45 protein-coding genes (1 of these 45 running past the window's edge) are annotated in these 57,671 nt (G+C 58.0%); 17 read left to right on the forward strand and 28 right to left on the reverse strand.

The features are described 5' to 3' along the window. The 5 genes from CKO36_RS03985 to CKO36_RS04005 all read left to right on the forward strand — a co-directional run. On the forward strand, window positions 1–717 hold a 717-nt coding region (locus CKO36_RS03985), incomplete at its 5' end, for an HNH endonuclease (protein ID WP_200280868.1). Between the two features lie 64 nt (window positions 718–781). Continuing rightward, window positions 782–1,882 carry an agmatine deiminase family protein gene (locus tag CKO36_RS03990; protein WP_338053417.1) on the forward strand — a complete coding sequence of 367 codons (1,101 nt, stop codon included), beginning with the start codon at window positions 782–784 and terminating at the stop codon, window positions 1,880–1,882. Further along, complete coding sequence (gene mnmA, locus CKO36_RS03995; protein ID WP_200280870.1) at window positions 1,879–3,024, forward strand: tRNA 2-thiouridine(34) synthase MnmA; 1,146 nt, start codon at window positions 1,879–1,881, stop codon at window positions 3,022–3,024. The genes CKO36_RS03990 and mnmA overlap by 4 nt, the downstream gene beginning before the upstream one ends. 21 nt (window positions 3,025–3,045) lie before the next feature. After that, window positions 3,046–3,675, forward strand: coding sequence for a high frequency lysogenization protein HflD (gene hflD, locus CKO36_RS04000; RefSeq protein ID WP_200280871.1), 630 nt, complete (start codon window positions 3,046–3,048; stop codon window positions 3,673–3,675). A 17-nt stretch (window positions 3,676–3,692) separates the two neighbouring features. After that, on the forward strand, window positions 3,693–7,142 hold the full coding sequence (locus CKO36_RS04005; protein ID WP_200280873.1) for an EAL domain-containing protein: 3,450 nt from the start codon (window positions 3,693–3,695) through the stop codon (window positions 7,140–7,142). Window positions 7,143–7,149: 7 nt separating this feature from the next. Here CKO36_RS04005 and mutS read toward each other — a convergent pair whose 3' ends face one another. Continuing rightward, entirely contained in the window at window positions 7,150–9,768 is a 2,619-nt protein-coding gene (gene mutS, locus CKO36_RS04010; RefSeq protein WP_200280874.1) for a DNA mismatch repair protein MutS, read from the reverse strand. Between the two features lie 83 nt (window positions 9,769–9,851). On the opposite strand from mutS, the gene CKO36_RS04015 reads away from it, so the two are divergent. Then, entirely contained in the window at window positions 9,852–10,406 is a 555-nt protein-coding gene (locus tag CKO36_RS04015; protein ID WP_200280875.1) for a hypothetical protein, read from the forward strand. Window positions 10,407–10,528: 122 nt separating this feature from the next. Beyond that, window positions 10,529–11,311 (forward strand): spermidine synthase, encoded by a 783-nt coding sequence (locus CKO36_RS04020; RefSeq protein ID WP_200280876.1) that lies wholly within the window; start codon window positions 10,529–10,531, stop codon window positions 11,309–11,311. Window positions 11,312–11,338: 27 nt separating this feature from the next. Here CKO36_RS04020 and CKO36_RS04025 read toward each other — a convergent pair whose 3' ends face one another. The 6 genes from CKO36_RS04025 to CKO36_RS04050 form a co-directional block, all read right to left on the reverse strand. Continuing rightward, a complete protein-coding gene (locus CKO36_RS04025) occupies window positions 11,339–12,406 on the reverse strand; it encodes a toxic anion resistance protein (protein WP_242469382.1) in 1,068 nt (355 codons plus the stop codon). A 50-nt stretch (window positions 12,407–12,456) separates the two neighbouring features. Continuing rightward, window positions 12,457–13,818, reverse strand: coding sequence for an RNA-guided endonuclease TnpB family protein (locus tag CKO36_RS04030; protein ID WP_200280879.1), 1,362 nt, complete (start codon window positions 13,816–13,818; stop codon window positions 12,457–12,459). Continuing rightward, complete coding sequence (locus CKO36_RS04035; protein ID WP_200280881.1) at window positions 13,796–14,419, reverse strand: IS607 family transposase; 624 nt, start codon at window positions 14,417–14,419, stop codon at window positions 13,796–13,798. Before CKO36_RS04035 ends, CKO36_RS04030 begins: the two co-directional genes overlap by 23 nt. Before the next feature lie 15 nt (window positions 14,420–14,434). Then, a complete protein-coding gene (locus CKO36_RS04040) occupies window positions 14,435–15,358 on the reverse strand; it encodes a 5-bromo-4-chloroindolyl phosphate hydrolysis family protein (protein ID WP_200280884.1) in 924 nt (307 codons plus the stop codon). Between the two features lie 192 nt (window positions 15,359–15,550). Then, window positions 15,551–17,170 (reverse strand): hypothetical protein, encoded by a 1,620-nt coding sequence (locus tag CKO36_RS04045; RefSeq protein ID WP_200280886.1) that lies wholly within the window; start codon window positions 17,168–17,170, stop codon window positions 15,551–15,553. Window positions 17,171–17,277: 107 nt separating this feature from the next. After that, the gene (locus CKO36_RS04050) at window positions 17,278–19,167 is read right to left on the reverse strand and encodes a DUF1566 domain-containing protein (RefSeq protein WP_200280889.1); all 1,890 of its coding nucleotides are present in this window, start codon (window positions 19,165–19,167) and stop codon (window positions 17,278–17,280) included. A gap of 185 nt (window positions 19,168–19,352) precedes the next feature. Between CKO36_RS04050 and CKO36_RS04055 the strand changes: the two genes are divergently transcribed. Further along, window positions 19,353–20,444 (forward strand): acyltransferase family protein, encoded by a 1,092-nt coding sequence (locus CKO36_RS04055; protein WP_200280892.1) that lies wholly within the window; start codon window positions 19,353–19,355, stop codon window positions 20,442–20,444. A 46-nt stretch (window positions 20,445–20,490) separates the two neighbouring features. Here CKO36_RS04055 and CKO36_RS04060 read toward each other — a convergent pair whose 3' ends face one another. From CKO36_RS04060 to CKO36_RS04095, 8 genes are all read right to left on the reverse strand, one after another. Next, the gene (locus CKO36_RS04060; protein ID WP_200280895.1) at window positions 20,491–21,594 is read right to left on the reverse strand and encodes a peptidylprolyl isomerase; all 1,104 of its coding nucleotides are present in this window, start codon (window positions 21,592–21,594) and stop codon (window positions 20,491–20,493) included. 109 nt (window positions 21,595–21,703) lie between these two features. Beyond that, a complete protein-coding gene (locus CKO36_RS04065; RefSeq protein WP_200280898.1) occupies window positions 21,704–22,744 on the reverse strand; it encodes a hypothetical protein in 1,041 nt (346 codons plus the stop codon). Between the two features lie 105 nt (window positions 22,745–22,849). After that, the gene (locus tag CKO36_RS04070) at window positions 22,850–24,328 is read right to left on the reverse strand and encodes a hypothetical protein (protein WP_200280901.1); all 1,479 of its coding nucleotides are present in this window, start codon (window positions 24,326–24,328) and stop codon (window positions 22,850–22,852) included. Between the two features lie 183 nt (window positions 24,329–24,511). Further along, window positions 24,512–25,168: a hypothetical protein gene (locus CKO36_RS04075; protein WP_200280903.1), complete on the reverse strand. Its 657-nt coding sequence runs from the start codon at window positions 25,166–25,168 to the stop codon at window positions 24,512–24,514. Between the two features lie 103 nt (window positions 25,169–25,271). Then, window positions 25,272–29,216 (reverse strand): glycosyltransferase, encoded by a 3,945-nt coding sequence (locus CKO36_RS04080; RefSeq protein ID WP_200280906.1) that lies wholly within the window; start codon window positions 29,214–29,216, stop codon window positions 25,272–25,274. A gap of 38 nt (window positions 29,217–29,254) precedes the next feature. Then, window positions 29,255–30,226, reverse strand: a complete 972-nt coding sequence (locus CKO36_RS04085; protein WP_200280909.1) for a KpsF/GutQ family sugar-phosphate isomerase — start codon at window positions 30,224–30,226, stop codon at window positions 29,255–29,257. Between the two features lie 83 nt (window positions 30,227–30,309). Then, on the reverse strand, window positions 30,310–32,496 hold the full coding sequence (gene gspD / locus CKO36_RS04090) for a type II secretion system secretin GspD (RefSeq protein ID WP_242469383.1): 2,187 nt from the start codon (window positions 32,494–32,496) through the stop codon (window positions 30,310–30,312). Between the two features lie 124 nt (window positions 32,497–32,620). After that, window positions 32,621–33,889, reverse strand: a complete 1,269-nt coding sequence (locus CKO36_RS04095; RefSeq protein ID WP_242469384.1) for a TraB/GumN family protein — start codon at window positions 33,887–33,889, stop codon at window positions 32,621–32,623. A 46-nt stretch (window positions 33,890–33,935) separates the two neighbouring features. Between CKO36_RS04095 and CKO36_RS04100 the strand changes: the two genes are divergently transcribed. Next, window positions 33,936–34,352, forward strand: coding sequence for a hypothetical protein (locus CKO36_RS04100; RefSeq protein WP_200280912.1), 417 nt, complete (start codon window positions 33,936–33,938; stop codon window positions 34,350–34,352). Window positions 34,353–34,369: 17 nt separating this feature from the next. On the opposite strand, the gene CKO36_RS04105 is transcribed toward CKO36_RS04100, so the two are convergent. The 10 genes from CKO36_RS04105 to CKO36_RS04150 all read right to left on the reverse strand — a co-directional run bounded on the left by CKO36_RS04105 (window position 34,370) and on the right by CKO36_RS04150 (window position 43,737). After that, complete coding sequence (locus CKO36_RS04105) at window positions 34,370–34,801, reverse strand: ClpXP protease specificity-enhancing factor (RefSeq protein WP_200280915.1); 432 nt, start codon at window positions 34,799–34,801, stop codon at window positions 34,370–34,372. A gap of 21 nt (window positions 34,802–34,822) precedes the next feature. Continuing rightward, window positions 34,823–35,425, reverse strand: coding sequence for a glutathione S-transferase N-terminal domain-containing protein (locus CKO36_RS04110; protein WP_200280918.1), 603 nt, complete (start codon window positions 35,423–35,425; stop codon window positions 34,823–34,825). Window positions 35,426–35,576: 151 nt separating this feature from the next. Next, a complete protein-coding gene (locus tag CKO36_RS04115) occupies window positions 35,577–36,314 on the reverse strand; it encodes a cytochrome c1 (RefSeq protein WP_200280920.1) in 738 nt (245 codons plus the stop codon). Further along, window positions 36,311–37,552: a cytochrome b gene (locus tag CKO36_RS04120; RefSeq protein WP_200280924.1), complete on the reverse strand. Its 1,242-nt coding sequence runs from the start codon at window positions 37,550–37,552 to the stop codon at window positions 36,311–36,313. Before CKO36_RS04120 ends, CKO36_RS04115 begins: the two co-directional genes overlap by 4 nt. Continuing rightward, window positions 37,549–38,145 (reverse strand): ubiquinol-cytochrome c reductase iron-sulfur subunit, encoded by a 597-nt coding sequence (petA, locus tag CKO36_RS04125; RefSeq protein ID WP_200280927.1) that lies wholly within the window; start codon window positions 38,143–38,145, stop codon window positions 37,549–37,551. Before petA ends, CKO36_RS04120 begins: the two co-directional genes overlap by 4 nt. Window positions 38,146–38,531: 386 nt before the next feature. Then, window positions 38,532–39,284 carry a Nif3-like dinuclear metal center hexameric protein gene (locus CKO36_RS04130; RefSeq protein ID WP_200280930.1) on the reverse strand — a complete coding sequence of 251 codons (753 nt, stop codon included), beginning with the start codon at window positions 39,282–39,284 and terminating at the stop codon, window positions 38,532–38,534. Window positions 39,285–39,305: 21 nt separating this feature from the next. Continuing rightward, entirely contained in the window at window positions 39,306–39,569 is a 264-nt protein-coding gene (locus tag CKO36_RS04135) for a hypothetical protein (protein WP_200280933.1), read from the reverse strand. 63 nt (window positions 39,570–39,632) lie between these two features. Continuing rightward, window positions 39,633–40,238 (reverse strand): peptidylprolyl isomerase, encoded by a 606-nt coding sequence (locus tag CKO36_RS04140; protein WP_200280935.1) that lies wholly within the window; start codon window positions 40,236–40,238, stop codon window positions 39,633–39,635. Window positions 40,239–40,353: 115 nt separating this feature from the next. Further along, window positions 40,354–41,169, reverse strand: a complete 816-nt coding sequence (locus tag CKO36_RS04145) for an ABC transporter substrate-binding protein (protein ID WP_200280938.1) — start codon at window positions 41,167–41,169, stop codon at window positions 40,354–40,356. Between the two features lie 3 nt (window positions 41,170–41,172). Beyond that, entirely contained in the window at window positions 41,173–43,737 is a 2,565-nt protein-coding gene (locus CKO36_RS04150; protein WP_200280941.1) for an ATP-binding protein, read from the reverse strand. A 462-nt stretch (window positions 43,738–44,199) separates the two neighbouring features. Here CKO36_RS04150 and CKO36_RS04155 point away from each other — a divergent pair, with 462 nt between their 5' ends. From CKO36_RS04155 to CKO36_RS04190, 8 genes are all read left to right on the forward strand, one after another. Further along, on the forward strand, window positions 44,200–44,553 hold the full coding sequence (locus CKO36_RS04155; RefSeq protein WP_207161386.1) for a response regulator: 354 nt from the start codon (window positions 44,200–44,202) through the stop codon (window positions 44,551–44,553). Window positions 44,554–44,720: 167 nt separating this feature from the next. Beyond that, a complete protein-coding gene (locus tag CKO36_RS04160) occupies window positions 44,721–45,044 on the forward strand; it encodes an STAS domain-containing protein (RefSeq protein ID WP_200280945.1) in 324 nt (107 codons plus the stop codon). Continuing rightward, a complete protein-coding gene (locus CKO36_RS04165) occupies window positions 45,041–47,281 on the forward strand; it encodes a chemotaxis protein CheA (RefSeq protein ID WP_200280947.1) in 2,241 nt (746 codons plus the stop codon). The genes CKO36_RS04160 and CKO36_RS04165 overlap by 4 nt, the downstream gene beginning before the upstream one ends. Window positions 47,282–47,353: 72 nt before the next feature. After that, window positions 47,354–49,315 (forward strand): methyl-accepting chemotaxis protein, encoded by a 1,962-nt coding sequence (locus CKO36_RS04170; protein WP_200280949.1) that lies wholly within the window; start codon window positions 47,354–47,356, stop codon window positions 49,313–49,315. Between the two features lie 12 nt (window positions 49,316–49,327). Next, the gene (locus tag CKO36_RS04175; RefSeq protein WP_200280951.1) at window positions 49,328–49,882 is read left to right on the forward strand and encodes a chemotaxis protein CheW; all 555 of its coding nucleotides are present in this window, start codon (window positions 49,328–49,330) and stop codon (window positions 49,880–49,882) included. After that, the gene (locus CKO36_RS04180; protein WP_200280953.1) at window positions 49,869–50,735 is read left to right on the forward strand and encodes a CheR family methyltransferase; all 867 of its coding nucleotides are present in this window, start codon (window positions 49,869–49,871) and stop codon (window positions 50,733–50,735) included. Before CKO36_RS04175 ends, CKO36_RS04180 begins: the two co-directional genes overlap by 14 nt. A 25-nt stretch (window positions 50,736–50,760) precedes the next feature. Beyond that, the gene (locus tag CKO36_RS04185) at window positions 50,761–51,366 is read left to right on the forward strand and encodes a chemotaxis protein CheD (RefSeq protein WP_200280955.1); all 606 of its coding nucleotides are present in this window, start codon (window positions 50,761–50,763) and stop codon (window positions 51,364–51,366) included. A 60-nt stretch (window positions 51,367–51,426) separates the two neighbouring features. Continuing rightward, window positions 51,427–52,542 carry a protein-glutamate methylesterase/protein-glutamine glutaminase gene (locus CKO36_RS04190; RefSeq protein WP_200280957.1) on the forward strand — a complete coding sequence of 372 codons (1,116 nt, stop codon included), beginning with the start codon at window positions 51,427–51,429 and terminating at the stop codon, window positions 52,540–52,542. Between the two features lie 45 nt (window positions 52,543–52,587). Here CKO36_RS04190 and CKO36_RS04195 read toward each other — a convergent pair whose 3' ends face one another. From CKO36_RS04195 to CKO36_RS04205, 3 genes are all read right to left on the reverse strand, one after another. Continuing rightward, the gene (locus CKO36_RS04195) at window positions 52,588–54,258 is read right to left on the reverse strand and encodes a putative bifunctional diguanylate cyclase/phosphodiesterase (protein ID WP_200280958.1); all 1,671 of its coding nucleotides are present in this window, start codon (window positions 54,256–54,258) and stop codon (window positions 52,588–52,590) included. A gap of 111 nt (window positions 54,259–54,369) precedes the next feature. Then, entirely contained in the window at window positions 54,370–55,617 is a 1,248-nt protein-coding gene (locus CKO36_RS04200) for a DUF4340 domain-containing protein (protein WP_200280960.1), read from the reverse strand. A 3-nt stretch (window positions 55,618–55,620) separates the two neighbouring features. Next, window positions 55,621–57,671, reverse strand: partial view of a Gldg family protein gene (locus tag CKO36_RS04205; protein ID WP_200280962.1) — the 3' portion only. 922 nt of this gene lie beyond the right edge of the window; only the last 2,051 of its 2,973 coding nucleotides appear in the window; its start codon lies off the right edge, out of view; its stop codon occupies window positions 55,621–55,623.

Here is a 57,671-nt window from a genome sequence, read left to right on the forward strand (position 1 = left end):
GGCGCAACGCAAGTACCGCTGGAGATCGAGCACATCCACCCCAGGAGCCGGGGCGGATCGGATCGGATCTCGAACCTGACGCTTGCCTGCCGACCCTGCAATCAGCGCAAGGGCCGTCAGCCCATCGAAACCTTTCTGGCCCGCGCTCCTGAGCGGCTCGCGCGGATCAAGGCGCAAGCCAAAGCGCCGCTCAAGGACGGCGCTGCTGTTAATACCACGCGCTGGGCGCTGTTCGAGGCGCTCAACGCGACCGGTTTGCCGGTCGAGACTGGCTCAGGCGGGCGCACCAAATACAACCGCACGCGGCTGGACATCCCCAAGACCCATGCCCTTGATGCCGTCTGTGTCGGCACTGTCGATCAGGTGCAGGACTGGAATCGCCCGGTGCTGGCGATCAAGGCCACCGGACGCGGCACCTACCGCCGCACGCGCACCTTCAACAACGGCTTCCCGCGCGGCTATCTCGTCCGCCATAAGCGCGTCCAAGGTTTCCAGACCGGCGATTGGGTGCGCGCCGAGGTGCCCAAGGGCAAACGGGCAGGCGTGCATGTCGGGCGTGTGGCGGTGCGCCGAACCGGATCGTTTAACATCCAGACCCAGACCGGAACCGTTCAGGGCCTTTCACACCGCTATTGCCAGGTGCTGCAACGCGCCGATGGCTATGGCTACGCTTTTCAACCGAAACCGACAACGGAGGATGCGAGACGGGCCGCCTGACCGCGCTACGCGCGGTGCGCTATCCCTCCCCGCCCTGAAGGACGGGGTTTCTCGCGCAAGACTGATGATGAATACCCTGCCCGCTGAGTGGGCGCCCCAGAGCGCGCTGCTGCTCACCTGGCCACATCCCAACACCGACTGGCGCGATCAACTGGACGCGGTGGAAGCGGTCTACATTGAGATCGTGCGCACCCTGTGCCAGTATCAGCCGGCCTTGATTCTGTGCCCGGACCGCCATTGGCAGACGCAGGTGGCCACCCGGCTGCGCGACGCCGGAGTGCCGGACGCACAGCTGCACTGGGCCTTGGCACCCAGCAATGACACTTGGACCCGCGACCATGGCCCGATCACCGTCGTGACCCCGAAGCAGCGCGCCGGCCTGATTGACTTCCGCTTTAATGGCTGGGGCGGAAAATTCGCCAGTCCCCTGGATGATCAGATTAACAGCGCCCTGCGCGCGCAAAGCCCGTTGGCTGACCACGATTGGCAGCGCAGCGAGCTGGTGCTGGAAGGTGGCGCCCTCGACAGCGATGGCGCCGGCAGCCTGCTGATGATGCGCCGCACCATCCTGGATCCCAAGCGCAATCCGGGTTGGAGCCAGGCGGCGATTGAACAGGAGCTGCGCCAGCGCCTTGGGACGCAGCACTTCCTGTGGCTGGAGCATGGCCAGTTAAGCGGCGATGACACCGATGGCCATATCGACACCCTCGCCCGCTTCGTCAATCCGCGCACCATCGCCCATGTCAGCTGTACCGATCCCGCTGACCCCGATTACCCGTCTATCCAGCAGCTGATCGAGGAATTGCGCGCGCTGCGGGATGCCGAAGGCCGGGCCTATCAGTTATTGCCACTACCCAGTCCCCAGCCGCAGTACGACGCTGACGGCCAGCGCTTGCCGGCCGGCTATGCCAACTTTGCGCTTATCAACGGCGCTGTGCTGCTGCCGGTCTATCAGGATCCAGCCGACCGCGAAGCCATCCACCGGCTGCAAGGAGCATTTCCGGAGCGCCGCATCCATCCCATTGACTGCCGCGCCCTGATCACCCAGGGCGGCAGCCTGCACTGCGCCTGCATGCAGCTGCCGGCTGCGGTGCACCTCGGCCCTGCTCTGCCCCCAGCCGCCCTGCCCCCGACGCCTCGACCCAGCTCCGCAGCGGCCGCATGAGTTCCCCCGCATCACAGCGCATCATGGTGGGCCTCTCAGGTGGGGTTGACTCCGCCATCGCGGCTCACTTGTTACTCAAACAGGGCCATCAGGTCGAGGCGTTGTTCATGAAGAACTGGGAGGAAGACGACGCGCCCGGCTACTGCGCGGCGGCGCAGGATCTAGCCGATGCCCAAGCCGTTGCCCAGCGGCTTGGCATTCCCTTGCGCACGGTGAATTTCGCCACCGAATACTGGGAGCGGGTATTTGCCTATTTTCTGGCTGAATACCGTGCGCTGCGCACGCCCAACCCGGATATTCTGTGCAATACCGAAATCAAGTTCCGCGCCTTTCTCGATCATGCCCACACCCTGGGCGCCGACGGCATCGCCACCGGCCACTATGCGCGCGTGCTCCAGACCCCCGAAGACGCCCGCCTGCATCTGGCCCGGGACGCCAACAAGGATCAGACCTATTTCCTGCATCGGCTCGATCAGCAGCAGCTTGCGCGCGCGCATTTCCCACTGGCCGATGTGACCAAGCCCGAAGTGCGAGCACTGGCCCAGCGGCTCGGCCTGGCCAATGCCGACAAAAAGGACAGCACCGGCATCTGCTTTATCGGTGAGCGGCGCTTTGCCGATTTTCTTGCCCGCTACCTGCCCCATAACCCCGGCCCGATTGAAACCCCCGCCGGCCGGATGCTGGGCGAACATCAGGGACTGGCCTACTACACCATTGGACAGCGCCAGGGACTCGGCATTGGTGGTCAGCGCGACGCCGGCGCGGCGCCCTGGTTCGTCGCCGCCAAGGACGCCGCACGCAATGCCCTGATCGTGGTTCAGGGCGGCCAGCATCCGCGCCTCCTGGCCTCCGGTCTGCATGGTGAACAGATCCACTGGATCAGCGGTCAGCCCCCTGGCCCAGTCCCCTTCGACTGCCAGTGTCGTCTGCGCCACCGCCAGCCGCTGCAAGCCTGCACCCTAATCAGTTACGATACCGCTGGCTGCCAGGTCACCTTCGCCACCCCGCAGCGCGCCATCACGCCCGGGCAATCTGCCGTCTTCTACCGCAACGACCGCTGTCTGGGAGGCTGTATCATCACCCGTGCCGAGTCACATCCAGTCGAAGCCCCCAACTCCGAACCGCCACTCACTGACCACTGATCATTGACAACTGACCACTACATGCAACACAGCGACCTAGAGCGCGTCACCGCCCTGGCCGGCCTGCATCAGGCCATCCATTGCGTCGAGCGCATCGCCAACCGAGGCTCCGTGGATGTCGAGGCCATGGAACCCTGTATTTACAGCCTTTTTCAGATCGATGCGCCTGATACTGCATCGGTTTATGGTCCGCCTGGAGCGGTCTGCCTCGGCATGCGCGCACTGATCAGACAGATCACTGGACAACCGCACCGCGACCTGGAACTGACCCGCTATCTCATCAACCTGCTGCGCCACGCCCGCACCCTGAGTGAGCAGCCGGATCAGCTCCAGCGCATCGGCATCGGCATCGAAATCACCGACGCCAAGCGCCAGCAACGCCCGCTGCTCGACGCTGAGGTGTTGGCCGCCCTGGCCGAACTCTATGGCGAAACGGTCAGCACCCTGGAACCCAGAATTCTGGTACACGGCAATCCGCTGTACCTGAAAAACACCGACAATCAAAACCGCATCCGCGCGCTCCTGCTGGCCGGCATTCGCGCCGCCATTCTGTGGCAACAGCTGGGTGGCAGCCGCTGGCAAATTCTTTTTGGACGCAAGCGCCTGCTGAGCGCCGCGCATGAGTATCTGTCGCGTCATGAAACAGCCTAACCTCCGGTAACCTCATCGTGTCTACCGCGCCGGTCGATACCCTCGCTCTCATCCTGGGTCCGCTGATCCAGAACTCGGCGCTGCTGCTGTCGCTGGCGATCCTATATAGTCTGTTCATTGCCCGTCGCCCGCGCCACAGCCTCGGCACTCAACTGCTCAATGGGCTGCTGTTTGGCAGCGCGGCCGTGATCGGCATGCTCTCCCCCCTGACCCTGGAACCCGGGGTCATCTTCGACGGGCGCACCGCTGTCGTCACCATGGCGGCGCTGTTTGGCGGCCCACCGACCGCCGCCGTCGCCTCTCTCATGGCGGTCGCCTATCGTTTGTGGCTCGGCGGCTCCGGTGTCTACATGGGCGTGGCGACCATCTTCACAGCCGCCGGTATCGGCCTCGGGGCCTGGGAACTGCGCCGGCGCGGATGGCTGCCACTGAACAAAGCCAATCTGGCGCTGCTGGGCTTCGTGGTTCACCTGGGGGCTTTCTTGTGGATCTTCCTGTTGCCCATGCCGGTGCGCGCCAATTTCCTGCACACGGTTGCCCTGCCCTACCTGCTGGTCCTGCCGATCGTGACCCTGCTGCTCGGACTTCTGCTCAAATCGCAAGAGCAACGCGCCGATGACGAACAGGCGTTGCGCGACTACCGCGCGCGCCTGCAAGAAGCCAAGCGGATCGCCGCCCTGGGCGACTGGTACTGGGATCTGCGCAGCAACACCCATAGCTGGCCGGAAGAAATCTTGCAGCTGTGCGGCCTTGATCCAGCCATGATGCTGGCCAAGCCGGCGCGGATCCAGGACGCTTTTACCCCAGCCAGCTGGCTCCATCTCCATAAGCGGATCAAGCAAGCCCGCGCTACCGGCGCTCCGTTCAAATGCGATCTGGAAATCACCAGCCGGGGGGCTCAATGCCGCTGGATCACCATGCGTGGTGAGGCGGTACGGGATCACAGCGGGCAGGTGACCAAGCTGCGCGGCACGGTGCAGGACATTACCGAACATCGGCGCATGGAAGCGGAATTGCGCGAACGCGAATACTTTTTTCGCGAATCGCAGCAGGCTGCGCAGATTGGTTCCTACAAGGCAGATTTTACCGCCAACCGCTGGGCTTCATCCGATGTGCTGGATCAGATTTTCGGCATCGACGTCAACTATACGCATAGCGTTGAGGGCTGGTTGAACCTAATCCATCCGGATGATCGCCCGCACATGGAACGCTATCTGCACCAGGAGATCCTCATCAAAGGCTGCCCTTTCAACCAGGAATATCGCATCGTCCGCCCCAAGGATGGCCAGATGCGCTGGGTGCTGGGTCTGGGAGAGGTTGCCACCGACCAGGATGGCAAGGTCGTCTCTCTGACCGGCACCATTCAGGACATTACCGAGCGCCGCAATGCCGAAACCCAGCTGCGTCTGGCTGCAAGCGTCTTTGCTCACAGCTTGGAAGGCATCCTGATCACGGATGCTGACAACCTCATCCTGGATGTGAATCCCAGCTTCACCCGCATCACCGGCTACGCAAAAGCCGAAGTGCTGGGATGTAATCCCAGCATCCTCGCCTCCAGGAAGCACGATCAGGCGTTCTATGCCAACCTGTGGCAGCATCTTAGGGAACAGGGTTCCTGGCACGGCGAGATCTGGAACCAGCGCAAAAACGGCGAGATATTCGCAGCCATTCTGTCTATTTCGACCGTATTCGACGCCAACGGCCACTTACAGAACTACATCGCGGTCATTATTGACAACAGCGAAAACAAAGCGCTGGAGGCCCAGCTCGAACACATTGCCTATCATGACCACCTCACTGGCGTACCCAACCGGCGCCTGCTGACCGATCGCCTTAGCCGCGCCGTCGCTCGCGCCCGGCGCAATAATCAACTGCTGGCGGTCTGCTACCTGGATCTTGACGGTTTCAAACCCATCAACGACAGCTACGGCCACGAAGTGGGCGACCACTGCCTGGTCAAAATTGCGGACAACCTCCGCAGGCTGCTACGCCAGGAAGATACCGTCGCGCGCTTTGGCGGCGACGAATTCGTCCTGTTGCTGACCGATCTGGCCCGCCTTGAGGATTGCGAGGAGCTGCTTGAGCGCATTCTGAGTACCATCCGCGCCCCATTTAAGTTGCAAGGAAGACAGCACAGAGTCTCAGCCAGCATTGGCGTCACCCTCTACCCACTGGATATTGATGACCCTGACACCCTGTTGCGCCATGCCGATCAGGCCATGTATCGCGCCAAGGAAGCCGGCAAAGATTGCTACCATCTCTATGATCCCGAACAGGATCGCCTGTTGCACGCCCGCCGCGACAAACTGCGTCAGATCACCCAGGGGCTGCAACAGGGCGACTTTATCCTCCACTATCAGCCACAGGTGGATATGATCAGCCGCGAAGTCACCGGCTTCGAGGCGCTGATTCGCTGGCAGCACCCAGAACAGGGCCTGCTCATGCCGGGGGCCTTCCTGGATGACATCGAGGGCAGCGAGCTGGAAACAACCCTGGGCGAATGGGTCATCGAAGCCGCCCTGCGGCAGCTTGAGCACTGGCAGGCGAGCCAGCTGAATGTCCCCATCAGCGTCAACATCAGTGCCGGGCACCTGTTGTGCAGTGATTTCGCCACCGATCTTCAGAAAACGCTCAGCGCCCATCCGCAGGTGGCCGCCGGGCAGCTGAAGCTCGAAATTCTTGAGACCGCCGCCATCAGTGACTTCGAGCAGGCCCGGAGCGTACTGACCGACTGTCGCGCTCTGGGCGTGCATTTAGCGCTGGATGATTTCGGCACCGGGTATTCCTCATTGGCCTACTTCCGCACCCTGCCAATTGATGTCCTGAAAATCGACCAAAGCTTCGTGCGCGACATGCTGCACGACGCCGGCGACATGGACATTGTCGAAAGTGTCGTCAATCTGTCCCATGCCTTCAAGCGCGCCGTGATTGCCGAAGGCGTGGAAACTCCAGCCCATGCCGCCGTGCTCACCTGGCTCGGTTGTCGCTTTGGCCAGGGCTACGGCTTCGCCCGTCCGATGCCGGCGGAGGCCGTGATTGACTGGTATCGGCACTGGACCGCCCAGCCTGGCTGGAGCGCCGAAGCTGACGACAGCTTGACCAGCGACCTGGCGTTGATGCTCAAGGTACAGAACTGCCGCTACTGGATCCATCATCTCCAAAATCTGCTTGAGCACCCACCACCGGACCTCCCTGGCGCCCAGTCAGACCCGCGGCTTAGCCGCTTCGATCAGTGGCTGTCCTCACCCGAGCGGTCGTACTGCCACGAACTCAACCAGTCACCCGGCGTCGCTGACCAGCATCAGCGACTGCGTCAGCTGGTTTTTGAGCTGCTTACGCACCTGCGCGCCGGTGACCCCGCCCCGGCGCAAGCCCGGTTACCGGAACTCCTGCATGCCCAGGAAGACCTGCTGATGGAGGTCAAGCGCGTCCTGGCGCCAGATGACATCCTGCCCCGCCGCCTGTAACCCGCCTTCAGGCGCGCGCGCGCGTCTGCAACTCGGCTTGTAATTCATAGATCAGCGCCAGCGCCTGACGGGGGCTGAGATCATCTGCATCCAGGCCGCTGAGCCGCTCAAGAACGGCGTGGCGCTCAGATGTGACGGAAGGCGCGGGAGATGCGACAGGAGGCGTCGCCAATGCGGCTGGCACTTCCGGTGCAAAGAGCGAGAGTTGCGCCATCTGGCGCTGTTCTTGGCGCTGACTCTGTGCTTCGAGCTGGCGTAGACGCTCGCGGGCGCGGGCAATGACGGGTGCCGGCACCCCAGCCAGCGCGGCGACTTGCAGGCCGTAGCTCTGATTGGCTGGCCCTTCCCGCACACTGTGCAGAAACACAATGCGCTCACCATGCTCAATGGCCTCAAGGTGCAAGTTGGCAATGCCGGGCTGTTCCTCGGGCAGACTGGTAAGCTCAAAGTAGTGGGTTGCAAACAGCGTCAGCGCGCGGATGCGCTGGGCCAGTTCCAGGGCGCAGGCCCAGGCCAGTGACAGGCCATCGAAGGTGCTGGTGCCACGACCGATCTCGTCCATTAACACCAGGCTCTGCTCGGTCGCGTTGTGCAGGATGTTAGCGGTTTCCTCCATCTCCACCATAAAGGTCGAACGCCCGCCGGCAAGGTCATCGGCAGCACCGATGCGCGAGAAAATACGATCAATCGGGCCGATGCGGGCGGCGCGCGCGGGCACGAAGCTGCCGGCATGCGCCAGGATGACAATCAGCGCCGTCTGGCGCATGAAGGTCGATTTACCGCCCATATTCGGCCCGGTAATCATCAGCATGCGGCGCTCGGCATCCAGACGCACGCTGTTGGCAACAAAGGGCGCGTCGCTGAGCTGCTCCACCACCGGATGACGGCCATCCTCGATCTCGATGCAAATCGCGGCACTCAGCTCCGGGCGCGTCCAGCTGAGACGCTCGGCACGCTCGGCCAACGTGGCGATCACATCTAGACTGGCCAGGGCGTGGGCCATGCATTGCAGCGCCTCCAGATGCCGGGTCAGTTCGGCAAGCAGGTCTTCATAGAGGGCTTTTTCGCGCGCCAGCGCGCGTTCGCGCGCGCTAAGCACCTGATCTTCGAAGCGCTTCAGCTCGGGGGTAATGTAGCGCTCGACACCCTTGAGCGTCTGACGACGCTGGTAATCATCAGGAATCTTGTCGGCCTGGGCGCGGCTGATTTCGATGTAGTAACCATGCACGCGGTTATAGCTGACCTTGAGCGCGGCAATGCCGGTGCGCGTGCGCTCGCGCCCTTCGAGATCCAACAGAAACTGATCAGCATGCTGGGCCAGGTGGCGCAATTCATCGAGCTCCTGATCATAGCCGGGTGCCAGCACGCCCCCGTCGCGAATCAGCATGGGCGGTTGTTCGATCAACGCGCGCTGGAGGCGCGCTTCAACCTCGGGATGCTCGCCGAGGTCGCCATTGAGTTCAGTCAGCAGCGGACTGTCCAGATCGCCGAGGCCGCGATGCAGCTCCGGCAGGCAGCCGATGGCGTCGCGCAGGGTGGCGAGGTCACGCGGGCGCGCCGAGCCAAGCGCCACGCGCGCCAGAATGCGCTCCAAATCGCCGATGCTGGCCAGAGTGTCGCGCAACGCCTCGAACCGAGCGGTTTCCAGCAGGGTGGCAATGGCATCATGGCGCCAGCGAATCGACTGGACATCGCGCAGGGGACGGGTCAACCAGCGTCGCAGCAGGCGTGCGCCCATAGCGGTGCAGCTGTTGTCCAGCACCTGGATGAGGCTGTGCTGTTCCTGACCCGACAGGGTTTGGATGAGTTCCAGATTGCGTTGGGTCGCGGCATCGAGTATCACCGCCTGGTCGCGATTCTCCACCGTCAGCCCGCGCAGATGCGGCAGCGCGCTGCGCTGGGTATCCTTGACGTAGTGCAGCAGACAGCCAGCCGCGCCGATGGCCAAGCGGAGTTCGGCACAGCCGAAGCCGCTCAGATCACGGGTGCCGAATTGCTCGCTGAGCTGCCGAGTGCCCGTGTCCGGGTCAAAATGCCAGCGCGGACGCCGGGTCAGGCCGCCGCTGTATCCCAGCCGGTGATCGAGCTTGCTGTCTTCGTCCAGCAGCAGCTCGGCCGGTTGCAGACGTTGGAGTTCGGCGCTCAGCGCCTCCTGGCCGCTGAGCTCCAGCACCGTGAAACGACCGCTGGCCAATTCCAGCATCGCCAGCCCAAACTCCAGGCTGTCGCTGGCCTGCGCATCCAGCGACTCGGCAATGGCACAGAGCAGATTGTCGCGCCGCTGATCGAGCAGCGCCTCATCAGTCAAAGTACCGGGCGTGACGACACGCACCACTTCGCGCGCCACCGGCCCCTTACTCTTGGCCGGATCGCCCGTTTGTTCGCAGATGGCCACCGACACCCCTTGCCGCACCAGCCGGGCCAGATAGCTTTCGACCGCGTGATAGGGCACACCAGCCATCGGGATCGGCGCTCCAGCCGATTGCCCACGCTTGGTGAGGGTGATATCGAGCAGCTGCGCAGCACGCTCAGCATCCTCAAAAAACAGCTCGTAAAAGTCGCCCATGCGGTAAAACAGCAGCATATCCGCATACTCGGCTTTGATGCCCAGGTATTGCTGCATCATGGGCGTGTGCTGTGTTGAGGTGATTTTAGGCATCGGCGATGATTATCTCGTTCGTTATCTCAAGATCCAGGTAAAATCCGCGCATGAAATACAAGCTTCCCCGCACGTACAAACTCTTGCTGTCGCTCGCGCTGGTGATCGGCCCCATCAGCTGGCTGATGTTCACCGAGGATGGCAAGCGCCGCAGTGATCTGGTGTTGCTGCATATTCTGGGCGATCCCAGCTTTAATATCGCCTATGACCGGCTCACACCCGGGGTGAGCGAGGCGCTGATTCGCGAGCAATTTCCTAAGGTCGAGTTTCAGTGCGAGGCGCTGCGCACCGCGCTCGGGGACCGATTGTGCGCCGCCGAGATCGCATCCTTCAATGGCTTGCCGGCGCGCTCAGCGCAGCTGTATTTTGCCGATGAGCACCTGCGGATGTTGCAACTGGGCTACCGCTTACGCTATCACGCGACGCTGGAGCAATCCCTGCGCGAGGGGCTGGGCACTCCGCGCGAGGAATCCACCGGGCAGCAACCGGTGCTGATCTGGACCACCGAGGCCGGCGGACAAATCATGCTGCCGGCCGAATCACCCAGGGCACCGGCTGATGCGGCGCTGATCTGGTTGGCCGCGCCGCATGGAGGAGCCGGCTGATTATGAGCGCATTTCCGGGCACTCATCTTTCCGTTACCGCCACGCCTCGGGTTAGAATAGTGGCCGACACGATCTGAGAGCAAAGCATAACCGAGCAAACGGCTGCAACGACCGGAGGATGGATGATGTTTCTAATCAAAAAACTGGCGCGAGCCCTGCTGATGCTGTTCATCTGGGGGCTGGCCGGCGGGGTTTTCGGCGCTGTGCTGGTATCGATGCGCCACATGCTGGGCGATCTTGGTTTTGAGGGCTGGTACCCGCTGCTGATTGGTACCTGTGCCGCCGCGATGACGGTGGCAACGCTGTACAGTGCCATGTTTGTGGCATTGGTCGGAGCCGCCGCCGGTGTGCTGGCCTCCATCGCCTATCTAATGCTCTACTCGCAGGTGGTTGATCTGCTGATTATCTCCGCCGTCGCTGCGGGCGCGGGCCTGATTGCCGGGCTGTTTTTCAACCGTGGCCCACAGGCCAATGCACGCGCCTTTGGGGTGACAATGACCGGGTTACTGGCTGGAGCCGGGGCTGGGTTGACCATTGCCATCGCCTTGCAGCTCTATACCCAAACCATTGATCCCATGGTGGTGGTTGCTGGCGTGGTGGCGTTGGTGGGCACCCTGTTTCAGCTCAATCATCGTTGGCTTGAGTATGGCTGTTCCGGCTGGCCCTGGACGCGCCTGGGCGGCCCGCTGGTAGCCGCCTGGATCGCTGGTATTGTTGGTGTCGGCGTCTGGCTGATGGTGGGCAGCGCATCCACTGAGCTGACCTGGGACATCAGCGGCCGCTTCGATTATCTGCTCGAACAGATCCCGCTCGGTGTGATGGGCGGCGCTGTGGGCGGCGCTGTAACCGGACTACTGTTGGAACTGCTCGGCTTCGGCCTGGCCGACGAGCGCCACGACCTCTAAGACTGGCCAGGCGCAGGCGCATCGGCATCAACCGCTGCCGGTGGCGGATGCTTTGCTCAGCGCCTGGCGCAGATTGCTCTCCAACTGGGTTAGTTCCTGATTGGCGGCAGCGCGTGCCTGCCGGCCCTTGTCAGCAATCGTTAAACTGTCCTCAATGGTCGCAATCAGCGCCTGATTAGCGGCCTTGACGCTTTGAATATCAAAAACTCCGCGCTCGATCTGGGTGCGGGCCTGGGCATTGGCCTGCTTGAGATTTTCGGCATTGGCCATTAACAGATCATTGGTCAGATCCGTGGCGGCCTTGACCGTCTCCGCCGCGCGCCCGGAGCGGTAAATGGTAATGGCCTGGGCGAGCTGCTGCCGCCACAGCGGCACAGTATTGACCAGGGTGGAGTTGATCTTGTTGATCAGGCCCTTGTCGTTTTCCTGCACCAGGCGAATGCTGGGCAGTGCCTGCATGGTGACCTGGCGGGTGAGGCGCAAATCATGCACGCGGCGCTCCAGGTCATCGCGCGCCCCGCGCAGATCGCGCAGATGTTGCGCCCGCACCATATCCTCGCTCTGACTGACCTCAGCCTCCAGCGCCGGAATGGTGTCCTGATCCAGCTCGGCGAGCTTGGCGTCCCCTGCGGCAATATAGCGCTCCAGCTCGCGGAAATAGTCCAGATTGGCGTCATAGAGCCGATCGAGTGAGACCACATCGGTCATCAGCCGGGTTTTGTGCCGTTCCAAATCCATACTGATGCGCTCGATCTGATCGCGCACCTGCTCGTATTCTTGCAGAAATTTCCGCACCTGCTTGCCCTTGCCAAACAGACCGGCCAGCAGGCCGCGCTTGGCATTGGGATCCAGGGCTTCGACATCAAAGCCGCGCAGTTTCCCCACCATGGTATTCAGCGCCTCACCGGCGGGGCCGCTGTCCTTGATGCGCACGCCTTCAAGCATCTGTTCGGAAACGCTGCTGAGCTGCTGCTGCGCCTTGGCACCAAAGTGCAGGATCGACTGGCTGTCACTCAGATCGAGTTCGGCCAGCAGGCGCTTGATGTCGGCCGGGGCTGGCGCCAGGGGCTGTTGTTGGGTAGTGGCTTCAGTCATCGGGCGGTGAATTGCTGCTCCAAATTTCATACTCGGAAGTGCTCATTTGGTTATTCGCTCTCCGTTGATAACGCCATTGCTGGCGAGCAACTGGAGTCCTGGTTGAGCAGTCCCAACCGGAGGCGCTCAGTTCGTTCCAACAAGATCGCCTTCACCCGCTTGAACGGCGTGAACCGATCAATATCAGGATCAAACAACCTAGCCAGCACGTTTCGCGCAGCGTTCTGATCGGCCTGCAACACAACCCCGTCGGAACAGTAAAACCGATCCCCCTGGCGTTTGCCGAGTAGGCATCCGTTGCGGGAATCCATTTGCGATGTGTAGGCAGGATTGACCAGAACGACCGTAGAACCTCTAAGGTGTGAAACACGATCAAGTGCTTCGGCAATAACACCTTTCGTCCAGCTTGCCAGCCGACGATTGACGTTCTTGCCGAAGGACTTGCCCGCCATCGGGGCGGTTAAATCTTCTGCCGCGATCACGGCGGCTTTGTCGACGACCTGATGGACGGATTGAAACACGATGTCGCGAATCTGGGCATGGGTCTTGTCCATCTGCCGATTGATTTTTTTGCGACCGAGATTGAACTGACGAATGTGCTCGCGTTTGTGCGGGTTGCGGGTCTTGTTGGCGAGCGCGCGCAGTTTGGATCGACGCTGGTACTTCGCCTTGAGTCGGTCGGATTGCTCGGTCAGGATGGTGCCGAGTTCCTGACCATGGTGTTCCCCATCTGAATCGACCAACACCTCGGAATAGCCTTTGTCGATTCCCAGGGTGCGCGTGCCGCAATCCTGTTGGGTCTCGACATCGACGGTGGTGTGAACCTCAATATGGTCATCGTCTTTGATGATGACGCGCAGGGTGCCTGTCGGCGCGACTGTGGTGTTGAGCGGGATGGCGATGCGCTGACCTTTAACCAGGCTGGGAATTTTGATCCAGGCGCGTCCGCCCAGTTGAAAGGTGGTGTAGTTATCTGAACGGACGATGATCTGGTTGTGGGTGTGATTGTGTCCGCGCTTCCAGTGTTCGCGCATCACCCGGCGCAGGTAGGCATTTTGCACCCAGTCGTTGCCTTTGAGCGCGGTGAATAGCCGTTTTTGCTCCGCCTTGTCATTCGTGTGCCGCCAAATACAGCGCCTCGCCTTGACCTTGGCCGCTTCCATGTTGGCGGTGATGTCGCCCTTGGCATCGCGCAAGGTTTCCTTCCAGGCATTGACTAAGACGAAAAAATCGCGCTTATCTTTTAGCCATTGATCACGAATCTGACGATCCGAGCGATTCACACCTTGAATTGAGCCAAAGCGTTGCCAGACCTCGGAGCGCACTTGACCCAGTCGCCGGGCTTGTTCTCGCAAAGCCACGACTTTGCCCTTGTTGGGCTTTTTCGCATTAAGGATTCGGGTGACTTTCATTGTCTAATGCTTCTTTCAGTTGCTGACGATAATTTCTCAAGCCATCGAGCCTTGAAGAAAAACAATGCACAATCGTCATTAAATCTTGCACCATTTCTTGTTCTGGCGAAAGGCGCTCTTGATTCAATACCAAAATTTCGCATCCATGGGTGTTCGCATAATGCTCGAACCAATCAAAACCAAAACGAGTGAGCCGGTCGCGATGCGCCAAAATTAATGTTTTAATTTCGCGGCGGCCCACCGCATCCATTAACGCTAAAAAGCGTTTTCGCTTAAAATTCAAACCGCCACCGACTTCCTCGATAAATTCAACATTTGCCAATCCTTTCGCCACAGAAAATTCTTCCAACACACGGCGCTGATGGGCTAAATCCGGTCTTTGTGCGGCGGATGACACTCGGCAATAGGCAACGTGTCGCGTTGGAATTTGAGACGATTGTAATCCAAGAAATTCTTGAATTTGCTCTTCAGTGTAAAGACGGCGATTGCTATCCGTGCGAGCGACGGGAATCAGTCTGCCTTCCCGCTCCCATCGCTGAACCGTTTTTACTGTTACGCCAAGCAGTTTCGCCGCTTTTCCCGTTGATATAGTGCTTTTCATATACCTATTTTGGTATCAAAAAGCACCTTTATCAAGACTAGAGTATACCTCCTGCTCAAGCTGTTTCTGTAGCACTTCAATCTGGATATCAAGGTCCGTCACATCCGTCTGGGTCAAGCGCTGACGCTGATGGGTGAATTGCTCTTCGATGGTCACCAGAACGCTGCGAAAGCGCTGTTCAAGCGCCTGCGAGTCGGCCTGGCGTGCATGGCGATGAGTGCGGACATACCCATTCGACACCTGCTCGGCGCCTTCGAGAAAGACGGTCAGAAAACGCCGGGCGCGGTGCAAATCGGCCGGCCGCTCGGCAATCTGCGCCAGAATCTCGCGCCCCAGTGCCGCAATGCGCGCCAGGCGGGTGCGCAGCTCCGGATTGCCCAGCGCGCCGGCGGCCTGTTCGATCTGAATCAGGCGCCCTTCCGCCGCCGCCAGTGCCTCTGCCACCAGGCGCGAGTCGCGATCAGCCGCCTCCAGGCGCTCCCCGCGCCGCCAAGGCTGCATGCCGTAGGTCAGAAAAAAGCCGCTGCTGGCGACCAGGGCAAAGGCCACACCAATCGGAAGCCTATAACCGGCGCCGGCAATGGCCGTCACCGCCGTTGCCACGCCCACCAGAACGCCAGCGACATTGAGCCACGGGAGTTGCAGGCGCCGGGAGAAGCGTCGTTGTGGTTGGGCGATGGCAATGGTATAACCCGCCCGGGCCAGAATGGCGGCACTGGCAAAGAGCACATAGGCCAGGGCATCGGCGGCAAAGGCGTGCAGATGCCCGGCGATCAGACTGACAAAGGCGGATGGAATCAGCGGTGTGGTTGCCAGCCACAGTAGCCACAGGCGCGGCCCCTCAGCTGTACGTCGCTCGCGCCAGCGCAGCCAGCTGTGCCGTGCGCCATCCACGGTTTGCTGCACATCCGTGCTAATGTCGTGAAGATCCAGTGGCATTCGTAGAGCAGGCTAGCACGCGCTAAAACACGAAAATTGACTGGCAGCTCAGCAAGCTGAGCGTTGCATACAGCAGCACCGCCCCGAGAAACCGCAGCCCGGCACTCGGGCGGCGCACAGCCGGTGGAGTGGCTGGCGAGGCGGCTGGCAGAGCGTCGGTTTGGCCCGCAAGGGGCTGGGATGCCCGCTGGGTCATGCGAGCGCAAAATCAGATTTTTTGAGCTTCATTTTCTCTTTGCAGCGCGGACATCTCAGCAGTAACTCGGACTTTTCTTTAAAGATTGATGCTGGCGCCTTCCATTTTTTGCTGCAATGCGGACAGCTACCGGAAATCGATTCCGCTGCATTGTTCGTGTCCTGCGGCGGCTGTTGTTCAGCGGGTGGTGGTGCTGTTTTTTCGCCTTCCTCTTTACCTTTATCTTCGTCTTTGTCCTCGATTTCTTTGCTGTCGGACTCAGAGGAGGGGGCTGTTGGTTCTGTTGGCGATTCTGGTTCTGACTCTGGTTCAGCTGGTGGTTTTAGTTCTGACTCTGGTTCAGCCGGTGGTTCTGGTTCTGACTCTGGTTCAGCCGGTGGTTCTGGTTCTGACTCTGGTTCAGCCGGTGGTTCTGGTTCTGACTCTGGTTCAGCCGGTGGTTCTGGTTCTGGCTCTGACTCTGGTTCAGCCGGTGATTCTGGTTCTGACTCTGGTTCAGCCGGTGGTTTTGGGTCTGACTCTAGTTCAGCTGGTGGTTCTGGTTCTGACTCTGGCTCCGTCGGTGGCTCGGATTCCATTAGGAAGTCGGAGTCCATTAAGAGGTCAGAGTCCATCCAGGCATCGGATTCCGTTGGCGGCTCAACCACCAGCTCTGGCTCCGGCTCCAATTCTGACTCCAGTTCCAACTCGGGTTCCGATGACAATTCAGGTGCTGAGGCTAGTTCCTGATCCAACAGCAGCTCTGACTCTGGCTCCGGCGCTGACTGTGGATCAAAGGAGGCGGATTGTGAATCCGAAGTTGAGGAATTTTCCTGGCGGCAGGTCGATGAAAACAGCGTGCCGCATTGAGCGCACTTCATGGTCACAGTTAAGTTTTCCCGGAATACATCCGGGCTAACCTTCCACGAAGCACCGCAGCCAGGGCAATTTCCAGCGACCAACTGCTCGGTGCCTTTAGGTGGCAAAACGCTCTCTTTCTGCTCCTTCCAGAAAAAAAGGTGATGACATTTTGCACACACTAAATTTTTTGCTTCCGATAGATACAAGGACCGCTTGGATACAGCCCATTGCTCGCCACAATGCGGGCAGGTTCCTCTAACCTGAGCGGATAATTTGGAGAAAATTTCCCTAGCCGCTTTGGTCTTGGTCAGGTTAATGTTTAATGAAACACCGCCGCTGCTACCAATTAACCCAGACAGCGAGGCATTCGCCACCTCATAATCCGACTGTTCCTCCAACAACTTCCGATCAATCTCGGAAAGCAAACGAATTGAAAACTGAGCACTCTCAAGCATTGTTTGATTAACACCCTGGGTCTGGCCAGCATCGTTTTCGTCAGCAGCCCCAGCCCCCAACCGCTCATCAGCCTGGGCATCGACTGAGCCAACATTATCGTCATCAACAGCGACTAGAATCGCATCGACCGGGCCGGCATAATTTTCACCGGCTGCTATGATAACGGTGTCGATGGCTCCAGCGATATTTTCGTCCTGCTGTAGCCTCAGCGCATCCACAGGGCCATCATTGGATTCATCAGCGACTGTGATGGGAGTATCATAGCGTCCATCATCATCTGTAGCCAAAACTTCTGTATACGTGCCTGTCGTTTCGCTCATATCAGACTTCCCGGGGAGGATTGATGGGCATTTGGCACCAACGGGAGACGCCAAATTTAAGTATCACATTAGGTATGACGTTGGGATCGGGAGCCGGATTAGTCAGGTCAGGGCACGATACTCCCGTCGCTCCCAATGGTTCCCGTGATACTCCCGAATACCGGACTAGCGCCAGCAACAGGAATGGAAGCACCGAAGGCGGTGGCGGTTTCTGCATAACCGCGCATCACTCCGGTATCGCCACCGAAAGTGAAGGAGAAGTTACTGACCGCCCCCAGCAGAGTCACCAGATAGCCGTTGATGGTGAAGCGCAGCCCGTCAGACACGAAAGCAACGGCGTCGATGGCCAGGCCAGAAGGCAGAATCACAGTGGTGGCCTGGTTGTCGATTAACTTGATCGAGCCGGCTAAGTTGGGGCTGAGGGTGTAGGTGTCCTGGCCACCGAAGTCAAGATAGCGCGTAGTGGTGTTGGCGATGCCGGTCAGTTCGAGTTGATCGTCATCAAGACTCAGATAGGTGGTCGTGACAGCCGGATCAGCCTCTGTGAAGTTGGCGGTGACAGAAAGCGTGCTATCGACTGTAAGAAAGCAGTCGGCAATACCGGTGCAAGCACCGCCCCAGCCGTTGAATTGCCAGCCAGAATCGGGAATAGCGGTCAGGATGACTGAGGTGGCTTCGATGTAACGGGCCAAGCAGTCACCGGGGCAGGTGATTTGGTTGTCGGTACTGGTCACGGTACCGCTGCCGTTAACGGATAACGACAAAAGACTATAAACCTGTCTATCACGCACTAACCGAACATAGGGGTTTCCGAACTTAGGATAGTCGCCGTCGCCCCCGCTACCGAAGAACAGGTACCATGCGTAGTCTGAATTGTAGGCATCTGGCGAAGCTGACCAAAACCATGCTGAAGGTGTATTTGGAAACGAATTACCATTTATTGCCGGATTGTGACAGCGCATTTCAACCAGCGATGATAATTCCTTGAGATTTGGCAGGCGCCAGTCCGTATAGCCAGCAAAGTTCGACAACGGCGCCAATTCCAAGGCCTGCTGCCATGTATAGGTTGCGGCTGTGCCAGAAGAACAATCCGTGCCACTTAATCCTTCAGCGCAGCGTTTCCACATTAAGCCGGTGATGCCATCGGTGACCGTGCCATTGTCATTGATAACATAGCGCCCATCGGGGGCCGTAGCCGGGATGGCGTCATTGCAAACTTGGTTTCCAACGGCTTGATAGCTGCCAAGCGGAGTTGTTTGTCCGCCGCGCACCAGCCGCACGTGGTTGCCATGGTCCTTGGTGTCGTAGCCGTCGTAACCAAGGTCGAAAGCCAGGAACCACGCGTAGTCTGAATCGTAGGCATCTGGTGAGGCTGACCAAAACAAAGGGACAGAAGAAAACGAAGTGTTTGGAAAGTAACTATCATCAATACTCGGACTGTATCGATCATAGCTCAAGATGGAACGCAGTTCCTCGCGTTTCGGCAGGCGCCAATCGCTAGCACCACAAAGCCCTTGGGCATTGACGGCATTGACGAAGCCCTGGGTGTCGCAGTCGCTGCCCTCGCAGACCCCGCTGTTCTGAGTGCCGGTGTTACCGCCATTGCTGGTAGGATCAGGGTTGTACCAACTGTAGTTCCAGTCACGGTCTCTGAGTCCACCATCATCCGTTTTAACCTCCCAGATCAGACCAGTGACATTATCACGCACACAGTTCCATGCGGTCGCCGTGGCAGGTAGATCGGCCCCATTCGCGTCGAGCTTGGTGAAACTGAAGCCGGCATGGCCGTCAATGGGATCATCGTTGGTTGCATCGCGCCCATACTCAGCGTCTTGGCCGGAATAGCCGGCAACAGGGCAATCGACATTGTTACTCCCGGCATCCCCACAGCGGACAATGCCGGTGTCGTTGAGAGACGCTGCAAAAGCAGTTGAGGCAACTAACCAAGCGGCAGGCAGCACAAGGGCGGCTGTTGTCAAACGAAGGTGAAATGGCATGGGTTATCTCTAGGGCGACGAACAAGGGATGGCTCCTCTTTGGTAAACAATCCTCCGGGACTGGACAACTAAGCGTAACCCAGATGGCGGCTGCTTATGCTGCCCTAATCGTCGTCAGCCTCGGTCGCTCACATTGGTACAGTATCCCCCCCATGACAGATTACGAATAGAAGGATGGATTTTAGATGATGTATGGGCAAAGAAACTTTGGTCTTGATCTGTTTCGATTTTGCGCTATTTTTTTAGTTCTTTTATCACATACCAGGCATCTGTTTTCCTGGATTCAAACCGATAGCTGGAATTGGTGGTACCTATCTGTAGGAGGATATCTGGGCGTTGAATTGTTTTTTGTTCTGAGTGGATTTCTTATAGGACGAATTTTAATTAGCAAAGTTCTTTTTAGAAAAACCAATCTCTGGCGTGCTTTAGGTACGTTTTGGGTGAGACGGTGGCTAAGAACACTGCCACTTTATTACCTTGTGTTATTCTTGACTTATATTGCTGCAAGTTACTTAAGCGGAGCAGAAAACGCATCTTGGTTGCATGTTGTTTTTTTACAAAACTTTAGCGACAGTGCATTAGGTTTTCTTCCGGTATCTTGGAGTCTGAGTGTCGAAGAGTGGTTTTACCTGACTGTTCCATTGCTGCTACTCATGGTTGTGCACAACCGAAGCCAACAAGCGATCTTTTACGGTATCGTGGGGGGAATCGTCATAATATTCACAGTTCGCCTGCTTGCAGTATTTTTCCACGCAGACTTGTCGTGGGGGGAGGTTCGAAAAAGCATATTCCTGCGGTTTGACTCACTTTTAGTCGGAGTATTATGGGCCTTTCTCAGTATTCACTGTAAAGCAATTTACCAAACCCTCTCTGGCTTTCCCGCCATGCTTTTAGGTAGTTTTCTTCTTGGGGGATTGATAAGCTATTATTTTTTGTTGCAAGATGCCGGATTAAACCAGGGCTTTTTTGCAAAAACAGGATTTTTTGTGGTTACCTCTCTCGTTTTGCTCCCTTTGCTGGGATTTGCCCAGCTACATATCCACGGCCAGTCCCGCGTTATTACCCTGGGCAGCCAATTTTCTTACGGAATCTATTTAATTCATTTCCAATTTTTGCCTTACTTTGTCAGCCTTTCTCACGGCTCAAAAAACATCTTGTTATCGATTGTTTATTTATGCATTTATTTAGCTGTAGTTGTTTGGTTAGCATTTTTATTGTATAGGTACTTTGAATTTCCAATTATGCAGTGGAGGGAAAACATCAGTCCCGATAACTAAACTCAGAAAAAGTTTGAATCAGAGAAAATAAAAAACTGCCCTAAATTCAGGGGTTATCCATATTTGGTATCTTAATATAGTCTTCCTTGTTTGCAACCTCTACCGTTGCATCGACATAAGCGTCAATGGCTTCGGTATTCCCCTTGACATGTGATGCATCAGTTAAGTCTTCATACCACTGTTTCACTCGCTCACGAAGATAGTCTTGCTTGAGCTTGACTATAATCTCATCTTTGACATCATCAAAGGATAAATCTTGCTGTTCTTGACGCGACTCCAGTCGAATAATATGAATACCGAAGGGAGTTTCAATAATGTCGCTGATATCACCTGGTTTTTCTAAAGCAAATGCAGCTTGTTCAAATTTAGGTGTCATTTTTCCCCTAGGAAACACCCCTAAGCTACCACCAGCTTTACTGCTTCCCTGATCCTCTGAATATTCGCGGGCAAGCTCAGCAAAATCCTCGCCTTTCAGCGCACGCTCTCTGATAGCTTTCATCTCTGGAATGCGCTGTTGGCGCTCTTCCTCAGTCTTCGCTTTCAAAAGTATGTGAGAAGCGCTTACTCTTTCAGGCCGCCTATATTTGTCACGATTTATTCGAAAATGCTCCTTCGCCTGTTCAGCGAAGTCCGGAAAATTCTCTGCAACATCCTGCCCTTTTTTGTCCAGCATAATGGAGACTAACTCTTCCTTACGGGCGCGGACAAGACGAGCGTGAAAAGCATCTATATCATCAACATTTTGCTTCTCAGCCTCGACGACGACTAACTCCCTTCTCCAAAGATCATCAATTAAACTTCTAAGCTTGCCTGGGCTTCTGCGTATCTGCTGCTGCATGTAAACAGGAAAGGTCGACAGTTCTGCCTCAACGTCTTCAGACATAAGATTAAAGCCGTCGCCGGAAATAAGACTATCCTCTGCGTATACTTGCGTTGCCACAATCAAACAGCAAAGCGACACGCGCGCAAACAGCTTAGGGCAGCTTATCAATATATTACCTTTCATAGTTAACTTGAGTGTCATCTTGATATACGCTTCACCAAACCTACCCGCAAAGGCAGGGAGGGCGAAGCGCTTCCCGCAGACGTGCTTACTATAAAAAAGTTGCGCGGGAGTGCTGTTCCAAAGCAGCAAAGACGATCTGCCCATGCAGCGCATCTTCGTCGCTGGGGTCGCGGCGCAGCCTTGTAGGCCGCAAATTTGACCCCATCCTGGGATACCATAATTTCTTTGGAAAGTTAGGGGATAACGTATTGGCTCACCATGCCGTTATACGGACTCGACATATATCATCTCCCTCACAGTTTTTCGTCACACTCACTTCTGCACCGCCCACGACTTCTGTTTCCGTATAAGGTATTGCCTCTATATTAGCGAAATAAGTGCCATTTTCATCTGGCAGGTAGCAATAGCCAAACTGGGGAGCAAAGCTAGTTCTAATTACTGCATCTGAAATTTGTTCGTAAACACATTCAGAATCCAAGTTCTCAAAAACACCAGGATCCTCAGACACCGAGTAACGATAGTATCTATGAAATGCGCCTGTATATCGTGTGCTAAATTTGATAGTTGTCCGCGGAACAGTTTGAGGAGGAAGGTCACTAACAGACTGCACACCTTCATTTATTTCTGATTGAGTTAAGGTATCCGGAATAATTGGAACTGACCAAGGCAAACGCTGGACATACGTAACACCTACATCTAAAGAGCCTGTAATTAGGCAAGTTGACTCCTGATAGCGCGGTGTTGTTCGATCATAATCAAAAAGACCAGCACAACCTGGGTATTCTATAGTTCCTGTTCCACCATCATAGATTATCATCTCTGCTTCTGCTATTGACGGAACGTAGACTGTACCAGCACCAGCTCTGCGAGCTTCGACCTCTGTAACATAAGATTCATCTGGCCGCTGCCCATAACGATCTGTTACGCTATCTCCTGGATTATCTCCTGGATTATCTCCTGGATTATCTCCTGGATTATCTCCTGGATTATCTCCTGGATTATCTCCTGGATTATCTCCTGGATTATCTCCTGGATTATCTCCTGGATTATCTCCTGGACTGCTAGACACTTTAACAAAATCAGACGAAAGCGTATTAGAACACGATAAAATGACGCCACCTGTGAGTGACAATGATCCATCGCTGGTCATCAGGCAACGCCCTTTACCACCACCTGAAAAGTTTACAGTCACTTCTGAAGCAGCAAATGCACAAACGGGCAACAACAACCCGATTATCAGAGCTTGATTGCGTGACAGCACTTTAGAACGGCCTTCAATATCCCGCGCTTTCATTTTTCAACCTTCGAGTAAAAAAGGGGGGCTTCCCCCCCCCTTTTTATATTGACAACGTCTATGTAGAACTACAGAGCCGCCTAACTCAACCCTCCGGATTATACGTCAGGGATTTGCCATAACTGAACGACTGTAGGCATGCTCCTGGGCAACCCCATAATTTGCTGCCGCAACACCACTTTGGTAAGTTTTGATGCCAAAGCCTGTTACAGGAAGCCCATAATAGGTAAAGTTTGTGCCGGATATACCAATGTTAGTTGCGGGAGCTCCGGTAAAGGTCAAACGCATCCAGCCACTATCAAAGCCAGCATTGCGCGGCACTGCATAAGCATTACCAGCAGCGACGATATCTGCTCCAGCAAGAGCGCTACTTTGACCAAAAACTAACAGGTTAGTTTCTTGGCAGATGCTAGCTCCAGGCTGTCCTTCCGGTCGTGGTGAGAAGTCTGTCCCAGTAGTCGGTGTGACGGCGCGCTCTTCGCGGTCAAAATAGTTATATGTAACACTTTCACAGGACAGCCCGTCTGGCTGAAACACGTTTTCGAAAGGTGGAACTGGCGCAGCTGGCTGCTCAAGAGTGTCTACATAGAAGTTCTTGGTCGGAAAAGTTATAACCCAGTCGTTTAGAACGTTATTCCCTCCGCCAACTGCATACTCATTAAGAACTGACGTAGCCATAAACAAAGAACTTATGGCATCAGCCTGCTCAGCATTCGTGGTGAAGTCATCTTGAACCAGGGTCGACACTCCCCCTATCTCTGCTATTCGCTGAGTAATCTGCGGGTCAACACTTCTCAAGTTTGGTTCAGGATCTGACGGTAAAGCCAAGATATCATCTTCATTGGCAAAATTGGCCAGCGTATCGACAGGAATAGTTGCACCGATGCCTGCCCCCATGTTCAAGAGGTAAGCCGACCCCTTCATAACATTTATCGGCTCGCCAAACTCGGCTATGGCATCTGAATAGGTACTTGGGGGAAGAGCTGCTCTTAACGCATCACAGTTTGGAACGCCTGTGGCTGGATTATGGACAGCAAGACTTGCGATTGGGTTTGTAGCTAAAGACGCCCCCATTTCGATTATTTCTATGTGCCCGTCATAAGTACGCTCGATCCCTGTCGAGCCTCCATCAGCTGGCCAAATCGATTCCGCTGAACCATCATAGGCACTACTCGTAAATGTCACACCAGTTAACCCTGCAACAGTGGCTTGACCCGCAGGTAACGCCGGGTCGGTACAGGTATTATCCGGAGTTTGAATCACCGGAACGCCTTGCGCGTTCATAGTAATGACAGCAGCCCACACATCGTTTGGCGACAAGAAAATATTGAAATCTCGAGCATCGCGAGTGTTATCGCGCTCGCGCATTCTGATCTTGACCGCAATCACATAGTCTGGACTGGTGTTTACAATACTAACGTAAGTATCGTAACCGTTACGAGCCGTGTAGTAGGGAATCATCACCACTTCACCAAGGCCATCATCCGAATGATTGACGGCGAGTGCTGGCTGAGCGGCCAATCCGGCTGCAAGGGCGGCTGCCACTGCACCGGATACTTTCGCTTTTTTGAGAATGCTAGTCATCGACATTTCCTCGTCTATTGCGTTGAGTGAGTTTGTTGGGTCACGGGTTTAATCGGGTCTTAAGCTCCGAACAGGGCCTTAGGACGCTCGACGGTGGAGTATATCTCATGGGGCACAACGTCATCAAAGGTGCCTAGCTGATCGCTTGAAGATGCTTCTCGGTAGCTTAAGGTGAATTCTGGTCTACTGGCGACTGAACCACCACTGATCGTCCACCTTCAGCCACTTTTCATCCACACGCCGCCTGCCGTTGTAGGTGGTTGCATTTGGCAGCACGGCAACATAGCTAACCATGAGTATAACCTTTGCAAGATCTTTTGTGTCGTTCAAATCAACGCTTACCAGTTCGACATCTGTCCACTTGGCAGCATCTCCATACCGTCGTGAAAAGGACTCAAGATCATTTAGCTTGCGAAACGCTGGAGACTCGTACTTATAGGCTTCAGTGAAATCTCTAGCCATGAGCGCACGCCAACGCGCCTTCACTCTAGCACCAATGACTTCAGCTAAGTCCGAGGCGGAGGCGATTTTGTCTGCGGCAGTTTCTTCGGACTGAGTCTTTCCCGTAGCCCCCGAACCAGGCAGACGCGCATCCGATGCAGCGGTTGTGATGGGCTTTGCAGCAGCCTCGGCCGCCTGGTTTGTATTCTCAGCCGAGGCTAAAAGCGCCACTTCCTTACTTACGCCCCAAGTCTGTGCAGACAGTAGGGTTAGAAGCACGAACAGCGCACCAGCCAAAGGCTGGCGTGCGTTACAGAGCGAGCGGCGGTTCAATTTCATGCGGAAGCTTAGGTCTTTCAGGTAACGACTTAAATATGGATGATTTTTCTGAAAGGTCAAGATTTTTCTGCGTAAGCTTGGGCTAGGGAGTGATCTTTGTTCGCCTGCGCAAGAGGATGCACCTTTACTTAGAGGGTCTTAACACTGCGAATGAGACCGCATACTAGCAATATTGTACCTCTTCTGCAACTATGTTTTTTTTACCACAACCAACGATGTCGCGTGATTCGATTCCCACCCACCCCTGCTGCAGTGAATGCCTGCTCGCAGCCTCAGCCAGGCCAAATCGGCCAAGGCTCTGCAACAGTGTACTCAGTCGTTCACGCTCCCTTTTCCTGTCAAGACAGCCCTGCATGCTTAGTTCTGAATTTCCCATGCTCCCAGTTTGATTGTATCCCAGCCAACAGCTCAGTTGCGCTGATGGTGAACAGGCGCGCGCCAAACCCCCGTACCGCAGCGCCAGCTCCGGCTCCAAAAAGGCGAAAAGATCGATCCAAGGACCACGCTGTCGTAGCACATCTTCCAGGTCAGAAAAAAATGGTTGTGCAAGCACTTCGATGCCAGCCTTGCGCAGTGAGGAGGTATTCTGCGGCATTTTTCCCTGCCCAAAGAACACACTAAACCTTGTTTGCCCGGCGCCAAAATTCTTAGCCAGATCGTGAATAACAGCAGCGAGCCCGGCGTTTTCATCCCGCTCTAGCCCAGGAAGATACATTTCCGTTTTTAAGTCCTCGGCGATTAACAGGATACGGTAGTGAACAGAAGAGTCTCGTGCACGGAACAGGTCATCACCTGCTTGCTGTCGATTTTCAACCAGGGTTGGCCAATCATTAGCTACAGCTTGTTGCTGAGCTTTCGAGATAAACGAGTTTCCATCCTGTGGCTGAAATATACCCCCCATCCAGAGCACTTCGGCCGCTGGTTGATAATATACAAATTGGTGCTCTTTTACCTGAATTTTCATGCTCATGCGAACAGCGCCCGAGCGGGGATCAGTGCAACTGGAATCGAAGCCTCCCACAACCTCATGCAAATCCCGCACGATCAGGTAGCAGCCCCAGGGCGCAACATCAATACGGCGCAGATAGCTATACTCCGGCTTGGCCGGATCATCGCCAGCCCCGTCGCACCAGACGCTGCCATCCTTCCACAAAATGCCACCCGCTGCGACCAGGCAGCCACCTGGGTCCGGAGTGCGGATTTTCGGCACCACCATACCAACATCGGGCTGTTGGATTTGATCGAGCATGGCCTCGACAGCCGCGTGATCAAGGGTAATGGCTGGATCGAGCCACAACAGGTAGCGACCACGCGCCTGAGCAGCGGCCTGATTGGCCTGCTGGCCAAAATGAGCAGGCTGGGTGGCAGGGATCAGGGTCACGCCATTGATATTAGCCGCCTGAAGCTGCGCGGACAGGGTGCCGGTGGCAGTAGCGGTGTCAAGCAGAAGCACTTCCAGCTCCAAGCCATGCAGAGCACTGTGTAGGCACTGCATATAGGCCGAAATAGCGACGGGGTCGATAACAGGACCAAGAATCAGGCTGATAAGGGGAGACGGGGATCTCGGGAAGCTAAGGTCAGGAGGCGGCTGATGACGCGCCGCCGGTCTCATGCAATCGCCGAGCACTCGCCATAGGCGCACCGGGATCTCGGGCTGCCGCAGGGTGCTGATGAGTCTGTGCAGGGGGGTGATCAGGCGCCAAGTGGTGCTGCGTTTAATAGCGGCAATCTGGGCTTCGGAGGCATCGAGACGCGCTTGCAGATGATCGATGTGGCGGTTTAAGGCGCGGCGTTCATCGTTCAAGTGGCTAAGGGAATAGGCCTCGGCTTCGCAGAGTTGTTGTTTCAGCTCATGTCGCTCCCATTGAGCGTCGGCTAGGGCCAGTTCGGTCTGCTCGACACGCTGGGTCAGTTGGGATTGCAAACGCCAGTCGCGGTAGCCGACTACTGCCGTGTAAAGATGAGACAGAGACCGCTCGGGAAGCTGGTCCTCGGGGCGCAGGTAGAGATGCTTCAGCGGCAGCTCGAAGCCCGCGCTCAGGGATACCGGCACCGGTGGCGCGGGATTGGGCTGGTCAAAGGCGTTCAGATAGCGGGCGGCGTAGCCAGCGCACCAGACGTCAGCAGTCGGGGCCGGTTCCGGGCTGGCGCTGGATGCGACGGACTGGGGCTGAAACAGGAACTGTGGCTGAAGCTGGGGTTGGAGCTGGTGACGCAGCAGGGCCTGGTTCCAGTCAGCCGCCGGGGTATTTACATCTAGCAACTGTGCCGCCGGATAAGCGGCCAGGCGCTCGATGAAAGCGCCGATGCGGGTGGCGAGAATGGGCCGCCCGGTGTGCATGGCCAGGCTTAGGGTGTAGGAGAAGGTTTCCGGCACCTGAGAGGGGAAGAAGAAGACATCAGGCCGCTCACTGGCAATCAAGTCCGGCAGGTGGTCATCGGCATAGCTGCCGGCGATACTCAGGGCGACTTCAGGCCAGGCGTGCTCGGGTGGGGCGGACAAGCCCAGCACGCGAAAAAACAGCGGCAGGTCGCGCTGCCGGGCATCGCGCGCGCAGTCTTCCAGCAGGCCGAGACCCTTGGTGGCGGACATGGCGCCCAGCACTAGTACCTTGACCAACGGCTGGCGGGTCAGTGGGCTGTGGCCCCATTGAGTCGCGGCGGGCTCGGGATGCGGCCAGTGCAAAATGGATAGATTCGGCCAGTAACGGCTGAGCCGGGCGCCGGCATCTTGCGAGGGAGCGATGATACGCGCGGCGCCACTGAGCCAGTCGTGCCACAGCTGGCGCCATTGCTGGATATCGAGCGGCCATTGCGGAGGGCGTGCGTCCAGGCAGCGCTGGCAGGAGCTGGAATCGGCTTCCCCGCCAGGTTCTCCACCGGGCTCCCCCCCAGGCTCCCCACAGTAACGCCCCTGGGCATCGGCGCAGTGGAATTGCGGACAGATGGCAGCAAAGTCGTGCAGGGTGAAATCGTAGTCCAGGCCAAGATCGCGCGGGAGTTGTAGCACCTCAGGCGGCAGGTCGGCGACATGATGATAATGAATGCGGTCGATGTGCAGCGCTTGCAGCAGCTGGATGGCGGCAGCATAGTCATCAGCGAGGTCAATATAGGCACTGAATTCCTCGCCTGGTCGCGACCAGCGGAGGCGCTGGCGGTGCGGGCCATGGGGTTGCAATTGCAGTACCTCGGCCCGGCCGCGCAGCAATGCGATCAGATCGCGCACATGACGGGCGACGCCGCCGCCGCGCGCATGGCAGACGAACAGAATCAACGGCTGCAAGCGCCTGAGCCGGGCGATGTCAAGCCGGCGGCGCAGTGAGCGGCCAATATCCTGAGCCAGGAAGGTCTGGATGCGCTCGGGATAGTCGGGATGCTCAGCATCAATCAGCGCTTGGGCCTGCTGCTTGCGTTGCGCCGCTTCGGCGCCAAAGGAGCCCGCCCCCTGGTGGTACACAAAGACATCACCAGCGAGGCAATGGCGGTAGCCGGCCTGTTCAGCGCGCAGGCAGAAATCAACTTCCTCGCCATAGCCACGCCCAAAGCGCGCCTGGTCGAACAAGCCAACGGTCTCCAGCGCCGCGCGGCGGATCAGCAGACAGAAGCCGACGCCGGTGGGAATGTCGATGGACTGACCGGCGTTAACACTGGCGGCCAAGGCATCGAGTTCGGCGACGCTGATGTCATCTGCTCGCGAATTGGTAACGCCGATGCGGGGGTAGCTGCAAATGGTGGCGTCGTTCGACAGCGGCGTGACGGTGGCAATGCAGGGATCCGTGCCGGCACAGGCCAGCAGGCGGTCGAGCCAGTCGTTGGCGACCTCGGTGTCGCTGTTGAGCAGCACCAGATCGCGCGTCGGATGCAAGGCCATGGCGGCGTTCACCGAAGCGACGAAGCCCAGGTTGGCGCGGTTGCGATGCAGATGAATACGCCGACTGGCGGCCAAGGCATCGAGCCAGTGGCGGAGGTCGGCCTCGGGGCTGGCGTCGTCGATGACAATCAGCTCAAAGGGCGTGCGCTGCTGGGCGGCCAGGACACTGTTCAGACAGCGGCGCGTCTGTGCGTAGCCCCGATAAACGGGAATGATGACATCAATAACCGGATCCACAGCGGGCCTGCTCCGTTAAGGCACTCTCGACGGGAGTGCTACTTCTGCACCACGCCACGGATGCCCGTGTCATCCACAACAATCAGCGAGGTAATATGGTGTTGCGCCATGAGTTCCACAGCGGCACTCATGCGGCTGTCGGGGCCGATCACAATCGGATCGGGCGTCATCATATCGCGGGCACAGGAAGCGAAGAAGCGCTGCTGATTGCTCTCCAATGCGCGGCGCAGATCGCCATCGGTAATAACGCCCAGCACCACCGCACGATCCTGACTGACGATGGCCATACCGAGGCGGCCACTGCTCATGGTGGCCACCACTTCGGCGGCCAGGGCATCCGGCTGGATGAAGGGCAGATTGTCGCTGCACATTTCATCACGCACCAGGGCAAGCATGCGCCGGCCCAGGCTACCACCAGGATGAAAGCGTGCGAAGTGATGGGCCTGAAAGTCGCGCGCGCGCATCAGCGCGACGGCCAGGGCATCGCCCATGGCCAGGGTGGCGGTGGTCGAGGCGGTGGGGGCCAACTGCAAGGGGCAGGCTTCCTGAGCGACGGGTACCCACAGATGATGCTCGACCTGGCGTGCAAGCGTGGAGCGGGTGTTGCCGGTCAGAGCAATGGTGGTATTGCCGTTGTCGCGCAGAAAGGGCAGCAGACGCAGAAGTTCCTCGGTCTCCCCCGAATGAGAGATGGCAATAAAGATGTCGTTGCCATCCACCATGCCGAGGTCGCCGTGATAAGCCTCGGATGGATGCATAAAGAACGACGGTGTACCGGTGCTGGCCAGGGTGGCGGAGATCTTCTTGCCGATGATGCCGGATTTCCCCATGCCGCAAACGATGGTCCGCCCGACACTGCGCAGAATGGCGGTGACGGCAGCACTGAAGTCGCCGTTGATCTGTTCCGCCAAACCGGCCACGGCTTCGGACTCGATGCGGAAGACTTCGCGGGCAATGGCAGCAAAATCCAAGTCCGAAGCTGCACAGAAGTTGATCGCACGAACGCTCATAGGGGCATCACCACCCCAGAGGACGAACGTAGTGTTTCACAGTAAAGCGCTGTTTCACAATAAGATAGTCCATCCAGAGGCCCTTAGAAGGCGTTCTTCAGATTTTGGACCTTCCCGCGGAAATGCTCGGTCACGGCATCAATATCAGTGTCGCTGGCAATCACCCGGGGGGTGAGCACCACAATCAGCTCGCTGCGTTTGGCGCTGCGGCTGGTGTCGCCAAACAAAGCTCCAAACACCGGCACCCGATAGAATCCGGGCACACCGGTCTTGCTATCTTCGCGGTCATCCTGGATCAAACCGCCCAACACCACGGCCTGGTTGGAGCGCACCGCCACATTGCTGTTGATCTTGCGGGTGCGGAAGGACGGCGAATCGACCTCGCCTTCATCGCGGTTGACGGAACTCACTTCCTGCTCGATCTCCATCTGTACCAGCCCGCCGGGCGTGACGCGCGGGGTGACGGTGAGTATGACGCCGGTTGATTTGTACTCAATCTCATTGATCAGACTGCTGGTGTTGGTGGTGTCCTGCTGCTCGCGCGTCTTGATCGGCACCTCATCGCCCACCTGGATCTTGGCTTCCTGGTTATCCATGACCATGACCGAGGGCGACGAGAGCACATTGACCAGATCATCGGCGGCCAGCGCGCTCAGGGTCGAGCGAATGGTCTCTGGATTGACCACAACGGACCAGTTAAAGCCGGGCCAGGTCGGCCCCATAGCGCCTGATTCGCTGCCGGAAAATGCGATGTCATTGCGGTAATCGCCTTCTGTCTTGGGGCCGGCGAGGAAGTTCCAGCTCACGCCATATCTCAGGCTACCGCTCAGGCGCACTTCGATGATGGTCGCCTCCACTAGCACTTGCAGAGGCACGATGTCGAGTTGCTTGAGCGCATCGAGAATTTTTTTATAATCGCGTGGACTGGAGCGCACCAGCAGAGAATTGTTCACGGTGTCAGCTACGATGCTGACTTCCGATGACATATCAAGCGTGCTGGAGGATATGTTGCGTGAAGCAGTCCCAGTGGTGCCGCCATTGCTCTGCCCGTCACCGCCAATGGAGGCTTCGCGAGTCCCCGGTGCCACGCCACCGACGCTGCGTCTGGTGCCCGTGGAGCCGCCGCTGCCGGCGAACAGCTGGCTGAGCATGTTGGCAAGGTTTTCGGCTTCGCCGTGCTTGACCCGATAGACAAAGAGCCGCTGCGCCGAGCTGCCGCTGGCCTCGGCCTGATCCAGACGCTCAATCCAATCCTGCATTTTCTCCAAGTAGCGGGCCTGGGGGGCGACCACCATAATCGCATTGGCGCTATCGACGGGAATCAGGCGAAACAGGCCCTTGGCGGTATCACCTGATTCGCCGGCGAGCAGCTCTTCCACCTGGCTGACCACCTCAGTGGCCTGCGCATATTCCAAGGTGAAAAATCCCACCGAGAGCCCCGCCATCCAGTCCACATCGAACACATCAATGGTGTCCATCAGATTGCTCATCTCCGGTCCAGAGGCAGCAACCACCAGGAGATTGCGCAGGCTATCGACCCGCACCAGGCTGCCTTCCGGAGCCAGGGGCTCCAGAATATTGGCCATTTCCTTGGCGCCGATGTAGCGCAGCGGAATGATTTGCACTGAATAGCCCGGCGGCAGGGCTTTGTTGCTAGTGCCAAGCTGGGGTGCCAGGCGCCCGCGAACCGCCTTGGCCAGGGGCACCACTTCGTAGGTTCCGCCTTTATCAACCAGGGCGGCATTGTTCATCCGCAGCAGGGTTTCGAGCGTAGGAATCAACAGGTCGCGACGCAGCGGGCGACCGGTCTGCAGCGAGGCTGACCCCTGCACGGCCGGATCCAGCACATAGTTAACGCCCAGGAGATCACCCAGAATGACCTTGACAACTTCACGGATATCGGTGCCGTCGAAATTAAGCGTGACATCGCCGGGCGTGGTGTCAACCGTAGGGCGCTCGATATTCTGTACAAAGACCCCGGTGCCGCGCTCAATGCCCTCTGACAATCCCGGCCCACGCTCTTCATCAAGCGCAATGCCATCGCGACGCAACGGCTGGGTCTGAGCCCCCGGGTCGAATCCGGCCTTTTCCTCGTCGATGATGTGACCTTTGGCCGCGCCAACCTTGTGACTGGGATCCCAGACAAAGGTTGAGCAACCGCTGATAGTGACCAGCATCATGACCACGGCAGCCATGCACAAAGCCACCCAGGCGAGCTGACAGGTGCGCCGGCCGGATGGAGCGGATAATTGTCGCAGCGGTTTCAACATCGAATCTCAAAAATTACCATGACCAAGAACGCCAGCGTTTATAACAAAATTTCAGCTCCATGTATCTGCGGCTATTCGCGCGCATGGATTCTAAGCACTCAACTGGGGGCTGAGCCGGGAGCATTCAGTTGGTGCCAAACAGGCGTGCCATCAGATGAAAGCCGGCGATGTAGGTGCCCAGAGCGGAGCCGAGGGTGCTGAAAATAAACACCAGCAGCAGGCGCGCCACGCGATTTTTCCACCATCCTGACCAGTGTCCCACCGCTGCGCGCAGATGCTGAAAATCTCCAACGCGCGGGCGGCGCAGGAAGAGTTCGATGCCGCCGGCTACCATGCCCGCGCCAATGGTGGGATTGAGCGAGGTCAGGGGGGCGGCGCAAAAAGCCCCCAGCACGGTCAGCGGATGTGCCCCCGCCAGCGCGGCCCCTGTTGCCGACAGGCCGCCATTGATCAGCACCCAGTCCCACACCAGATCCCAGCCAACTCCCGGTCCCCGGGTGAAGCCATAGGCAAACATGCCCAGGATCACTGCCACCACCAGCCAAGGCAGCACGCGCCACAGCGCACTGGCCGGCGGCAGTGCTTGCAGGCTGGCGATCTGCTCGGCCGGTGGCTGCGGCGCGGGCGCGCGCAAGGCTTGCGCCACGCCCTTGCAATGTCCGGCGCCAATGACCGCCAGCACGCACGCATAGCCATGCTGGGTGATTTCCTCGCGCAGGCGCGCGGCCATGAAGGTATCCCGCTCAGTGATCAGAGGTTGGAACAGATCCTGGCGGTTCTCGGCAAATTCGCTGAAAGCGGTTTCCAGCACATCGCCCTGCTTAAGGGATTCGATATCCTGCTCAGTGACCTGATCGCGCGACAGCAGCCCAGCCAACAGCCCGACGAACAGATTCAGGCGCTGGAAAAAGCCCAGATTGCGCGCGGCACGCTTGAGGGTGATGCCCAGATCGCGATCAATCAGCAGCACCGGCACCCCCAGGCGCTGAGCCTGGCGAATCGCCTCGCGCTGCTCAGCGCCGGGATCAATCCCAATTTGTTCGGCCAGGCGCTGCTGATAGGCCGAGAGCGCCAAATTGGCCGCCACCATGTGGGCGCGCTTGTCGCGAATCACGGCAAAGAGATCCAGCTGCGCCAGAGCATCCGGCTCCATCAGGGCCTGATAGCGGCTCTGGCACAGCTCGACCGCGACGGCGGCATAACGCCCTGGGGTGGCTTCGAGCAGCTCCCTGACCTTGGCCACGCTGGCACGCGAGACATGCGCCGTGCCGAGTAGCGTCACCTCGGCAGCGTCGAGCTTGAGTTCCAGCAGCGGCTCATCTACTGTGGATGCTGGGACGGTGGCGCTGTGCTTGACGGACGCGTCGGGTTTGGGTTCCATGCTGTCACTCATGCGTTAAAATCCAAGGTCGCCTTCATGTTACACAGGTACCCAGATCATGCGCCGGATTCATCCGCTTTTGTTGCTGCTGTGCGCAGCTGTCGTGATGCTGAATGGTTGCGAACGGATTAAGGAAGAACGCAAGCATCAACTCCTGGAAAGCGCCACCAGCGGTTATCGCCAAGCGCTGCGCTGGGGTTACTATGACGCAGCCATCCAATTTATCAAGCCCGAGGAGCGCCCGGAAGCCCCGTCTGAACGGCTGAAAAACATCCGCGTCACCGGTTATGAGGTGGTTCAGCCGCCCGTGATGACCGAAGCCGATCAGGCCGTACAGATGGTACGGATTGAGTATGTGCTGCGTGATCGCCAACGGCTGGAATCCCTGGCTGAGCGTCAGCACTGGCAGTATGACCAAGAGGCCTCTGCCTGGTGGCTCACCACCGGCCTGCCGACTTTTACAACGGATCGGTGACTAAACGCGGACAGCGACTATTTGACGACGCGCAGTTTGGGGCGACCGGCCTTGGCGTCGTCCTTGGTGCTTGCACCTCCTTGAGCACCGCCGCCCGTGGGGCCGTCCTGATCATCCTCAGGGGTATGGCTTTCGAGTTCTTCCTCGGGGGGGAAAATCATGCCATGACCATTCTCGCGTGCATAGATCCCCAGCACTGCGCTGGGTGGCAGGCTGACAGCGGCGGGCACGCCACTAAAGCGCGCCGAGAAGGTAATCATGGTGTTGGACAGGAGCAGATCCTTCACCGCCGTCGGGGCGATGTTAAGCACAATGCGCCCTTCCTCGACGAATTTGCGCGGCACATCAGCCTCCGGGTGCATCGCGTCCACCAGCAAATGCGGCGTCATGCCGTTATCGATGATCCATTCGAACAGGGCCCGGATCAAATAGGGTCGATTCGATTTCATGCGGTTAATTGCTCTTTATACTCACTTGGAGGCCACCATATCCCGCTCAACCTGGGTGAGACTCTCCTGAAATGCCGGCCAGTCGAACAGTCGCTTGGCGTAGTCCTTAGCCGCACCCGCCGTCGCCGGCAACTCAATCCCCAACAGCGGCAGGCGCCACAGCAGCGGTGCAATACAGCAATCGACCAGTGAAAATTCCTCACTCATGAAGAAGCTGTGCGCGCCAAACACCGGCGAAGTAGTGATTAGGCTATCGCGCAACTGTTTGCGTGCCTGTTTGGCTTCGGCCTTGGAGCCTTTGATGATGCGGTCCATGAGCACGGACCAGTCGCGATCCACCCGATAGCAGTAGATGCGGGTGTTGGCACGCCCCACTGGATCAATTGGCATCAGGGGCGGATGCGGAAAGCGTTCGTCGAGGTATTCCATGATGATCCGAGACTCATAGAGTCGCAGATCACGGTCGAGCAGAGTTGGAACTGCCGCATAGGGATTGGCGTCCAGCACTTCCTCAGGAAGCGCGTTCGCATCCACGTCGACAATATCGACCGTCATTTTTTTTTCGGCCAGCACCATGCGCACCCGATGACAATAGGGGCAGGCTGCATCCGAAAATAAGGTCATAACCGAGCGTCGAGGTGAGGCCACCGCAGGATTTCCTAATCGAGGCCGCGCACCGACATGGGACTGCCGCGGCGGGCAATCTGAAAGGGCGGCTGGCGCCCGAATCACTCACCGGGCCGCCAGCGCCTGCAACAATCACTGATGACAAGAATCAGTGAACGTCTTTCCAGTACTCTTTTTTCAGGTTGTAGGTCAGATAAAACATCAGACCCAGGAACAACAGGACATAGACTCCGATACGGCGCCGCTCAAGTTTGATCGGCTCACCAACATAGGTCAGGAAATTGGTGATATCCCGCACCATGTTGTCGTATTCCTCCGGCGTCAGCGTGCCGGGAGACACCAGCTCCAGCTCGCTGATATGCTCAGCCGCAGCGCCTTCCCCCTCACCGTGCTCATAGACGGCTTCCTGCACTCCCTGGAGTTCCGCCAGGGCGTGTGGCATGCCAACATCGGGAAATACCAGATTATTGACGCCATAGGGGCGGCTGTCATCGACATAGAACGACTTGAGATAGGTATAGACCCAATCAGGCTCGCGCCAGCGGGTGGCTAGAGTCAGGTCGGGAATCGCGGTGCCAAACCACTTTTCGCCATCTTCCGGGCGCAGGGCGTTGGTCATCAGATCGCCGGCCTTGGCATCTCCGAACAACAGATTTTCCATCAGCTGCGCATTGGTGATACCAATATCCTTAGCCATCCGGTTGTAGCGCATGTACTGCAACGAATGGCAGCCCTGGCAGTAATTCATGAAATACTTGGCGCCACGCTGCAGCGAAGCCTGATCGGTCAGGTCGATATCCGAATGCTCAAGCTTCGGTCCTTCACCGGAGGCCCAGGCCGCCAGGGGTGCGACCAGAAGAACGAGGATGAATAGACTGTTTCTCATGAGGTTACCCTTTCCGGAACAGGCTTGGTCTTATCGAGCTTGCTGTAAATCGGCATCAGAATAAAGAAGGCGAAATACACCACCGTGAACACACGGGCGAGCATTGTATAAAGATCGCTCGAGGGTTGCAGACCCAGATAGGCCAGCACGACAAAGGAGACGATAAAGGCACCAAGGAAGAACTTGGAAATCGGACCCTTGTAGCGCATGGACTTCACCGGAGAGCGATCCAGCCAGGGCAGGAAAAACAGAATCGCAATGGCGCCGAACATCACCACAACCCCCGGGAACTGGGAGTCAGCAATGGGTGGCACTGCGCGCAGCATGGCGTAGAAGGGGGTAAAGTACCAGACTGGAGCGATATGGGCCGGCGTCTTCAACGGATCGGCTGGCTGGAAGTTGGGCCCCTCCAGGAAGAGTCCGCCAAAATCAGGCGCAAAGAACACCACCAAAGAGAAGATCGCCAGAAACACCACCACACCCATCAGATCCTTAACGGTGTAGTAAGGATGGAAGGGAATGCCATCGCGCGGAATCCCTTGCTCGTCTTTGTTTTCCTTGATTTCGATGCCATCGGGGTTGTTAGAACCGACCCGATGCAGGGCGACAATGTGGACAAACACCAGAGCTACAAGCAGGAAGGGAATCAGGAAATGGAAGGCGAAAAAGCGATTCAGTGTCGCATCGGAGATGACGTAATCACCCCGCACCCAGACGGAGAGATCCGGGCCAATATCCGGCACAGCCGCAAACAGATTCACAATAACCTGGGCACCCCAGTAGGACATCTGCCCCCAGGGCAACAGATAGCCAAAGAAGGCGGTTGCCATCATCGCGAGATAGATCACCACCCCGATGATCCACAGCAGTTCACGGGGCTTGCGGTAGGAACCCCACAGCAGACCGCGGAACATGTGCAGATAGATGACAATAAAGAAGGCCGAGGCACCCGTGGAGTGCAGGTAGCGGATCAGCCAGCCCCAGTTGACATCGCGCATGATGTACTCAACCGAAGCAAAAGCCTCGGTCGCCGAGGGCTTGTAATTCATCGCCAGCCAAATGCCGGTAATGATCTGCAACAGCAGCACCGTAATGGCCAGCGAGCCGAAGAAGGACCAGAAGTTTAAGTTCTTCGGTGCATAGTACTCGGCCAGATGCTCTCTCCAGACATCGACGACTGGAAACCGCTTGTCGATCCAGCCGAGCAATCCGCTAGGTTGTGCATGTTCAGCACTCATGAAGCCTGTCCTCCATCATCGCCCACCAGGACGGTGGTGTCAGTCAGATAGGTATGTTTGGGGATGACCAGATTGGTCGGTGCCGGTACGCCCTTGAAAACCCGCCCGGCAAGATCGAACTTAGACCCATGACAGGGGCAGTGCCAGCCGCCTTTCCAATCCGGACCCAAATCCTCCGGTGCCACCTCGGGACGATAGGTTGGCGAGCAACCCAAATGCGTACAAATACCGATGGCAATGAAAAATTCCGGCTTGATCGACCGGGTTGGATTCTGGCAGTACTCGGGCTGCTGCGGCACGGTCGATTGCGGATCGACCAGCTTTGAATCATTGCTGGCCAGATTGGCGACCATCTCGGGCGTGCGACGCACCACCCAAATGGGCTGCCCGCGATACTTGACACGCAGCAAGGCACCTGGCTCGACCTTGCTAATGTCTGCTCTCACGGGCGCGCCGGCCGCGCGCGCCTTGGCGCTCGGATTCATCGACGAAATGAAAGGTACGGCGACGAAGCCAGCGCCAACAGCACCGACGACGCTCGTGGCGGCGACGAGGACTCGCCGCCGCGTCTTATTAACGCCTTGTGCGCTCATTTGCTCAAAAGACCCCCGTAGGCTCGTCCGGACGACGCCTCAAACCGGAGGCGTTCGCACAGTTCCGAATGAAGGTTGAAAATTAGAATCTCGCGAAGCTCTTTGAAAAAAGATCAAGCATTCTGGCCGATAAACCCCATGCCGGTCAAGGTACTAGCACCACCCGAACGCAAAAGAAGCAATAAAAGCGCTTATTAAACAGTCAGTTAACAGGGCAGCACCGCAGCCAGCGAATGCCGAATGCAGGCGCTGCGCGAAATTCCCATGTCCGAACATTCAACACGAAGGCGCGCCAGCACAACCACGACAATCCGCAAAAACCCGCAGAATTCCATTGGAATTTGCCGGCGCGGCCCCTCCGAATCACGGCCGGCTCCGGGTCAGACTCAGGCCGGATTCTCGATCTCGATAAACCGCTGGGTAAGCCCAAAGTGCTGCGCGAGATGCTCGCCGAGTGCACGAATACCGTCGCGCTCGGAGGCATGATGCCCCACCGCGAAATAGTCCAGGCCGGTCTCGCGTGCCTGATGCGTGGTGGACTCGGAGATTTCGCCGCTGATAAAAGCATCCACACCCAGTGCGGCCGCCTGCTCAATGTAGCGTTGCCCCCCTCCCGAACACCAGGCCAGCGTTCGCAGCGGCCGCTCGGCGGCTGGAATATGCAGCGGCTGACGGCCCAGCGCCTTCGCAATGCGCTCACTGAACGCGGCCGCCGGTTCCGCTGATGCCAACTGCCCGCACCACAGCAGGGGCGTGTCACTGGACGCCGGCTCCGCCTGCTGAATGCCAAGCCGCTGCGCCAGAGATCGATTGTTACCAAGCCCGGTGTGCGCATCCAGCGGCAGATGATAGGCCAGCAGCGACAGTCCGGCGGCATGCAGCGCCCGGATGCGGCGCCCCTTGAGCCCCACCAGACAGGGATCCTCGCCTTTCCAGAAAAAGCCATGATGCACCAGCAGGGCATCAGCACCCGCCCGCGCGGCGGCATCGATTAACGCCTGACTGGCGGTCACGCCGGTCACGATGGATTCAATCTGGCGCTTACCCTCAACCTGTAAACCATTAGGGCAGTAGTCCTGAAAATCGTGGATGGACAAAAACTCTGCGCAGTAATCAACCAGTGTTGTGAGCTCAATCATGGTTCCTAATCCTGTCGCGCTTTATAAACCGGGCAGGTCATGGGGCGTTAGCAACCCGGCGTGCAGCAGACGCTCAGCCAGCACCCAGCCCTGTTGCGCCACAGCCTCCGGATCACCAAAGCGCGGCTGCGCCCCCTGGGCTAAGCGCGCCTCCCAGTCCGTCAGGATCTGTTCAAAGCCTTGCAGCTGCTTGAGCAGGCAATCGCTGCAATCGCCATCGCACGCCAACGTGCTCAGATCGGCGCGATCCAACAGCTCGCGCGCCTGAGCAAGCAACTGCTGCATGGCCGTGCGCGGGTCGGGTTTGCGCTCGATGGCGAACGCCCTGTCACTGCATCTGAGCGGGAATCAGAGCTGCCGACAATCCTCCAGCACCACCGGCGCACTGGTGCGACCGCTGCGTGAGCCAGTGGCTTCCATCGCCTTGACCACATCCATGCCGTCGGTCACTTCACCAAAGACCACATGCCGGCCATCCAGCCAGGGCGTCGGCGCTACGGTGATAAAAAATTGCGAGCCATTGGTGTTCGGCCCGGAATTGGCCATCGACAACAGCCCCGCCTGGCTGTGCTTGAGGTCGAAATTCTCATCGGCAAACTTCGCGCCATAAATCGACCGCCCGCCGGTGCCATTGCCATTGGTAAAGTCGCCACCCTGAATCATGAAACCAGGGATAATCCGGTGAAACGGGCTGCCAGCGTAGCTTAAGTCTTCACCCTGCTCACCGGTGCAGAGCACGCGAAAATTCTCCGCCGTTTTGGGCACCCGGTCGGCAAAGAGCTCAAATTCAATGGTGCCCGCCGGCTTGCCGTCAATGCTGACGTCCATGGCCACTCGGGGATTGGCCTCAGCGCTGGCCGCTTCCTGTGGGTCGTCGGTTGCGGCACAGGCCAGCCCAACCGCCAGGCTGTAAGCGCTCAGGAGCGCGAGGGAACGTTGTGTGAGTGTCATCATGTGGATTTATCCTTCATCGTTTTTCAGTTGTTTAGGGGTCAGCTCAGCAGGAAGCCTCAGCGGCCTGGCAAGCATATATGGCAATCATCAATAGAACCACTGGCGGCGCAGCCGCTCAGGGCGTTATCAGCAAGGGCTCGAGCTCATAACGCTTGGTGGCGGCCGCCAGACGTCCATCGGCCTTGATTGCCTGCACAAAGGCATTCATCCGCGCCTGCCAGCGCGCATCGCCGAGCTTGAATGCATAGGCGTAGCGCGTGATATGAAACTCACCCTCGGGTGCGATCAGCCGCGCCCAATCAAAGGTATCGAGCATCTTTTTGCCATAGGAGTAGTCGGTCATAAAGACATCGGCCCGTCCCGAGCGCACTTCCTGCGAGCGCGCAAAGGGCGTGTCGAATACCTTGAGTTTGGCATGCTTCAGTCGCCGCCGCATGACAGACTCGTGCAAGGTTCCCTTGGCCACCGCCACCACCACCGACGCGCGATCAATGTCGTCCCAGGTGTTGATGCGACGATTGGCTTTGGTCGTCACCGCAAAGATGTCGCTAGCCAAGTGTGGTTCGGTGAAGCCTAAGCGCTCCTCGCGTTCCGGAATAATACCAACGGCAAACATGGCCACATCGCAGCGATCCTGCTCAATGTCCTCAAACAAGTGGGCAAAGCTGCTGTCAATCAGCCGCACCTCCACCCCCAGGTCAGCGCCCAGCGCCTGCGCCATCTCGTAATCAATGCCCGACAGGCGCTGAGTGCGCGGATCGCGGTAGGTAATGCCATAGTATTCAGGCCAGATGCACACCCGCACCTGCCCCCGCGCCTGGATGCGCGCCAGACGGTCGGATTGCGCCTGCGTTGGCGGCACAATCAGCAGCAACCCCCAGACAAGCATCAACATCAACCCCGTCAACGGCCAGAATCGATCATATTGCATCCGTTAATCGTCCCCCTGTGACCAGTCGCGGCAGGTCTTCAGGCCCACCTTGAGTTCATCGTAAGCGGCGCTGTATTCCTGAGTCGCCCGTTCCAATTCCACACCGCCCGGAGGCTGCGCCAGCAAGCAGGACTCAAGCGCCTTCGCTGCACGGTGCAGACGTCCAGCGGAAATGTTACCGGCCATGCCTTTCATGTTATGCGCCACGGCCTTGGCCGCCACGAAATCCTGGCACGCCAACGCCTGCTCCAGCACGCCATAGTGTGCCATGATATCACGCTGGGTATCGCACAGAACCGAGCGAAAGAAGGCTTCATCACCACCAAAGCGGCTGACGCCATCGGCCAGGTCGATACCGGGAATCGCGCCGGAAGCCGTCGTGGCAGGTGATGCCTCGGTTGTGTTGACTGCCTCGACGAAGGGCTCCGGCTCGGCCACCACAGCACTTGAAGCCGCTGCATGCTCAGCACGCACCGCCCTCAGGCGTGCGGCCAGCGACGGTTCAATCCAGCGTGTCACCACGCGCTGAAGCGCCTCAATGTTGATCGGCTTGGCCAGGTGGTCGTTCATGCCCGCGCGCAGACAACGCTCGCGTTCTTCACGCATCGCATAAGCTGTCATCGCAATGATGGGAAGGTCTGCACAGCCTTCGCGTGCGCGCAACTGCCGCGTCGCCTCATGACCACTCATGCCCGGCATCTGCACATCCATCAGAATGGCATCGAGTCCTCCCGGCTCGGCTTGCATCACCTCAGCCTGACGCAGCGCCTCCGCGCCATCACCGGCCTCCTCGGGCACAACGCCCAGAGTCGCCAACATACCGACCGCGATCTGTCGGTTAACCACATTATCATCCACCAACAGCACCCTGGCCTGGGAGATGTCCACCTGATCAACGGCGGTGGCCGGCGCGTGCGGCTCGGCGCTCACCTCCTGAGTCTTTCCATCGGCCCGCTCGAAGACCAACTCCAGGCGGAAGCAACTGCCCTGCCCTGGCTGGCTCTCCGCCGTAATGCGCCCGCCCATGAGTTGCGCCAGATGCTGACTGATACTTAAGCCCAGCCCGGTACCTCCGTAGCGCCGACTGATCGAGGCATCCGCCTGGGCAAAGGGACGGAACAGCTGTTGCAAGTGCTCCGTGCTCATGCCAATACCGGAATCGCGCACCTGAAAGCCAAAGCGCTGCACTGGCGTATCCGAGGCAGCCCCGTCCGTAACCGCTGCATCCAATGCATCGGCGATCAGCTCCACCCGTCCCTGCTCAGGAGTGAACTTAATTGCATTGCTCAGCAAATTGGTCAACACCTGCCGCAGGCGCAAAGGATCACCAAGCACCATCACATCAAGCGCCGGGGCCACGCGAACCTGAAAGTCGAGGTGCTTTTCGCGCGCCGGGAAGCCCATCTGCGCTTCCAGTTCCGCAATCACCTCCGTCAGGCGAAAGGGAATCCGTTCGACCTCAAGTTTTCCGGCTTCGACCTTTGACAAGTCCAGCAAATCGTTAATGATGCCTAGCAGTGCCGTGCCCGAGCGTTCGATCTGTTGCAGGTAGTCGCGCTGCTGTGAGTTCAGCGGTGTTTTCAACGCCAACCAGCTCATGCCAAGAATGGCATTCATGGGGGTACGAATCTCGTGGCTCATATTGGCAAGAAAGGCGCTCTTGGCCTGATTGGCCTGTTCGGCGCGCTCCATGTTCAAACGCAGGTCGAATTCTTTCTCACGCCGGCGAAAATAGCGCAATGACAGTAGGTTACCGATCACCAGAGTCGGCACCAGCATGAACAGCAAGATGAACTGGGTGTGATAATAATTCTTCAGCAGGGGTGCGCGATCCAGATGTACCAGCAGCACCAGAGGATACAAAGAAGAGACCCGATAGACCGACAGGGGCGCATGCATTCCACGTTGGGGATCAAGACGCCCGGCCTGCCGATCACCGGCGTTAATGGCAAGAAGGTCCGCCTGGAGCTCAGCCGGAATGACAGCGCCCAGAGGCTGCGCCGGATCGGTACTGAGCAACCGCCAACCATCGATGCGCAGCAACTCGGCCCGCCCCTTCTCCAGCGGCAGCGCTTCAGCAAGCTGCTGAATGAAAAAGTCAGGGTTCAGTGTCCCCAGGAGCCGCAAACCGTCCTCGGCTTGCAGTCGGTAGCACAGTGGCACAAAGGCCAGAGCCGTCCCCTCAATTACCCCTAGCTGGGTCGATGACTGGCCATCGCTGAAATCACGCCCTCGCCAGGGCAACCCCAGGCGCAGCAGTCCTGGGCGCTGGCTGAGCGGCAAAAACTCTTTACAGTCAATGATATGCCCAAGATTTTCCGCATTGGAACTGGCCAGAATCCGATGGTCGATCGCCAGCGATAGTGAGCGCAAACTCGGCACATGCAAAATCGCCGTTGCCAACACCTGCTGCCGCACGTCCGCATCGGCGCGCGCCATCACTTCTTCCCAGTTCTTCCCGACGGCTAACAGCTCGGTAATCGTGAGCGCCTGAGTTACAAGTTCATCAAAAGCTCTGGCATAGGTTTCTGCTGTGGCATAGCCATTGTCCAGCGCATTGCCCCGCAACTGATATAATGCAAAGAAGGTGATAAAACACAGAACAATAGAAAAACCCACTATAGCCGCGAAATACGCCCACTTAGCTGACCTGTGCTTACTATGGATCAAAGACTGATTCTGTATTAAAGCGGTAGCAACCTTCATCAAATTCGAGCGACTCTACTGACTGTTGATTCTATATAACACATGAAGAAGGGCGGTGTGGTGCTGTTGGCATCCGGGATAACCACGCAAACACTGCGCAACCAGAGCTGGCATCATCGCCAGCATGCGCACACTTTTTTTGCATTTGTTGCACAGCCGACCTCATGTATAATCGCACAGCAGGTAAAGACCCTACTCAGTCAGATAACAGTACGCCTGCAACCCTGACAGTGATGACGGCCTGCCTCTTGATTCATGCACGTTTAGAGCAAGAGCTGGCCTTATTCTTAATTTAATAAGGAGAATGTTGTGGCTAAAACAATCATGGTAGTCGATGATTCAGCCTCACTGCGAAACGTCGTTTGCATCGCACTCAAGGGCGCAGGCTACGACGTTATTGAGGCCGGAGACGGACGCGAAGCCCTGTCGAAACTGAAAGGCCAGAAAGTGCATTTAATCGTTAGTGACGTCAACATGCCCAACATGGACGGCATCACGATGGTACGCGAAGTCAAAAAGCTTCCTGACTATAAATTTACTCCAATCATGATGCTCACCACCGAGAGCCAGCCTGAGAAAAAGGCCGAGGGCAAGGCCGCTGGCGCCAAGGCTTGGCTGGTCAAACCCTTTCAGCCTCCCGTTCTGCTCGATGCGGTGTCCAAGCTGGTGCTGCCTTAGGCGGGCATGCACTCTTTACCTTATAAAGGATAAGGCCAATCCGCTGTCAGGCCAATCCGAAGTTGATGCGCGCATGGCGGTCCGTTACAGTCGAACTGCGGGCGTTATAATGCCGCCCAGACGGTAATGTGCTTTACAAGGATCGCCAGTCATCGGAGCTGCTCGACATGACGACCGACCAACCGACACCTTCGGCGGACCCCCTGGTTTTTGATGGCGAAATGACCATCTACAGCGCCACGGCCAACTTCCAGCGCCTGCGGGAGCGGATTGGCAAGCGCCTGCCCATTCAAATTGACCTGTCCGCTGTCACGGAAATCGACAGTTCCGGACTGCAACTCTTGCTCTATGCCCGCGCCGAAGCCGATGACAACGGACTTGACTTTTCCCTGGCCGGGCTGAGTGAGTCCGTCACTGACGTGTTTAATCTGCTGTACCTGAACCGCACGTTCGGGATCAGCTCCGCCACCCAGCCGGAGACAAGCGCATGAATATGGATGCTGCCCGGCAGGCTTTTGTCGAAGAAGTCGCTGAACTCCTGCAATCCATGGAGGACGCGCTCTTCGCACTCGAGTCCAGCCCCGATGATACGGAGTCGCTGAACGCGGTTTTCCGCGCCATGCACACCATCAAGGGCACGGGTGGTGTCTTTGGCTATACACCAATCGTCAATTTTACCCATGAGATTGAATCGGTCATGGAGGAAGTTCGCTCCGGACGCGAACCTATGACCGAGCAACTCGTCGGCATTCTGTTCGAGTGCCGCGATCACACCGGTAACTTGGTTGAAGCCATTGTCGCCAACGACAGCGACGAGAACCTGGACCTGGATCCAGAGCTGCTCAAGGCCGGTCAGCAGCTGGTTGACAAGCTGATTGCACGCAATACCGGCGGCACAGGTGGAGCCTCCGCCGCCCCGGCTGATGCCCAGGCAGCCGCAGCGGACAATGACAGCAATCAACCCAAATATCTGCCGGTCGCCAGTGATGCCTGGATTATTGGCCTGGATTTCGGCCCCGACGCCTTCCGCAACGGCATGGACCCGTTGTCCTTCCTGCGTTATCTGGCCTCGCTGGGCACCATCGTTGATGTCGCCACCATTCCCATTTGGCCGCACAACCATGACGACTTCGATCCTGAAAGCTGCTACCTGAGTTTCCGCATCAGCTTCCGCAGCGATGCCGACAAAAAAACCATTGCGGATGTGTTCAACTTCGCCGAGGACGACTGCAACATCCGCATCCTCGCCCCCGAGTCAGCCCAGGAAAAATATCTCGAACTCCTGCAACGCTTGCCCGATGATCACATCACCCGCATTGGCGAGATGCTGGTCGAGGTCGGAGCCCTGACACCGCAAGAGTTATCCCGGGCACTGAACTCGCAGGAAGTCACAACAGACCTGGACACCGAGGAAGACGCGGCCACCAAGAAACGACGCCTGGGCGAGATTCTGGTTGAACAGGGCTCGGTTAAACCGGCGCTCATGGAGCAGGCGGTCAAAACTCAGGAGGCTGCGCGCAAGCGCCTGGACGAAAACCGCTTTATCCGCGTCGATGCCGAGCGGCTTGGTCATCTGATCAATCTGGTCGGCGAACTAGTCACCAGCAGCGCTGCCATTCGGGTGATGGTCGAGCGCGCCGGTATTGAGGACATGAACGAGGTCGTCGATGGCGTCGATTACCTGGTCGAGGAAATTCGCGACAACGCCTTGCAACTGCGCATGGTACCGATCGGCGACAGCCTGTCGCGCTTCCGCCGCGTGGTGCGCGACTCCAGCAAAGAGCTGGGCAAGCAGATCGACCTGGTCATCACCGGCGGCGAGACTGAACTCGACAAAACGCTGATCGAAAAAATCACCGACCCCCTCACCCACCTGATTCGCAACGCCATTGATCACGCGATTGAAACACCCGAGGAGCGCCAGCGCATTGGCAAACCAACCACTGGTACCGTCCTGTGCAACGCCTTCCATGATTCGGGCCATATCGTCATTGAGATCAAGGACGACGGTGCAGGATTGGATGCCGATCGCATTCGCGCCAAGGCCGAGGCCAAGGGGCTGGTTAAGTCCGAAGATGTGCTCAGCCACGAAGAAACCCTGCGCCTGATCTTCGAGCCGGGTCTGTCCACCAAGGATACCGCCAGCAATCTGTCCGGTCGCGGGGTGGGCATGGACGTGGTGCGGCGCAACATTGAGGCGCTGCGCGGCTCGGTGGAACTCGAAAGTGAGCGAGGTCAGGGCACCAAGGTCACCATCATCCTGCCACTGACGCTGGCGATTATTGACGGCTTCCTGGTGGGAGCCGGCCAGGAGCAGTACGTCATTCCCTTATCCCAGGTATCAGAATGCGTCGAGGTCAATCCAACCGACACCAGCAACCGCAATGGCGAACACTACGTCAACCTGCGCGGTGAAGTGCTGCCCTTCATCCGGCTGACTGAGCTGTTTCGCAGCTACAATGACGAGAACAAATCCTCACGCGAAAGCCTGGTGGTGGTGCGTTTTGGGCACCACAAGCTGGGTTTGGTGGTGGATACCCTGCTCGGTGAACTGCAAACCGTCATCAAACCGCTGGGTAGCCTGTTTGAAAACCTTCAGGGCGTTGCTGGAGCAACCATTCTTGGTACCGGAGACATCGCGCTGATTCTGGATGTCAGCGAACTGGCCACTATCGGTCAAACACATCGGCGGGCCAGCAGTCAGTATGATTACGCCAGCCCTCAGTAAGCCTGATCGAGCCTGTCCACCCTTAGATTTAATTGATCTATCTTGTCATCTCTGCTAGAGCTGGAGAATTCAATGCTTAGCTCCCTGACCATGGCCAAAAAACTGATGCTCGGTTTCGGTGTCGTGCTGGTACTGTTGCTGATTGTCGGAAGCTTTGCTTTCGTAACGATTAATCAGGCCTCAACCGATTTCGTCAGCTACCGCAACAAGTCCCGCAAAGCCAATCTGATGAGCCAACTGCAAGTGGCCATGCTGATGAGCCGCATGAATGTTAAAGACTTTCTGAGCACCAGGGGCAGCGACAAGGCTCGCGCCGAGTTCCGCCAATACGCACAGCAAACCAAGCAGCTGCTTGATACCGCCGAGTCGCAAATCACCAATCCGCAACGCAGTGCCCAGGCTCGCGAAGCTCAAGCGCAAATTGACAAGTACATCACGACCTTCAATGCGGTTGAAGATGAGATGGACAACCGCAACCGCTTAGCTGACGAGATTCTGCCCCAGATCGGTAGCAAAATCGAACAGGGTCTGACGGAAATTTTTACCACGGCACTCCGCGACGGCGACCCGGACTCGGCAAACGACGCAGCGGTCGCTTTGCGTCAAATCCTGCTGTCTCGCGTGTATGTCATGAAGTTTATCGATGACAACCTGAAGGAAAACGAGGACCGCGTTCGTCAGGAAATGGATAGCGCCACCGACAGTTTCGACACCCTTGACCGTGGCCTGCAAAATCCCAATCGACGGCGCATTCTGGTCGAGGTGCGCAACTTCAGTCAGGAATACATCAGCAGTTTTAACAGCCTCGTTGAAACCATTAACACCCGCAATGATCACGTCTCTAATACACTCAACAAGCTAGGTCCGGCATTCGCCGATCTGCTTGACGAGATTAAGCTGTCCTATATTAAGGAACAAGACGAACTGGGTCCGAAACTACAAGCCGCTAACGAGCGCGCGGTTTTGATCATCTCGGTGCTCTCAAGCATTGCGGTTCTCTTTGGCGTGATTATCGCTTGGCTGATCATCCGCGGCGTCATGGCCCAGCTGGGCAAGGATCCTGGCATCATCGCCGATGTTACCAGGCGCGTGGCCAAAGGTGACCTGGGCATCGAGTTCGACCAGCAAGGCATGCGTGGCGTTTACTCCGACATGCACGTTATGGTCCAGCAGCTCCAGCAGATCGTTGGGGAGGTGCGGGTCGGCGCCGACAATCTCAGCTCGGCCTCCAACGAAGTCAGCTCCACTGCCCAGGCCCTGAGCCAGAGTGCCACGGAGCAAGCCGCCAGCGTCGAGGAGACCACGGCCAGCATCGAACAGCTCAATGCCTCGGTGCAGCAGAACACCGAAAACGCGCGCGTCACCAACGGCATCGCCAAAAGCTCCGCCGAAGAAGCCCGCCAGGGGGGCGAGTCGGTCACGCGCACGGTCGCGGCCATGAAGGAAATCGCCAGCAAGATTGGCATGATCGAGGAGATCGCTTACAAGACCAATCTGCTCGCCCTCAATGCCGCCATTGAGGCCGCTCGTGCGGGAGAACACGGCAAAGGCTTCACCGTAGTCGCTGCCGAGGTACGCAAACTGGCTGAGAACAGCGGCGTCACGGCGCAGGAAATCAACCAGCTCGCCACCAACAGCGTCTCCATCGCCGAGGAGGCCGGACGGGTGCTGGAGCAGATGGTGCCCAATATCGTCAAGACCGCCGATTTGGTCGAGGAAATTACCGCCGCCTCCGGCGAGCAAGCCTCGGGCATCGGCCAGATCAACGATGCCATGGGTCAGCTCGACAAGGCCACGCAGCAAAATGCCTCCTCGTCTGAGGAACTGGCCGCCACCGCCGAGGAACTCAGTGGTCAGGCCGCCCAACTGCAAGAAACCATGGCCTTTTTCAAACTCGCTGGCAGCAAGCGCGCTGGCCCGGCGGGCAAAAAAGCACCTGCGCCCAAACCAAAACCAGCGCCGGCTCCGCGTGGCGATGACGGCTTCTCGTCCGGCGACGAGGATTTTGACTCACAGGACTTTGAACGCTTCTAGGCGGAGAATCCGATGGCAGAGGCTACGGCAACAACGACGACGGCAACCAGTCTGACTGAAATCTCCGAAGACTCCGCTCAGTATCTGACCTTTTCGGTTGTCCACGAGCGACTGGCGATGTCAATCAACGCCGTGCAGGAGATCATTGAAACACCAAAGATCACTCAGGTGCCCATGACGCCTGCTTATATTCGCGGCGTGATTAACCTGCGCGGCAATGTGGTCCCCGTGGTTGACCTCGGTGCCCGTCTGAATCGCGGTGCGCTGGCGCTGTCTAAGCGCAGCTGCATCGTGCTGGTCGAAGTGAAGTCACAGCATAACTCGCATGTGCTCGGTATGTTGGTCGATGAGGTGAAAAATATCCTCGAGATTCCCCGCGACGATGTCAAACCCGCACCCGAGTTCGGTTCAGAGATTCGCACCGATTTCATTGAAGCCATGGGGCGGGTCAATGATGTTTTTGTGATCATCCTGGCCATCGATAACGTCCTGTCGATACAGGAATTGGCCACGCTGAAAGCCATCACCGAACGCGTCAACCCGGATGGCCCGAATGTGGGGAAATGATCGCAAGTCAGTTGACACACCGAACCCGGCAATTGAGGCACTGACAGAACTTGATCCAATCTCAGACAAGGCCTTCGAGCGGTTTCGACACTTTATCTACGAAAAAGCCGGCATCAACCTGGCGCCACACAAACGCCAGCTGGTCAGCTCGCGCCTGCAAAAGCGGCTGCGCCACTACGGCATGCGCAGCTATGACACTTACATCGACCTAATCTCCCAGCCCGGCAAGGAGGCCGAGCGTCAGCATCTTGTCGACCTCCTGACCACCAACGAAACCTATTTCTATCGCGAGCCGGCACACTTTGACTATCTGCGGGCCAAGATCCTGCCTCAGTATCGAGGCCGGCCATTACACGTCTGGAGTGCGGCCTGCTCGACTGGCGAGGAAGTCTACACCCTCGCCATGGTCTTAGCCGAGAGCATCGGACGCGGTGACTGGAACGTGCTCGGCTCCGACATCAACACCCAAGTGGTCTCGACAGCCCGACTCGGCATTTATCCGTTGGAGCAGGCCAAGGGACTGCCGCGCGAGTGGCTGTCGCAGTACTGCCTGAAAGGAGTGCGCAGCCAGGCGGGCAAACTGCTGATCAACCCCAAGCTCAAGGCTCGTACCCGCTTTGAGGAACGCAACCTGAAAAAGCCCCGCGAAGATGGCCGGCAGTTCGAGATTGTTTTTTTGCGCAATGTACTTATTTATTTTGATATCCCCACCAAGCAGTTGGTATTAAACTGTTTGAGTCGCTCCATCGCACCGGGTGGATATCTGTTTATCAGTCACGTTGAATCCTTGCACGGCATTACCACCGATTTGACCACCATCGGCCCGTCAATTTTTCGTAAACCGCTGCGGTAGCTCCGTTTCAGAATCCTCGCCCCGCATGAACGCTGTAACACAAGCGCACAAGCCTATTGAAAAGCGTGTCATTCACGCCGGGGAGCACCATGTCTCGCGCAACCCCATTATCCTGTCAACGCTGCTCGGTTCCTGCGTTTCGGTCTGCCTGTACGATCCCGTGACCCGCGTGGTCGGCATGAATCATTTTCTGCTGGCCACCCGCCACCCCAGCCAGGATCCGGTGCTCGCCTCGGATGCCGGACGCTATGGTTTGGGCGCGATGGAACTGTTGATTAACGACATGCTGAAACTCGGTGCGCGGCGCGCCAATCTGCGCGCCAAGGCCTTTGGCGGCGGCAATGTGCTGGCCACCCGCTTGAACGAACTGCCGGACCGCTTCAGTATCGGAAAAATCAACATTGACTTCGTGCAACGCTTTCTAGCCCAGGATCGTATCCCCTTGGTGGCTCAGGATTTTGGCGGCACCATGGGCCGACAAATCCGTTTTGAAAGCAACGATTTCTCGGTCTACCTCCGACGCATCCCCATCAAGCGCACCAGCAGCATCCTCACGAATGAAAAACGCTACTTTGACAAGGAACTTAAACAACAAAAAGCGCCACGCAGCAACAGTGTCGAGTTCTGGTAGGCCGGCTCGGCCGCGCCGGTTCCAGCACCGCCAGGGATCGGCGCCGGGAGCCACCTTGTCATGACCATCAAGGTATTTATCGTTGACGATTCCGCCGTCGTCCGGCAGGTGTTAACCGAGCAGCTCAATTCCTTCAGTGGTATCGAGGTGATAGGGTCAGCGCGTGACCCCATTTTCGCGCACAAAGCGTTTGAAAAAGGCTGGCCTGATGTCATCGTGCTGGATATCGAAATGCCGCGCATGGATGGATTAACCTTCCTGCGTCAGCTGATGAAGGAGCACCCCACTCCGGTCATTATCTGCTCCACTCTGACCGAAAAAGGCGCCGAGATCACCATGCAGGCCATGAGCGCCGGCGCGGTTGACATCATCACCAAGCCCAAGGTGGGATTACGGCAGTTTTTTGAAGAATCCAAAACCTTGCTGGGCGATGCGATTCGCGGTGCGGGCCATGCCCGCATGGAGAAAGTTCCACGGCCAGGCGTTACAGCAGCGCCCTCCTCCGCTTTCAAGTCAACGCCCAAGCTGGCCGCTGATTCCGTGGTGGCCGAGCGCGGCTTTAAGCCCCTGGCCACCACAACCGACCGCGTCATCGCCATTGGAACCTCCACCGGCGGCACCCAGGCGCTTGAGTATGTGCTCACACGCTTACCGCGCACGGCTCCCGGCATTGTCGTTGTGCAGCACATGCCCGGACAGTTCACTGCCGCCTTTGCCGAGCGCCTCGACGGCCTCTGTCAGGTGCAGGTGCGAGAAGCCAAGAGCGGTGATCGCGTACTGCCTGGACTGGCGCTCATTGCACCGGGCACCTCGCACATGCTGCTGCGGCGCAGCGGCGCGCAGTATCTGGTGGAAGTCAAAGGAGGCCCCTTGGTCAGCCGGCACCGGCCCTCGGTCGATGTGTTATTTCGCTCCACCGCCCAGTCCGCCGGCCCCAATGCCATCGGCATCATCATGACCGGCATGGGTGATGACGGCGCCCGCGGCCTGCTGGAAATGCACCAGGCCGGCGCCCTGACCATCGCGCAGAACGAAGCCAGCTGCGTGGTCTATGGCATGCCCAAGGAAGCGGTCAAACTCGGTGGTGTCGATAACATCGTTGACATCTCCGCCATCCCCGGAATCATCACCCAAGCCCCATCGCGAGCCGCCTTTCGCCATCACGCCGGTCGCTAAAACGCCAAGCCACTGCAATCAATTCAAGCTGTCAGGCTCTCAAACTCAGGGTTTCAGTGGCATGTGCCCCTGCCGCAGTAGGTGAGCGAATTCTTCGGCGGTAACGGGGCGGCTGTAATAATAGCCCTGAGCCGTTGTGCAACCGTGGCGGCGCAGGAATTCGATGTGCTCGGCGGTTTCCGTGCCCTCGGCGACGATGTCCAGCTCAAGTCCGCGTGACAGGGCAATGATGGAGCGGGTGATTTCGGCTGTGCTTTGCGCATGCTCAATGTCGCGAATAAAGGCACGATCAATTTTGAGTGTGGTGATGGGGAACTTGGCCAGGTAGCTCAGGCTGGAGTAGCCAGTGCCGAAGTCGTCAATCGCGATGTGCAGGCCCAAATCGCGCATTCGCCACAGGTCGGCGGCCACCCGATCGGGATTACTGACCATCAGGCTCTCGGTGATTTCGATCTCCAGAAACTCGGCCGGGAGTCCGGTCTCGCGCAGGATGGTCTCGATATTTTCCACGAGATCGGACGCGCGAAACTGGGGAGCCGCCATGTTCACAGAAACGCGCACGATCGCCAAGCCCTCAGCCTGCCAGCGGGCGTTATCAATGCAGACTCTGCGCAGCACCCAGTCACCAATGGGGCCGATTAGGCCGCTATCTTCGGCAACCGGAATAAAATCAGCTGGTGACACCATGCCTTGAGTGGGATGATTCCAACGAATTAACGCTTCGGCACCAACAATTTGGTTCGTTTCGATATTGACCTTGGGCTGATAGTAAACCGCGAACTGTTTCTGTGCCAAAGCGATGCGCAGATCGCTTTCCAGGCGAATGCGCTGCTCGGCGCGAGTATTCATCTGGCTACAGAAAAACTGATAGTTGTTGCCGCCAGCCTGTTTGGCATGCTGCATGGCGCTGGCTGAGGCTTTCAACAGATAGTCGCGGTCATCGCCATCGTTTGGAAACAGGCTGATGCCAATACTCACTGAGAGGCTTAGCTGCTGGCCGGCAACATCAATGACGCCAGTCAGCGCCTTGAGCAACTTTTCGGCGATTTTAACCGCGTCTTCTTGAGCTGCGATCTGCATAGTCAACGCAAAACGGTCGCTGCCCAGCCGCCCGAGCGAATCACTGCGCCGAATACTGTCGAGCAGACGCTTGGCGATAGCCTGAATGGCCTGATCGCCGGCGGCATAGCCCAGGCCGTCATTGATGCGGCTGAGCTGATCAACCCCCAGGGTCAGCACGGCGACACCACGCTGTACCCGCTGAGCGGCAATCAGGGCCTGCTCCAAACGATCAAACAGCAGTGTTTGGCTGGGCAGCTGAGTGAGTGGATCCAGATGGGAGCTGGCAGTGTCCGCCGCAGCCTGGCTATCGGGCAGATCGAGCCGGGCAAGCCGGTAACGCACACCCGTACTAAGGGTTTCGCGCAACTCCAGGGTGCAGCGCAGTGGCTGACCGGTGGCGGTGGGCAGTTGCAGGGAACCGCGCCAAGCACCGTTGGCAGCCAGGCTGTCTTCAAGTGCCTGCAGGCACGCCGAGTCGTTACTTTGAGTCAGCCACTCTGTTAGGGTTTTTTCCTGCAACTGGCTGGCGGTCAGTCCGGTCAGATGCTCGAATCCTGGGGTGACGCGAATGATGCGATCAGCCGCCGCTTCGATCATCGCCCCTGTGGCCATTAATTCGAGCGCGAGATCGAGCAGTGCCTGGTCGTCTGTCATGGCCTTGGGTATCTTGGCTGGGCTAAAAAACACTAAGCATAGGCACTACAGAGCCGCTTGAACAGACGCTTTTTTCAAGGAATAACAGCGGGCGTCCTTGCCCGGTGGAATTCAGTCCTGTGGCTCGGCCGAGGTGCTGGGTGGAAGCTCGGCTGTGGTGTCGGAATCCGCTTGATCCGACACTGGTTTTAGCGCTGGAGCACGGTCTTCTGTTGCGGACTCAGTGGCCGCCTGAGCAGCAGCCGCTTTGGACACTGAATCAGGATGACTCGTGATGAGGTCGGCCCGATTAGTGTCAAGCAGGGAGCCGAGATCGAATTCCGACAGCAGGAAGTAGTACGGCTGCTGCTCAGATTTGAGCACAAAGTCCTGATTGGCTATTGCGACTGTGGCTTCAGTCTCAGCCTCAGCTGTGGTCTCAGTCTTAGCAGCGTCGGCTGCGTCAGCAATGAGATAGCGTTGGCTGTCGCCACCGGCCAAACCAATGTCGAGCACCAGCCTTGGTGACTCGGGATCAAAGCCGGCCGGCGCTGTGGTCCCCAGTACTTCGCGGTAGCTGAGATTGGCCAGATTGCTGAGCAGTTCATCGACCTTGGCAGTATCGACTTGGCCCGCAACCGTGCCCAAACTCCCATCCTTGCTATCATTATCACCATCGCCATCGCGATCGCTACCGTTCTCGCCCGCACTCAGACTCCAGGTATCGTCCGCTTTTACCAGCGTCCAGTCAGCCGTGGCGATACGCTGGATTTGATCGCGTTCCAGTTGCAACTGGTCGTGCGCGATCCAGTCATTAGGCTGGGCAGACAGGTTAAACACCTCGAAGCGCACATCATAGACACCCTCGTCTCCGGCCGGGCGCAGATAGCGCCGCCGGAAACCGGGCGAGTCGCCCAGAATGAGCGTTGCCACTGGTTTCTGGCCGTCACTCAACACCAGACGCTCGGCAAAGGCATCATCAGCGACCTTGAAGCGTTCCCTGGCAGCCGCGCTGGTGGCAATTGGCAACGGACGACGCAGAGCGGCCAGCGTGTCGAGCAGAGACTCGACCCGGGTGGTCGCAGCGGGAAAGTCACCCAGTGTCTGAAGCACCCAACCGGAATCCGTGCGGCTCAGCACCAGAGGAGTCGTGTCCGCTTCGGTGCTAATTTCGATGCGCTTCGCCTGGGTAGCATCAAAGGTGACCAGCGGAGTGTCGGTGGCGGCCGGCGTGAGCCGCCCGCTTCCGCCGCTGACGGCCGCAAGCAGCAGTTGTAGCGCAAGCAGACCCGCCAGTCCCATGACCAGCGGCATGCGCAGAGCACTGGACCAACCGGAACCGCGCAACTGTTGAGAGACATCCAATGGGGTCTTGGTCATGGTTCAGCCCTCCAACATGGCCGCCTGGGCCCGTTCTTTACGTTGACGCAGCTTCCGATGGGCGACATAGACCAGCGCCAAGCCACCCAGAGCGAGGATGTAGTTGAAATACTCCCAGAACATGCGGCTGTCACGCCCAACCGGCTCCAACAGGCGACTGAACTGACCACGCCCACGCAGCGCCAGCAGGCCGCGATCTTCGAGCGACCATTCCACGGCATTCTGAATGAACTCCAGCGGTTTCAGATAACCGCTTTGCGTCGCCTCAGAGGCCAGGCTGATGGCGGTATCGGTCAGGAAGCTGGATGAGCCGATCAGGATCAGACGCGCAGCCGCTGGGGAATGATCGATCACACCGGAGATGACTGCAGGTGTGGTCGTGGTCGCGACGGTCTCCCCGGCATCGTCCTGCCCGGCATCCTGTTCAGCAGCGGTCTCCAGTAGATCAGAGCCCGCATCGCTGGCGACATCATCCTCTGGCTGATCATCTTCCGGCTGAGCGAGCAGCGGCGAGGGCTGTCCGGCAAAGGCCGACTGAAAGGGGCCATGCACAGCAACTGCCAAGGTTTTGCGACCGATGTCCTCACCCGATGGGAAGCCCAGGGAGCCATAAACGGCAAAGTCCGGCTGCATGTTGGTGGAGGCACTGGTCCAGGCCTCGGGTGAGCTTTGCAGCAGCGTCTCAACCGCCTGGCCAGTCAGCTGACCATCCTCAGCCTCCAGGCGGCGAATCGGCACAGCCCAGTTCATGGTCAACTGCCCGAGGTTGGCAGTAATGCCACTGTCGGCCGCCAGGCTGTCGCCGCGCAGGTCGGGGAAGTAGGGATAATCGAGCGTCTGGATCTCCTCGACCGTGAATCCGCCAAGATCGCGCTGCACCGGAATCGGAAAGGGCGTGTTGCGCGGATCCAGCACCAGCGCCGGCTGGAGTTCCAGACCAAGCTGGGCCAGCCAGTCTTCCAACCCGGTGCTCTGGAGGCTGGCGTTGATGTCACCACCGCTCAGATCAATGTCAAAGGGCGAGGCAGCCATAATCACAGTGCCGCCCTGCATCAGGAACTGATCGACTGCAAAACGCTGCTTGGCACCGAAGTCCTGCGGCCCCACCACCAGCAGCAGATCCGCATCGGTCGGCACCTGCCCAGCGGCCAAATCGGTCGGACGCAGATTAAAATTCTCGCGCAGGCTTTCCTGCAAGAGCTGATACCCAGGGCCGCCCCCTGAGCCGAATGGCGCGCCCATCAAGCCGCCACCGCTGGGTTCTGGCGTATAAAGCGCCAGGGTACGCAACACACCGGGGGCGAAGCGCTTGATACCAGCGGTAAGCGCCCGTTCCAGACCGGCCTTGTCCAGTGTCTCGGGCAGGGGCACCGGCACGGTGGTGCCGCCCTGTTCCAGCAACAAGGAGAAATAGAACGGGGTGGGATTGAGCAGGTCGAGAATCAGCGGGGCAATGCCATAGCGCTCGGCGATGTCATCGGCCAGGGCCGGATCGGCGGCCGGATCAGTGATCTCAACACTGAAGCGCTCCCCGCCCTGAGCATCCAACTCGGCGGCCACGGCTTCGAGATCCTCGCGCAATGCCGGCAATGGCTCAGGCAGGCTGTCTGGCGCAGAGACGAAGGCACGCAGACGGATGGGCGGCTGAATACCCGCGAACAGCTCGCCGCCGCCCTGATACCCATAGAGCACCTTCTTAATGGTCCGCGTCAGATCATATTCTGGATTGCGCAGCTGCACATCCAGATCGGTCTCACCACGCGCCTTAACATCAATCAGGTCGCGAAAGTTGAGCGTACTGTATTCATCGCCATATTTGACCAAAATATCGAAATAGGAATTGACCACCGAAGCCTGATACTTGGTCGCGGTCTGGAAGGCGACCGGCTGAATGCCATATTGCTCGCCAGCCTCACGCTCCAGCTCCGGCGACTCAGCCGGATCGACAAATTCCACCTGCACCCGGCCCTGACCGGCCACCTGATACTCGCGCAGCAGATCACGCAGTTGCGGCACCAGAGGCGCGAGCAGCGGATGGGTGTTAGCACTGAAAT

The organism is Rhabdochromatium marinum, from assembly GCF_016583795.1.
GTDB lineage: Bacteria > Pseudomonadota > Gammaproteobacteria > Chromatiales > Chromatiaceae > Rhabdochromatium > Rhabdochromatium marinum.

What these genes read in the sequence shown, in the direction of transcription:
- CKO36_RS03990 (WP_338053417.1), top strand. Translation starts at nt 782, where the DNA reads ATGATGAATACCCTGCCCGCTGAGTGGGCGCCCCAGAGCGCGCTGCTG.
- mnmA (WP_200280870.1), top strand. Translation starts at nt 1,879, where the DNA reads ATGAGTTCCCCCGCATCACAGCGCATCATGGTGGGCCTCTCAGGTGGG.
- hflD (WP_200280871.1), top strand. Translation starts at nt 3,046, where the DNA reads ATGCAACACAGCGACCTAGAGCGCGTCACCGCCCTGGCCGGCCTGCAT.
- mutS (WP_200280874.1), bottom strand. Translation starts at nt 9,768, where the DNA reads ATGATGCAGCAATACCTGGGCATCAAAGCCGAGTATGCGGATATGCTG.
- CKO36_RS04015 (WP_200280875.1), top strand. Translation starts at nt 9,852, where the DNA reads ATGAAATACAAGCTTCCCCGCACGTACAAACTCTTGCTGTCGCTCGCG.
- CKO36_RS04020 (WP_200280876.1), top strand. Translation starts at nt 10,529, where the DNA reads ATGATGTTTCTAATCAAAAAACTGGCGCGAGCCCTGCTGATGCTGTTC.
- CKO36_RS04025 (WP_242469382.1), bottom strand. Translation starts at nt 12,406, where the DNA reads ATGACTGAAGCCACTACCCAACAACAGCCCCTGGCGCCAGCCCCGGCC.
- CKO36_RS04030 (WP_200280879.1), bottom strand. Translation starts at nt 13,818, where the DNA reads ATGAAAGTCACCCGAATCCTTAATGCGAAAAAGCCCAACAAGGGCAAA.
- CKO36_RS04035 (WP_200280881.1), bottom strand. Translation starts at nt 14,419, where the DNA reads ATGAAAAGCACTATATCAACGGGAAAAGCGGCGAAACTGCTTGGCGTA.
- CKO36_RS04040 (WP_200280884.1), bottom strand. Translation starts at nt 15,358, where the DNA reads ATGCCACTGGATCTTCACGACATTAGCACGGATGTGCAGCAAACCGTG.
- CKO36_RS04045 (WP_200280886.1), bottom strand. Translation starts at nt 17,170, where the DNA reads ATGAGCGAAACGACAGGCACGTATACAGAAGTTTTGGCTACAGATGAT.
- CKO36_RS04050 (WP_200280889.1), bottom strand. Translation starts at nt 19,167, where the DNA reads ATGCCATTTCACCTTCGTTTGACAACAGCCGCCCTTGTGCTGCCTGCC.
- CKO36_RS04055 (WP_200280892.1), top strand. Translation starts at nt 19,353, where the DNA reads ATGATGTATGGGCAAAGAAACTTTGGTCTTGATCTGTTTCGATTTTGC.
- CKO36_RS04060 (WP_200280895.1), bottom strand. Translation starts at nt 21,594, where the DNA reads ATGGGCAGATCGTCTTTGCTGCTTTGGAACAGCACTCCCGCGCAACTT.
- CKO36_RS04065 (WP_200280898.1), bottom strand. Translation starts at nt 22,744, where the DNA reads ATGAAAGCGCGGGATATTGAAGGCCGTTCTAAAGTGCTGTCACGCAAT.
- CKO36_RS04070 (WP_200280901.1), bottom strand. Translation starts at nt 24,328, where the DNA reads ATGACTAGCATTCTCAAAAAAGCGAAAGTATCCGGTGCAGTGGCAGCC.
- CKO36_RS04085 (WP_200280909.1), bottom strand. Translation starts at nt 30,226, where the DNA reads ATGAGCGTTCGTGCGATCAACTTCTGTGCAGCTTCGGACTTGGATTTT.
- gspD (WP_242469383.1), bottom strand. Translation starts at nt 32,496, where the DNA reads ATGTTGAAACCGCTGCGACAATTATCCGCTCCATCCGGCCGGCGCACC.
- CKO36_RS04095 (WP_242469384.1), bottom strand. Translation starts at nt 33,889, where the DNA reads ATGAGTGACAGCATGGAACCCAAACCCGACGCGTCCGTCAAGCACAGC.
- CKO36_RS04100 (WP_200280912.1), top strand. Translation starts at nt 33,936, where the DNA reads ATGCGCCGGATTCATCCGCTTTTGTTGCTGCTGTGCGCAGCTGTCGTG.
- CKO36_RS04105 (WP_200280915.1), bottom strand. Translation starts at nt 34,801, where the DNA reads ATGAAATCGAATCGACCCTATTTGATCCGGGCCCTGTTCGAATGGATC.
- CKO36_RS04110 (WP_200280918.1), bottom strand. Translation starts at nt 35,425, where the DNA reads ATGACCTTATTTTCGGATGCAGCCTGCCCCTATTGTCATCGGGTGCGC.
- CKO36_RS04115 (WP_200280920.1), bottom strand. Translation starts at nt 36,314, where the DNA reads ATGAGAAACAGTCTATTCATCCTCGTTCTTCTGGTCGCACCCCTGGCG.
- CKO36_RS04120 (WP_200280924.1), bottom strand. Translation starts at nt 37,552, where the DNA reads ATGAGTGCTGAACATGCACAACCTAGCGGATTGCTCGGCTGGATCGAC.
- petA (WP_200280927.1), bottom strand. Translation starts at nt 38,145, where the DNA reads ATGAGCGCACAAGGCGTTAATAAGACGCGGCGGCGAGTCCTCGTCGCC.
- CKO36_RS04130 (WP_200280930.1), bottom strand. Translation starts at nt 39,284, where the DNA reads ATGATTGAGCTCACAACACTGGTTGATTACTGCGCAGAGTTTTTGTCC.
- CKO36_RS04135 (WP_200280933.1), bottom strand. Translation starts at nt 39,569, where the DNA reads ATGCAGCAGTTGCTTGCTCAGGCGCGCGAGCTGTTGGATCGCGCCGAT.
- CKO36_RS04140 (WP_200280935.1), bottom strand. Translation starts at nt 40,238, where the DNA reads ATGATGACACTCACACAACGTTCCCTCGCGCTCCTGAGCGCTTACAGC.
- CKO36_RS04145 (WP_200280938.1), bottom strand. Translation starts at nt 41,169, where the DNA reads ATGCAATATGATCGATTCTGGCCGTTGACGGGGTTGATGTTGATGCTT.
- CKO36_RS04155 (WP_207161386.1), top strand. Translation starts at nt 44,200, where the DNA reads ATGGTAGTCGATGATTCAGCCTCACTGCGAAACGTCGTTTGCATCGCA.
- CKO36_RS04160 (WP_200280945.1), top strand. Translation starts at nt 44,721, where the DNA reads ATGACGACCGACCAACCGACACCTTCGGCGGACCCCCTGGTTTTTGAT.
- CKO36_RS04165 (WP_200280947.1), top strand. Translation starts at nt 45,041, where the DNA reads ATGAATATGGATGCTGCCCGGCAGGCTTTTGTCGAAGAAGTCGCTGAA.
- CKO36_RS04170 (WP_200280949.1), top strand. Translation starts at nt 47,354, where the DNA reads ATGCTTAGCTCCCTGACCATGGCCAAAAAACTGATGCTCGGTTTCGGT.
- CKO36_RS04175 (WP_200280951.1), top strand. Translation starts at nt 49,328, where the DNA reads ATGGCAGAGGCTACGGCAACAACGACGACGGCAACCAGTCTGACTGAA.
- CKO36_RS04180 (WP_200280953.1), top strand. Translation starts at nt 49,869, where the DNA reads ATGTGGGGAAATGATCGCAAGTCAGTTGACACACCGAACCCGGCAATT.
- CKO36_RS04185 (WP_200280955.1), top strand. Translation starts at nt 50,761, where the DNA reads ATGAACGCTGTAACACAAGCGCACAAGCCTATTGAAAAGCGTGTCATT.
- CKO36_RS04190 (WP_200280957.1), top strand. Translation starts at nt 51,427, where the DNA reads ATGACCATCAAGGTATTTATCGTTGACGATTCCGCCGTCGTCCGGCAG.
- CKO36_RS04195 (WP_200280958.1), bottom strand. Translation starts at nt 54,258, where the DNA reads ATGACAGACGACCAGGCACTGCTCGATCTCGCGCTCGAATTAATGGCC.
- CKO36_RS04200 (WP_200280960.1), bottom strand. Translation starts at nt 55,617, where the DNA reads ATGACCAAGACCCCATTGGATGTCTCTCAACAGTTGCGCGGTTCCGGT.